This is a genomic window from Paenibacillus vulneris (genome assembly GCF_039543185.1).
GTDB lineage: Bacteria > Bacillota > Bacilli > Paenibacillales > NBRC-103111 > Paenibacillus_S > Paenibacillus_S vulneris.
This window is the reverse complement of sequence record NZ_BAABJG010000051.1, coordinates 1-50,643: the sequence shown is the minus strand read 5'-3', so window position 1 is coordinate 50,643 and position 50,643 is coordinate 1. Positions and strand designations below refer to the sequence as shown.

Annotated in this window: 54 protein-coding genes, 17 tRNA genes and 1 pseudogene; 15 read left to right on the top strand and 57 right to left on the bottom strand. The window is 49.7% G+C overall.

Going from position 1 to position 50,643, the window contains the following annotated elements:
• Positions 1 to 70: 70 nt before the first annotated feature.
• The 8 genes from ABEA66_RS32030 to ABEA66_RS31995 form a co-directional block, all read right to left on the bottom strand.
• Positions 71 to 592, bottom strand: coding sequence for a TetR/AcrR family transcriptional regulator (locus ABEA66_RS32030; protein ID WP_192701891.1), 522 nt, complete (start codon positions 590 to 592; stop codon positions 71 to 73).
• A gap of 241 nt (positions 593 to 833) precedes the next feature.
• Positions 834 to 1,244, bottom strand: a complete 411-nt coding sequence (locus tag ABEA66_RS32025; RefSeq protein WP_345593979.1) for a cupin domain-containing protein — start codon at positions 1,242 to 1,244, stop codon at positions 834 to 836.
• An 82-nt stretch (positions 1,245 to 1,326) separates the two neighbouring features.
• The gene (locus ABEA66_RS32020; RefSeq protein ID WP_345593977.1) at positions 1,327 to 2,190 is read right to left on the bottom strand and encodes an aldo/keto reductase; all 864 of its coding nucleotides are present in this window, start codon (positions 2,188 to 2,190) and stop codon (positions 1,327 to 1,329) included.
• A 39-nt stretch (positions 2,191 to 2,229) separates the two neighbouring features.
• Entirely contained in the window at positions 2,230 to 2,985 is a 756-nt protein-coding gene (locus ABEA66_RS32015; protein WP_345593975.1) for a carboxymuconolactone decarboxylase family protein, read from the bottom strand.
• A gap of 405 nt (positions 2,986 to 3,390) precedes the next feature.
• The gene (locus tag ABEA66_RS32010) at positions 3,391 to 4,440 is read right to left on the bottom strand and encodes an NAD(P)-dependent alcohol dehydrogenase (RefSeq protein WP_079914855.1); all 1,050 of its coding nucleotides are present in this window, start codon (positions 4,438 to 4,440) and stop codon (positions 3,391 to 3,393) included.
• Positions 4,441 to 4,639: 199 nt separating this feature from the next.
• Positions 4,640 to 4,843, bottom strand: coding sequence for a hypothetical protein (locus ABEA66_RS32005; RefSeq protein WP_079914854.1), 204 nt, complete (start codon positions 4,841 to 4,843; stop codon positions 4,640 to 4,642).
• Positions 4,844 to 4,926: 83 nt separating this feature from the next.
• Complete coding sequence (locus ABEA66_RS32000; protein ID WP_345593971.1) at positions 4,927 to 6,099, bottom strand: MFS transporter; 1,173 nt, start codon at positions 6,097 to 6,099, stop codon at positions 4,927 to 4,929.
• 241 nt (positions 6,100 to 6,340) lie between these two features.
• Positions 6,341 to 6,649: an SDR family NAD(P)-dependent oxidoreductase gene (locus tag ABEA66_RS31995; protein ID WP_345593969.1), complete on the bottom strand. Its 309-nt coding sequence runs from the start codon at positions 6,647 to 6,649 to the stop codon at positions 6,341 to 6,343.
• Positions 6,650 to 6,842: 193 nt separating this feature from the next.
• Here ABEA66_RS31995 and ABEA66_RS31990 point away from each other — a divergent pair, with 193 nt between their 5' ends.
• A complete protein-coding gene (locus ABEA66_RS31990) occupies positions 6,843 to 7,391 on the top strand; it encodes a TetR/AcrR family transcriptional regulator (RefSeq protein ID WP_345593967.1) in 549 nt (182 codons plus the stop codon).
• 128 nt (positions 7,392 to 7,519) lie between these two features.
• Here ABEA66_RS31990 and ABEA66_RS31985 read toward each other — a convergent pair whose 3' ends face one another.
• Entirely contained in the window at positions 7,520 to 7,969 is a 450-nt protein-coding gene (locus ABEA66_RS31985; RefSeq protein ID WP_345593965.1) for a MerR family transcriptional regulator, read from the bottom strand.
• A 169-nt stretch (positions 7,970 to 8,138) separates the two neighbouring features.
• On the opposite strand from ABEA66_RS31985, the gene ABEA66_RS31980 reads away from it, so the two are divergent.
• Entirely contained in the window at positions 8,139 to 8,990 is an 852-nt protein-coding gene (locus ABEA66_RS31980) for an aldo/keto reductase (RefSeq protein ID WP_345593963.1), read from the top strand.
• Between the two features lie 341 nt (positions 8,991 to 9,331).
• Here ABEA66_RS31980 and ABEA66_RS31975 read toward each other — a convergent pair whose 3' ends face one another.
• Together ABEA66_RS31975 and ABEA66_RS31970 are read right to left on the bottom strand one after the other, a co-directional pair.
• Complete coding sequence (locus ABEA66_RS31975; RefSeq protein WP_345593961.1) at positions 9,332 to 10,147, bottom strand: TrmH family RNA methyltransferase; 816 nt, start codon at positions 10,145 to 10,147, stop codon at positions 9,332 to 9,334.
• A 9-nt stretch (positions 10,148 to 10,156) separates the two neighbouring features.
• Positions 10,157 to 10,849: pseudogene (locus ABEA66_RS31970) on the bottom strand (potassium channel family protein); the annotation flags it as partial.
• A 166-nt stretch (positions 10,850 to 11,015) separates the two neighbouring features.
• On the opposite strand from ABEA66_RS31970, the gene sspI reads away from it, so the two are divergent.
• Positions 11,016 to 11,219, top strand: a complete 204-nt coding sequence (sspI, locus tag ABEA66_RS31965) for a small acid-soluble spore protein SspI (protein WP_079914891.1) — start codon at positions 11,016 to 11,018, stop codon at positions 11,217 to 11,219.
• A gap of 74 nt (positions 11,220 to 11,293) precedes the next feature.
• Here sspI and ABEA66_RS31960 read toward each other — a convergent pair whose 3' ends face one another.
• The 4 genes from ABEA66_RS31960 to ABEA66_RS31945 form a co-directional block, all read right to left on the bottom strand.
• Positions 11,294 to 12,397, bottom strand: coding sequence for a Gfo/Idh/MocA family protein (locus tag ABEA66_RS31960; protein ID WP_345593958.1), 1,104 nt, complete (start codon positions 12,395 to 12,397; stop codon positions 11,294 to 11,296).
• A 42-nt stretch (positions 12,398 to 12,439) separates the two neighbouring features.
• Complete coding sequence (locus ABEA66_RS31955; RefSeq protein ID WP_345593956.1) at positions 12,440 to 13,159, bottom strand: ThuA domain-containing protein; 720 nt, start codon at positions 13,157 to 13,159, stop codon at positions 12,440 to 12,442.
• A gap of 16 nt (positions 13,160 to 13,175) precedes the next feature.
• On the bottom strand, positions 13,176 to 14,336 hold the full coding sequence (locus ABEA66_RS31950) for a Gfo/Idh/MocA family protein (protein ID WP_345593954.1): 1,161 nt from the start codon (positions 14,334 to 14,336) through the stop codon (positions 13,176 to 13,178).
• A gap of 109 nt (positions 14,337 to 14,445) precedes the next feature.
• Positions 14,446 to 15,471 (bottom strand): LacI family DNA-binding transcriptional regulator, encoded by a 1,026-nt coding sequence (locus ABEA66_RS31945; protein ID WP_345593987.1) that lies wholly within the window; start codon positions 15,469 to 15,471, stop codon positions 14,446 to 14,448.
• 226 nt (positions 15,472 to 15,697) lie between these two features.
• On the opposite strand from ABEA66_RS31945, the gene ABEA66_RS31940 reads away from it, so the two are divergent.
• Both ABEA66_RS31940 and ABEA66_RS31935 read left to right on the top strand, forming a co-directional pair.
• Entirely contained in the window at positions 15,698 to 16,411 is a 714-nt protein-coding gene (locus ABEA66_RS31940) for a response regulator (RefSeq protein ID WP_345593952.1), read from the top strand.
• Positions 16,412 to 16,413: 2 nt separating this feature from the next.
• Positions 16,414 to 17,895, top strand: coding sequence for an ATP-binding protein (locus ABEA66_RS31935; protein WP_345593950.1), 1,482 nt, complete (start codon positions 16,414 to 16,416; stop codon positions 17,893 to 17,895).
• Positions 17,896 to 17,989: 94 nt separating this feature from the next.
• Here the strand turns inward: ABEA66_RS31935 and ABEA66_RS31930 are convergent, their stop codons facing one another.
• From ABEA66_RS31930 to zwf, 5 genes are all read right to left on the bottom strand, one after another.
• Entirely contained in the window at positions 17,990 to 18,904 is a 915-nt protein-coding gene (locus ABEA66_RS31930; protein WP_256865624.1) for a YheC/YheD family protein, read from the bottom strand.
• A gap of 335 nt (positions 18,905 to 19,239) precedes the next feature.
• Positions 19,240 to 19,737: a CcdC protein domain-containing protein gene (locus tag ABEA66_RS31925; protein ID WP_192701868.1), complete on the bottom strand. Its 498-nt coding sequence runs from the start codon at positions 19,735 to 19,737 to the stop codon at positions 19,240 to 19,242.
• 67 nt (positions 19,738 to 19,804) lie between these two features.
• Positions 19,805 to 21,382, bottom strand: coding sequence for a peptide chain release factor 3 (locus tag ABEA66_RS31920; RefSeq protein ID WP_377741062.1), 1,578 nt, complete (start codon positions 21,380 to 21,382; stop codon positions 19,805 to 19,807).
• A gap of 32 nt (positions 21,383 to 21,414) precedes the next feature.
• A complete protein-coding gene (locus ABEA66_RS31915) occupies positions 21,415 to 22,479 on the bottom strand; it encodes a metallophosphoesterase family protein (protein ID WP_192701866.1) in 1,065 nt (354 codons plus the stop codon).
• Positions 22,480 to 22,711: 232 nt separating this feature from the next.
• Positions 22,712 to 24,232, bottom strand: a complete 1,521-nt coding sequence (zwf, locus tag ABEA66_RS31910; protein WP_079915087.1) for a glucose-6-phosphate dehydrogenase — start codon at positions 24,230 to 24,232, stop codon at positions 22,712 to 22,714.
• Between the two features lie 200 nt (positions 24,233 to 24,432).
• On the opposite strand from zwf, the gene ABEA66_RS31905 reads away from it, so the two are divergent.
• Positions 24,433 to 24,783 (top strand): hypothetical protein, encoded by a 351-nt coding sequence (locus tag ABEA66_RS31905; RefSeq protein ID WP_345593942.1) that lies wholly within the window; start codon positions 24,433 to 24,435, stop codon positions 24,781 to 24,783.
• Positions 24,784 to 25,085: 302 nt separating this feature from the next.
• Here ABEA66_RS31905 and ABEA66_RS31900 read toward each other — a convergent pair whose 3' ends face one another.
• Positions 25,086 to 25,538, bottom strand: coding sequence for a GNAT family N-acetyltransferase (locus ABEA66_RS31900; RefSeq protein ID WP_345593939.1), 453 nt, complete (start codon positions 25,536 to 25,538; stop codon positions 25,086 to 25,088).
• Between the two features lie 292 nt (positions 25,539 to 25,830).
• Between ABEA66_RS31900 and ABEA66_RS31895 the strand changes: the two genes are divergently transcribed.
• On the top strand, positions 25,831 to 26,553 hold the full coding sequence (locus ABEA66_RS31895; RefSeq protein WP_345593937.1) for a hypothetical protein: 723 nt from the start codon (positions 25,831 to 25,833) through the stop codon (positions 26,551 to 26,553).
• Here ABEA66_RS31895 and ABEA66_RS31890 read toward each other — a convergent pair.
• Entirely contained in the window at positions 26,548 to 26,832 is a 285-nt protein-coding gene (locus ABEA66_RS31890) for a hypothetical protein (protein ID WP_345593935.1), read from the bottom strand. The genes ABEA66_RS31895 and ABEA66_RS31890 overlap by 6 nt on opposite strands.
• A gap of 830 nt (positions 26,833 to 27,662) precedes the next feature.
• Between ABEA66_RS31890 and ABEA66_RS31885 the strand changes: the two genes are divergently transcribed.
• Complete coding sequence (locus tag ABEA66_RS31885) at positions 27,663 to 28,262, top strand: TetR/AcrR family transcriptional regulator (protein WP_345593932.1); 600 nt, start codon at positions 27,663 to 27,665, stop codon at positions 28,260 to 28,262.
• Here ABEA66_RS31885 and ABEA66_RS31880 read toward each other — a convergent pair.
• From ABEA66_RS31880 to ABEA66_RS31850, 7 genes are all read right to left on the bottom strand, one after another.
• A complete protein-coding gene (locus ABEA66_RS31880; protein WP_028548883.1) occupies positions 28,240 to 28,890 on the bottom strand; it encodes a response regulator in 651 nt (216 codons plus the stop codon). The genes ABEA66_RS31885 and ABEA66_RS31880 overlap by 23 nt on opposite strands.
• The gene (locus tag ABEA66_RS31875; protein WP_079915082.1) at positions 28,868 to 29,962 is read right to left on the bottom strand and encodes a sensor histidine kinase; all 1,095 of its coding nucleotides are present in this window, start codon (positions 29,960 to 29,962) and stop codon (positions 28,868 to 28,870) included. Before ABEA66_RS31875 ends, ABEA66_RS31880 begins: the two co-directional genes overlap by 23 nt.
• Positions 29,963 to 30,033: 71 nt before the next feature.
• Complete coding sequence (gene liaF / locus ABEA66_RS31870) at positions 30,034 to 30,699, bottom strand: cell wall-active antibiotics response protein LiaF (protein ID WP_079915081.1); 666 nt, start codon at positions 30,697 to 30,699, stop codon at positions 30,034 to 30,036.
• Between the two features lie 157 nt (positions 30,700 to 30,856).
• The gene (locus ABEA66_RS31865; protein ID WP_192701860.1) at positions 30,857 to 31,558 is read right to left on the bottom strand and encodes a PspA/IM30 family protein; all 702 of its coding nucleotides are present in this window, start codon (positions 31,556 to 31,558) and stop codon (positions 30,857 to 30,859) included.
• Complete coding sequence (locus ABEA66_RS31860) at positions 31,558 to 32,073, bottom strand: PspC domain-containing protein (RefSeq protein ID WP_079915079.1); 516 nt, start codon at positions 32,071 to 32,073, stop codon at positions 31,558 to 31,560. Before ABEA66_RS31860 ends, ABEA66_RS31865 begins: the two co-directional genes overlap by 1 nt.
• Entirely contained in the window at positions 32,070 to 32,756 is a 687-nt protein-coding gene (locus ABEA66_RS31855) for a PspA/IM30 family protein (protein ID WP_079915078.1), read from the bottom strand. The genes ABEA66_RS31860 and ABEA66_RS31855 overlap by 4 nt, the downstream gene beginning before the upstream one ends.
• Positions 32,757 to 32,823: 67 nt before the next feature.
• The gene (locus ABEA66_RS31850) at positions 32,824 to 33,126 is read right to left on the bottom strand and encodes a LiaF transmembrane domain-containing protein (RefSeq protein WP_079915077.1); all 303 of its coding nucleotides are present in this window, start codon (positions 33,124 to 33,126) and stop codon (positions 32,824 to 32,826) included.
• A 232-nt stretch (positions 33,127 to 33,358) separates the two neighbouring features.
• On the opposite strand from ABEA66_RS31850, the gene ABEA66_RS31845 reads away from it, so the two are divergent.
• Entirely contained in the window at positions 33,359 to 33,862 is a 504-nt protein-coding gene (locus ABEA66_RS31845) for a hypothetical protein (RefSeq protein ID WP_345593924.1), read from the top strand.
• Here the strand turns inward: ABEA66_RS31845 and ABEA66_RS31840 are convergent.
• The 3 genes from ABEA66_RS31840 to ABEA66_RS31830 are packed head-to-tail and all read right to left on the bottom strand — an operon-like array spanning position 33,822 to position 36,439.
• A complete protein-coding gene (locus ABEA66_RS31840) occupies positions 33,822 to 35,015 on the bottom strand; it encodes a GNAT family N-acetyltransferase (protein WP_345593922.1) in 1,194 nt (397 codons plus the stop codon). The two genes, ABEA66_RS31845 and ABEA66_RS31840, sit on opposite strands and share 41 nt — an antisense overlap.
• Positions 35,012 to 36,289, bottom strand: coding sequence for an ATP-binding protein (locus ABEA66_RS31835; RefSeq protein ID WP_345593920.1), 1,278 nt, complete (start codon positions 36,287 to 36,289; stop codon positions 35,012 to 35,014). Before ABEA66_RS31835 ends, ABEA66_RS31840 begins: the two co-directional genes overlap by 4 nt.
• 18 nt (positions 36,290 to 36,307) lie before the next feature.
• Positions 36,308 to 36,439 (bottom strand): hypothetical protein, encoded by a 132-nt coding sequence (locus ABEA66_RS31830; protein WP_256865632.1) that lies wholly within the window; start codon positions 36,437 to 36,439, stop codon positions 36,308 to 36,310.
• Between the two features lie 242 nt (positions 36,440 to 36,681).
• On the opposite strand from ABEA66_RS31830, the gene ABEA66_RS31825 reads away from it, so the two are divergent.
• The gene (locus tag ABEA66_RS31825; protein ID WP_079915073.1) at positions 36,682 to 36,774 is read left to right on the top strand and encodes a sporulation protein YjcZ; all 93 of its coding nucleotides are present in this window, start codon (positions 36,682 to 36,684) and stop codon (positions 36,772 to 36,774) included.
• Between the two features lie 120 nt (positions 36,775 to 36,894).
• On the opposite strand, the gene ABEA66_RS31820 is transcribed toward ABEA66_RS31825, so the two are convergent.
• From ABEA66_RS31820 to ABEA66_RS31805, 4 genes are read right to left on the bottom strand one after another with little or no spacing between them, the layout of a single operon-like run.
• Entirely contained in the window at positions 36,895 to 38,148 is a 1,254-nt protein-coding gene (locus ABEA66_RS31820; protein WP_345593914.1) for a molybdopterin molybdotransferase MoeA, read from the bottom strand.
• 7 nt (positions 38,149 to 38,155) lie between these two features.
• Positions 38,156 to 39,160 (bottom strand): GTP 3',8-cyclase MoaA, encoded by a 1,005-nt coding sequence (gene moaA, locus ABEA66_RS31815; RefSeq protein WP_345593912.1) that lies wholly within the window; start codon positions 39,158 to 39,160, stop codon positions 38,156 to 38,158.
• Positions 39,161 to 39,190: 30 nt separating this feature from the next.
• Entirely contained in the window at positions 39,191 to 39,832 is a 642-nt protein-coding gene (gene mobA, locus ABEA66_RS31810) for a molybdenum cofactor guanylyltransferase (RefSeq protein ID WP_345593985.1), read from the bottom strand.
• A gap of 42 nt (positions 39,833 to 39,874) precedes the next feature.
• Positions 39,875 to 40,519 carry an MOSC domain-containing protein gene (locus ABEA66_RS31805; RefSeq protein ID WP_345593910.1) on the bottom strand — a complete coding sequence of 215 codons (645 nt, stop codon included), beginning with the start codon at positions 40,517 to 40,519 and terminating at the stop codon, positions 39,875 to 39,877.
• 172 nt (positions 40,520 to 40,691) lie between these two features.
• Between ABEA66_RS31805 and ABEA66_RS31800 the strand changes: the two genes are divergently transcribed.
• Positions 40,692 to 41,831 (top strand): GerAB/ArcD/ProY family transporter, encoded by a 1,140-nt coding sequence (locus tag ABEA66_RS31800; RefSeq protein WP_345593908.1) that lies wholly within the window; start codon positions 40,692 to 40,694, stop codon positions 41,829 to 41,831.
• A gap of 6 nt (positions 41,832 to 41,837) precedes the next feature.
• On the opposite strand, the gene ABEA66_RS31795 is transcribed toward ABEA66_RS31800, so the two are convergent.
• The 3 genes from ABEA66_RS31795 to ABEA66_RS31785 all read right to left on the bottom strand — a co-directional run bounded on the left by ABEA66_RS31795 (position 41,838) and on the right by ABEA66_RS31785 (position 44,848).
• Entirely contained in the window at positions 41,838 to 43,148 is a 1,311-nt protein-coding gene (locus ABEA66_RS31795) for a molybdopterin-dependent oxidoreductase (protein ID WP_345593906.1), read from the bottom strand.
• 182 nt (positions 43,149 to 43,330) lie between these two features.
• Positions 43,331 to 44,137, bottom strand: coding sequence for a pyruvate, water dikinase regulatory protein (locus tag ABEA66_RS31790; RefSeq protein ID WP_079915091.1), 807 nt, complete (start codon positions 44,135 to 44,137; stop codon positions 43,331 to 43,333).
• A gap of 57 nt (positions 44,138 to 44,194) precedes the next feature.
• Positions 44,195 to 44,848: a helix-turn-helix transcriptional regulator gene (locus tag ABEA66_RS31785; RefSeq protein ID WP_079915066.1), complete on the bottom strand. Its 654-nt coding sequence runs from the start codon at positions 44,846 to 44,848 to the stop codon at positions 44,195 to 44,197.
• A gap of 240 nt (positions 44,849 to 45,088) precedes the next feature.
• On the opposite strand from ABEA66_RS31785, the gene glpX reads away from it, so the two are divergent.
• The 3 genes from glpX (at position 45,089) to ABEA66_RS31770 (ending at position 48,081) form a co-directional block, all read left to right on the top strand.
• Positions 45,089 to 46,060, top strand: coding sequence for a class II fructose-bisphosphatase (gene glpX / locus ABEA66_RS31780; protein ID WP_345593903.1), 972 nt, complete (start codon positions 45,089 to 45,091; stop codon positions 46,058 to 46,060).
• 74 nt (positions 46,061 to 46,134) lie between these two features.
• A complete protein-coding gene (locus ABEA66_RS31775; RefSeq protein ID WP_345593983.1) occupies positions 46,135 to 46,944 on the top strand; it encodes a sulfite exporter TauE/SafE family protein in 810 nt (269 codons plus the stop codon).
• 87 nt (positions 46,945 to 47,031) lie between these two features.
• Positions 47,032 to 48,081 carry a polysaccharide deacetylase family protein gene (locus ABEA66_RS31770; RefSeq protein ID WP_345593901.1) on the top strand — a complete coding sequence of 350 codons (1,050 nt, stop codon included), beginning with the start codon at positions 47,032 to 47,034 and terminating at the stop codon, positions 48,079 to 48,081.
• Positions 48,082 to 48,169: 88 nt separating this feature from the next.
• Here ABEA66_RS31770 and ABEA66_RS31765 read toward each other — a convergent pair whose 3' ends face one another.
• Entirely contained in the window at positions 48,170 to 48,457 is a 288-nt protein-coding gene (locus ABEA66_RS31765; protein ID WP_345593898.1) for an alpha/beta-type small acid-soluble spore protein, read from the bottom strand.
• Between the two features lie 132 nt (positions 48,458 to 48,589).
• Here ABEA66_RS31765 and ABEA66_RS31760 point away from each other — a divergent pair, with 132 nt between their 5' ends.
• Entirely contained in the window at positions 48,590 to 48,811 is a 222-nt protein-coding gene (locus ABEA66_RS31760; protein WP_192701846.1) for a hypothetical protein, read from the top strand.
• Between the two features lie 85 nt (positions 48,812 to 48,896).
• Here ABEA66_RS31760 and ABEA66_RS31755 read toward each other — a convergent pair.
• The 17 genes from ABEA66_RS31755 to ABEA66_RS31675 form a co-directional block, all read right to left on the bottom strand.
• Positions 48,897 to 48,976 (bottom strand) — tRNA-Leu (locus tag ABEA66_RS31755).
• 5 nt (positions 48,977 to 48,981) lie between these two features.
• Positions 48,982 to 49,058 (bottom strand) — tRNA-Arg (locus ABEA66_RS31750).
• A 17-nt stretch (positions 49,059 to 49,075) separates the two neighbouring features.
• Positions 49,076 to 49,164 (bottom strand) — tRNA-Leu (locus ABEA66_RS31745).
• Between the two features lie 9 nt (positions 49,165 to 49,173).
• A tRNA-Cys gene (locus ABEA66_RS31740) sits at positions 49,174 to 49,247 on the bottom strand.
• Positions 49,248 to 49,253: 6 nt separating this feature from the next.
• Positions 49,254 to 49,328 (bottom strand) — tRNA-Gly (locus ABEA66_RS31735).
• 10 nt (positions 49,329 to 49,338) lie between these two features.
• Positions 49,339 to 49,410: transfer RNA gene (locus tag ABEA66_RS31730), tRNA-Gln, on the bottom strand.
• Between the two features lie 12 nt (positions 49,411 to 49,422).
• Positions 49,423 to 49,498 (bottom strand) — tRNA-His (locus tag ABEA66_RS31725).
• A 13-nt stretch (positions 49,499 to 49,511) separates the two neighbouring features.
• Positions 49,512 to 49,585 (bottom strand) — tRNA-Trp (locus tag ABEA66_RS31720).
• Between the two features lie 7 nt (positions 49,586 to 49,592).
• Positions 49,593 to 49,677: transfer RNA gene (locus tag ABEA66_RS31715), tRNA-Tyr, on the bottom strand.
• Between the two features lie 31 nt (positions 49,678 to 49,708).
• Positions 49,709 to 49,784 (bottom strand) — tRNA-Thr (locus tag ABEA66_RS31710).
• 16 nt (positions 49,785 to 49,800) lie between these two features.
• Positions 49,801 to 49,876, bottom strand: a tRNA-Phe gene (locus ABEA66_RS31705).
• 22 nt (positions 49,877 to 49,898) lie between these two features.
• A tRNA-Asp gene (locus ABEA66_RS31700) sits at positions 49,899 to 49,975 on the bottom strand.
• 13 nt (positions 49,976 to 49,988) lie between these two features.
• Positions 49,989 to 50,065: transfer RNA gene (locus ABEA66_RS31695), tRNA-Met, on the bottom strand.
• Between the two features lie 14 nt (positions 50,066 to 50,079).
• Positions 50,080 to 50,155: transfer RNA gene (locus ABEA66_RS31690), tRNA-Val, on the bottom strand.
• Positions 50,156 to 50,172: 17 nt separating this feature from the next.
• Positions 50,173 to 50,247, bottom strand: a tRNA-Glu gene (locus ABEA66_RS31685).
• Between the two features lie 9 nt (positions 50,248 to 50,256).
• A tRNA-Ser gene (locus ABEA66_RS31680) sits at positions 50,257 to 50,345 on the bottom strand.
• A 3-nt stretch (positions 50,346 to 50,348) separates the two neighbouring features.
• Positions 50,349 to 50,424, bottom strand: a tRNA-Asn gene (locus tag ABEA66_RS31675).
• Positions 50,425 to 50,643: the final 219 nt, after the last annotated feature.

Here is a 50,643-nt window from a genome sequence, read left to right as displayed (position 1 = left end):
AACCGCCGTATGCGGACCCGCATGTACGGTGGTGTGAGAGGACGGGGGTTAATCACCCCCTCCTACTCGATTATTTGTTCTTCACCATCAAATCCGGCATATCCATCGCCATCGATACGTTGCACAGCATGCCTCTTGCCAAAAAATTCGAGGTCCGTTCATCCGCATCCGGGATTCCGGCCTGGATAAAGGCGTTCTCCACCAGCGTCTTCACTTGGCTTAGCCCCTGTCTCATGGCGTCGCGTATCGGCGTTTCCCGTATCGTCTGGGCCTGCATTTGGAGCAAAATCTCGCTGCGATGCGACTCCATAATGCCCTCATAGGCTCGGATCAAGCCTATTTCCAATTGCTCCGGGGCCGCTGTGTCGATCACGCGTTGAAAGGCCTGCACTATTCGCTGCCAGGACACCTCCAGCGCTTCCACCAGCAGCGACTCCTTCGTAAAAAAGCGATAGACGTAAGGCTGTGAGATTGACGCACGCTCCGCTACTTGGGCCGTCGTTGCACGGTAGTAGCCGATTTCTGCGAACACTTCAATCGCCGCTGATACGATTTCCGTACGGCGATTTGCAGATGCTGTTCCTTTTGCCATATTCGTTCCCCCTTTTTTATTTTATTGATTGATCAATTAATATTAGATACATACATTGTATGCTAATCTGCCGTTAATTACAACTGCATCTTCATATGCCTTCCAGCTCCTGTTCATCCAAGAAAAAGAGGCTATCCCCTTTAAGCAGTTGCTCTGCTCCGGGAACAGCCTCAGCCTCATGAAGCCAGCGCTAGTGAGCTATATGATCGATTGAGAAACAACTTCCCGATCCAGTTCATTATTAGTTCAATTTATTATATTCCTCATCGGTTACTGGCTCCAACCATTCCGGCGTACCCGCAGTGATTGCAATGTGTTCGAACCAGCTGTCTTTTGAAGCACCATGCCAGTGCTTTACTCCATCATGGGTAACAATAACATCGCCGGCTTTTAAGGATTGAGCAGGCTTTCCTTCTTCCTGATACCAGCCTTCGCCGCCAGTCACCAATAAGAGCTGAAATCCATTCCGATGAATATGCCAGTTATTTCTGCACCCTGGCTCAAAGGTCACATTTCCAACGCCAACATTCACCTTAGGATCAGCAATTAATGTTTTCAGATAGCTTTGTCCCATAAAATATTGTGCAAATGCTTCATTTTTTTCGCCCACCGGGAAAATAACGCCATGTTTTACTTCTTCATGCTTTGCCATATTCATTCCTCCAATAATGATCCTTCCTAGTGGTATCCCCTAGCTGATCAGTTACTATAAAAAGTCCCCCATTAATAATGGTTTACTTTAATTTCCCGCCAAATACAGGGAAGAAGCTATGCTCACCGTAACTCTGGATGGGCTCTACATTTTTCAACATCTCCATATCTGCATCGCTGATAACAAAATCAAGCTCTGCATTAATTCTCATGTGATCTGGATTGGCCGTCTTAGGAATGACTACAAGTCCAAGCTGGATATCATAACGCAGGCAAAGCTGCGCAACCGACACTCCATACTTATCAGCTATTACCTTAACCTCCGCATTATCAAGAACTGCGCCGTGTGCGATAGGCGAATATGCCTCTACCAGGATGTCATTCTTTTGGCAAAATTCAATAAGATCCAGAGGCGTATTGCTCACATGTGCCAAGATTTGATTTACCATAGGCTTGATCTCACAGCTTGCAACAATATTCTGTACATCATCCTGAAGGAAGTTAGAAAGACCGATTGCCTTTACTTTGCCTGTCTTATAAGCATTCTCTATGGCTCTCCATACTTCTTTATTTTCCTCGAAGTAACGGTTCTCCTCACGGAACTCCTTCCAAGGCTGTGGGCTGTGGATAATCAGAAGATCAATGTAATCCAATCCCATTTTGGCTAAAGACTCATCAATGGACTGCGTAACGGTATCGTAGCTCTTTGCTTCTGCAGCAACCTTCGTCGTGATGAAAAGCTCTTCTCTTGCGACGCCGCAGGAACGAATTCCTTCGCCTACACCAGCCTCATTCTTATAGGCCTGAGCCGTATCGATATGGCGATATCCGATAGATACCGCATCACGCACTGCCTGTGCTGCCTGTTCATCGTCAAGCAGCCAGGTACCGAGACCTAACATTGGAATTTCTACACCGTTGGATAATCTATAAGTTTCGTTAAACATGCTTTTGTCTCCTTAGCATTGATATATTTTTTGTAGCTCTTAATTTTCGGGAATCATTTCATTGATGCAAGCTAAAGCGTTCAGTGTTCTCGGAAAGCCCATATAGGGCAGGCAGTGAGTGATGGCGGTGATCATGGTTTCCTTGTCATTTCCCATATTTTTGTTACCCTGCACATGCGCCTTCACTTGACCTTCTGCGCCACCCAAGCTACCTATAATGCAGAGAGTCAGCAACTCTCGCGTCTGTAAATCGAGACCACCGCGGGTATAGAAATCGCCAAAGCAGAAGGCGGAGAGGTAGTCTTGGATATGCTTTTGATTGGATGGGGTACTTTCCCGCATTGTTGCAATGACATCCCCAAAAATCTCTATCTGCACGGCAAGCCCCTTTTCAAACCGATTATCCTCTTCCACCTGCTTTTGGCTCTCAAGCGGCAATGCAATATTTCTAGCTTTGAAGACTTCGTTGACCTCAGTGACTGCATTTAATGTTTTGGGAAATCCAATGTATGGCGCACACTGGTAAATGGCCTCCTTGATTTCCACTGGTGTGAGTCCAACGTTAAGCGCGGCGTGAACGTGAGCCTTTAATTGGGGCAAGGTTTGGTTCGTTGTAAGCACTACTAGGGTTATAAGCTCACGCTGCTTATTGTCCAGGCTGCCTTGATAAAAAACCTCTCCAAAAATAAAGCGGCTCAGGATGTCTTGAAAATCTGGATCAGTAGCATATGCCGCTGGGACACCATCGCCAAATAGCTGTGTGTATGTTTCTTTGCTCTTTTCAATTCGGTTCATCAATAACCCTCCTGCTTGTTTTACGGCTAAATGAGACCACCGCAAGAATTATGGCAATTGCGACTGATATAGCTGCGATCCAACCGACCGACCTATATATATTCAACATTGTTTACTTATTCAACATCTGTTTATAATTTTATATAGAATCCACGGTTTTTCAATCGTTAATGCAGCTGGATTTGTTCATTACTAAACAATTTATTAACAAATATTGATTATCTAAGAGCAGATCAACGAACTGTGGGGAATGTGCGAATCAGCACGTCAATAAGCCTTTTTCACATCAAGTCTTGGCAGCACAACTCGGGGCATTCTCGGGGCATTGATGGATAGAAATCTATGAATCATACGAAAACAAGCCGTTGTCCAAAAAGACAATGGCTTGTTTGATTACCCCAAACGTTATTCATTCTCCATCGTGCGGATGTCGATTACAAACCGATAACGGACATCGGAAGCAAGTACCCGCTCCCAAGCTTCATCAATCTGTTTGGCAGCAATAACCTCGATCTCGGGTGCTATATTGTGTTCAGCACAGAAATCAAGCATTTCCTGCGTTTCGCGAATTCCACCGATCATAGAACCGGCAAACGACCGGCGCTGAGGAATCAGTGAGAATACCTGAACCGGCAGCGGTTCCGCCGGAGCACCGACGTTGACCAATGTACCATCCAGCGCCAGCAGCGAAAGATAGGCATTAATATCGATCTTCGCGCTCACTGTATTTATGATGAGGTCGAATGAACCGGCAAGCTTCTTAAACGTCTCCGGATCGCTCGTGGCATAATAATGGTCCGCGCCAAGCCGCAAACCGTCTTCTTTCTTTTTTAATGATTGAGATAACACCGTAACCTCTGCACCCATGGCATGAGCGAGTTTCACAGCCATATGTCCAAGCCCGCCAAATCCAACAACCGCTATTTTCTTGCCTGGGGCAGCTCCCCAATGGCGAAGAGGCGAGTATGTTGTAATACCGGCGCACAAAAGCGGCGCAGCGACGTCAAGCTCCATACCATCAGGGATTCGAACCACGAAATCTTCCGTTACGACAATGTGGGTGGAATAGCCGCCCTGTGTATATTGCCCATATCTATCGATAGCTGCATAGGTTCCCGTATTTCCACTGAGGCAGTACTGCTCTTCCCCTCTTTGGCAGTTGACACATTCCCGGCAGGAGTCAACCATACAGCCTACCCCAACTCGGTCCCCCACCGCATATTTTGTAACTTCGGAACCAACCTGGGTGACGATTCCAGCGATCTCGTGCCCGGGAACGAGAGGATAATTGACAGGTCCCCAATCGCCGCGAGCAGTATGGATATCTGAGTGGCAAATACCAGCGTATTTAATCTCAATAAGGACATCATGCGGCTTAAGATCCCTGCGTTCTATCGTGGTCAGTTGGAACGAACCTTCCGGGCTGAATACAGCACGTGCACTAGTCGTAATCATAATATTACCTCCTACCGGAACAAGCCTTTCCTATCACAGGCAATTTGGCACTGATGATGTTCTCATGACCTTTGGGAATGGCTTTACGATAACCTTAGCATCCGAAGGTCTCGTGACATCCCATTAATCCTGCCTATGCTATTCTGGGCCCTTCCGAATCATTTCGTGTTTTGAATGCCATATGTTGCAATTGCTGCGATCAGTCTTGCTCGGCATGCGCTTGAATGAATAGCTGTTGCTGCTGTTCATTGTTTTGTGCAACTGCTGCGGGTGTAACATCCGATTGCTGCTGCGCGTATTGGATCAGCTCGTTGCACCCTTGGATCACTTGACTCCAGTTGCTATTGGAGCAAGCATTTTGAATTTCCCGGCATTGCTGCTGCCAGCCTTGTCCTGCTGCCATGTCGTCTCCTCCTTTTCTAACGTCCGGATACTTTAACCAAAACATAGGATAGGCCATGCAGGTATCTTTTATGCGCATTGGATTCACGCTGAGAGCTGCTGAGCTGGAGAAACCATGCAGCTTCTTAGTATGATGGCAACAAAGCTTAACAATAATGAAAGTATTCCCACTAACACAACGTAGGGTGTGCCCATTTCTGATATAAATAGCCCGCCTACTGCCGTACCCAAGGTTGTACCTACATTACAGGATGATATAAATAATCCGTTGGCGAAATCAGGCGCTTCAGGAGCTGCAGAGGCGATCAAATATTGATTTATATTTGCCATAATTCCTCCAGCCAATATGCCCCAAATGAAAGTTATAATCGCCGTAGGTACGGTAAACGGCCCGGTAAAGAATAAAATGGTGTAAACAGCACCCAATAACAAAGGAAAAGAAACTACAGACTTAAGGGCACTATGCGTAAGCAGCTTTCCTGCGATAATGTTTCCAATAATATTGGCTCCGCCGAAGATGAATAGCGTGAAACTGATCGTATTCGGGGACATCGCTGTTACTGTTTTCAAATAGTCAGCAAAATAACTATAAACCCCAAATACAGCTGAGTTTAATAAAATGACGGTCACGATGGAAAGCCATGTAATAGATTTCTTTAATACAGAAAGCTGTGTACCATAAGAAAGTCGTTCTTTCACAGGCATAGATGGCACAAAAATCAATGTAGCAATGAGTACAATAGAGTTCACAATAGCAAAGAAAGCCATCGCCATGTCATACGAAACGGCATTATTAATATAGCTTGCGATCGGTACGCCGGCTACCATCCCGGCCGATACTCCAATAAATACTTTAGCAACAGCTTTTGGAGCTTCTTCTTTACTTACGGAGGAAGCAGCAGCTGTAAATGCCAATGAACAATAGATCGGATGAAAAAAGGCTGGAATGATACGAGCCAATAATAATATGGTAAAGTTAGATGTAAATACGGACACCATGTTTCCCAAAACGAAAACACCTAGTACAAGCAGCATGACCTTCTTGCGATTCATACCCGAAAACAATAACGGCATCGTAGGACCAGACACTGCAATCGCAATGGCAAAAAGACTTACTGTCAATCCTGCTTTTGAAATGCTCACGTGAAAGTGATCAGCAATGGAAGGCAATAACCCAATAACCCCCATTTCGGTATTTAAGATCCCGAAAACACCTATGGTTAGTATCAGTATCAGCCATTTTTTTTGCTTCTCCATAATCCTCCCCCTTCATAAAGGTTACCAATCTACCCGTTTTCCGTCTCTGAAGAACCCGCCATTTGGCCCTTCAGGTCCAATAGCAGCTAACCAAAGGATCGACTCCGCAGCTTGCTTGGGAGTTCGTGGAGCCGAAGGTCCGCCCATATCCGAGCTCACCCAACCCGGATCCGCCGCATTTATTTTTAAATCTCCATTGATTTCAGCAGCTACCAATCGTATCAATCCATTTAAGGCTAGCTTAGACAATTTTATAGGCGCCTGCCCCCTGATAAGACATTTCGCTCATCGCACCATACTCCGAAGAAACATTAATAATCCTCCCATACCCTTGTTTTTCCATGATGGGAATAAAGGAACGGATTACATGATAAGCTCCGAAGAAATTCGTCGCCATCGTTTCATCCAGAATGGAAGGGTCCATAGCCATTAACTTTTTATTCTCATCCAAATACACCCCAGCATTATTAATCAATACATCTAACCTTCCAAACTGCTCATTTACTGTCAACGCCGCTTGCCGGATACTTTCTTGATTAGCTACATCCATCTACAACCACTTTATTTTCGATTGCCATTTCAACTGGTTTCTTGTGTATAATACACAATAGTGTATTACAAAACATATATGTATTATCATAAATCGAATTCTGATTTTCAATGACCAAATTCCCTGAATTCGTTAATTAGTTCACACATCCACGGAAAATGTGTATTAACTTTAGAGAAAGTGGTGCTCCCAAATGCCCAAAGTGGATCGACGAATCATCAAAACGCAAGAAGCGATTAAAAAAGCGGTGCTTGAACTGATGTCAGAAAAAAATTTCGATGAGATAACGATACAAGACATCTCCGACAGAGCGGATGTTAGCCGCAAAACCATCTACCTTCATTACTCGGATAAATTCGACCTGTTGGATAAGCTTATGGAAGAATATATAGACAAACTCCACAGAATCAGCGAAACTGCGTGTGAAATGGAGTGGAAACCGGCAACTCAGATTTGTTTTGAATACTTGGAAAGCCATTACTTATTCTTTTCGACCATGTTGGCAAATAAAGGCGCACCGTATTTTCGCAGTCGATTCCTTGAGTATCAAATCGAAGCGTTCAAAAATGAACTCCGCAAAACAAACGAAAGACATAGCGAAATTAATGAAGAGGTTATTGTTCATTTTGTTGCATCGGCTTACGTTGGGGTAGTGGAATGGTGGTTAAGGAATGGAATGCCCTGTCCGCCTCGTGTTATGGCAGAACAAGTGGGGACGTTATTTGAAGCAATTTATAATTAAATAAAAATGCTTACGAATTAACCAAATGGCAGCAAGCCTTGTCTTACAAGGATTTGCTGCCATCTGCTTGTCTTGATTGATGTTATAAGCAAGTCTCAAATTATCTTATAATCAACCCGGAATATCTCTCAAGCCTTACGAACAGAGGGCGAGTAAAATACGTCACCATGCATATGCAGAATTTTGTCCCAGTTGCCGGGATTGGTCGTGTCTGGCGCACGATGCTCCATAATGGCTTGATATAAGCTTGTTTTTTGTTCCAAATGGTCAATGTGCCGTTTGGCTTCTTCGAGTTTGGCGAGCGCCGCTTCTTTATGCTCCATAATGAGTGCACAGCGTTGCGGAACGGTTGAATCCCCTTCGAGACAGAGATCGACGTACCTTTTAATGACTTCAATCGGCATCCCGGATTGCTTGAGGCATTTGACGCCATGCAGCCAGTTGATCGATTCTTCGTCGAACATCCGGATATTATTCTCATTGCGCTGTACGCTTGGAACCAGGCCTTTATCCGTGTAAAAGCGCACGGCGTGCTCGGTGAGTCCTGTTATTAGGGCAGCTTCTTTGACCGTATGCATGTGAAATCCTCCTCGAAAAAAATTTTAAAGCAGCTTGACTTCGTGTAACACGAAGGTTCTAAGCTTAGTGTAACGCAAACGAGTCGTAAGTAGAATCCCCGCTGCTGTGCCCGATTTAGGGGATAAGCGCCGTTTGCTGTTATACATTTGAACACTGGGAGGAATTACAATGCAAACCGTAACATTAAACAATGGCGTGAAGATGCCGATCATCGGCTTCGGTGTTTACCAAGTTCCTGATGCTGAAGAATGCGAGAACGCCGTATATGAGGCTCTGATGGCTGGTTACCGCCTCATCGATACCGCCGCCGGTTATCTGAATGAGGAGGCGGTCGGTCGAGCGATCAAGCGCAGCGGTATACCACGTGGAGATCTGTTCATCACAACCAAGCTTTGGGTTCAGGATGCCAGCTACGAGAGTGCCAAGGTGGCGTTTGCCAAATCGCTGGAGAAACTCCAGCTCGATTATCTGGATCTATACCTTATTCACCAGCCGTTCGGCGATTATTACGGCGCTTGGCGTGCGATGGAGGAGCTGTACCGCGAAGGCAAGATCAAGGCGATTGGGGTCAGCAATTTCCTGCCTGACCGTTTAATGGACCTTATCGTGCATAACGAAATCGTGCCTGCCGTCAATCAGGTCGAAACGCATCCGTTCTACCATCAGATGGAGAGCGCCGCTTTTATGAAAGAGCAGGGAGTGCAGCACCAGTCGTGGGCGCCCTTCGCTGAAGGACGTAACAATTTGTTCGGGAACGAAGTGCTAGCCTCGATCGCAGAAAAACACAACAAGTCCGTCGCCCAAGTCGCGCTTCGCTGGCTTGTTCAAAGAGGAGTCGTTGTAATTCCGAAGTCAGTTAAAAAAGAACGGATCGTCGAAAACTTCAACATTTTCGATTTTGAGTTGAGTGCTGACGACATCGAACAGATTTCCACTCTCGATACGCGGCAAAGTCTATTCTTATCGTACAACGATCCGGAAGTCGCCAAGATGATGGGCAACTGGAAAGTCGATCTGTAAACCTTGATTAATCCGTAAACGCATCATGCGTTTATCTCCATCTATTAAGAAAGGACAGGGCGATCCCCCTATCCTTTCTTTACTTGAATTGTAAATTCAAACCACCGAATCCTCAGATCCTTCAAAACATCAAGCGTCTCGCTAAGTCCATTTCGAGTCACCTTTTTAATAATCATAACGGGGAATCGCTTACTTTATTTCATTTCTTTTAAAAGGAATTGAGCTCTAGCCGATAGGTCTTGGCTCCTGCCACTCATTCACGAATTTCCCTATAAAAAAGAATAAAAGCCTGATCTCTCAAGCTTTTTCTAATTGAATTAATTGGGTACTTACTTTTCTCATCAGAAACGAATCCCCCGCTGCCGCATAGCTTCAAAAAGGACCACAGTCGCCGCCATCGCAGCATTGAGAGACTCCGCTCGTCCCTGCATCGGGATAAGAATATGCTCCGTCGCCAAAGCGGACACTTCGGCCGAGACGCCTTGTCCTTCATTGCCGACAACGAACCACACCGGCTGACGGAAATCATACTCATAGCAGCTCTGTTTGCCTTGTAGACTTGTCGTCACAATGGCAATTCCCTGCGAAGCGGCTTGAGGCAGCGCATCCCGCAATTCTCCTTGCACGATCGGGAGATGGAATAACGAGCCCATAGTGGAGCGGACAGTTTTGGGGTTATACAAGTCCACCGTGCCGCGGCCAAGCAGAACGCCGGTAGCCCCCACCGCATCGGCGCTTCGGATGATGGTTCCGAGGTTACCCGGGTCCTGGATCCCGTCGATAACAACGACCAAACCCACGGAATCCGCACGCATGAAATCGTCCAGTGACCAATCCAGCTTGGACAACACCGCGAACGCTGCCTGAGGCGTCAATGTGTCCGTGCATTTGGCGAGCACCTGCTCGCTTACGGCTATGCACTCAATTCCTGCGTCAACGGCCTGCTTCAGCAATCCGTCGGGCAGCTCATGCTGCCGGTCTTCGGCAACGACTAAGGTTTCGATAGCGGCCCCCGATTCGAGAGCCTCCTGCACCAAATGCACGCCTTCAATAATGAACTGGCCTTGCTTGTCCCGGCCTTTTTTGTCCAATAGCTGCGCCCATGCCTTTACCCGGGCGTTTTGGACGGAAGTAATCGATGATTCCAACAATGTCATAACAACAGCCTACTCTGCGAATGTTTTTTCAAAATAATTCAAATCTTCATTTTTTCCTACGATAACGAGCACGTCATTTTCTTTGATCAAATCCTCCGCACTCGGGGCGATGTTCATATGCGATCCGGTCTTTATAGCCATGACATTGCATCCGTATTTGGCGCGAATGTCCAGCTCCCGAAGGTTTTTGCCGATTAAGGTCCGCGATGCTTGAACCTCGATAATGCTGTAAGTCTCGGACAGCTCGATATAGTCTAGTATATTGGATGAGATCAAATGATGCGCGACCCGCTGGCCCATATCCCGTTCCGGATAGATGACCTTATCGGCACCAATCTTTTTTACCACTTTGCCGTGAAGCTCGTTTTGGGCTTTCACGACGACTTTCGGTACGCCGATTTCCTTCAAAATAATCGTAGTCAATATGCTGGACTGAATATCTTGTCCTATGGCGACAATAACGACGTCAAAATTGCGAAGTCCCAAGGAACGCAGCGCCTCTTCATCCGTGGAATCCGCCTGAACGACATGCGTCACGATCGTCGAGATTTCCTGCGTTCTTTGCTCGCTGCTGTCAATGGCCAGCACCTCATAGCCAAGGTCGGACAGCGTCCTTGCTACACTGGAACCGAAACGTCCCATTCCGATAACGGCGAATTGCTTTTTCATGGAACTCACCCCTTCCTTTCGATAGACAGCATGCCTCCAGCAACCGCCATTACAGCTATAGCTTCATCATCAAAATGCATGATATGTACGGTTTTTATTATTATACCATAAAATATCCGGATCATAACGGAGCATGAACAGCCCCTTTTTGGAGCATAGTAATCAGGTAAACCATGAGATGAAAAGCGAGGACACTTCCATGAACTTAAACCTGAGACAGGCCATAATTCAACGAGTTACGAACAAAGATGACGAGGAGCTTTTTGGCGTTATTGAAGGGTCGATCGGGGGCCAGGAGCAAGTGCTTCCGGGGTTAGGGGTTTTGTTCGAAATCATATGGCAGAACAGCAGCCACGATACGCAAGCGCAGCTGGTGAGCACTTTAAAAGAACATTTAACGTAAGAACTTAAAAGAAAAACCGCCAGGGATGTTGGAAAGACCCTAGCGGTTTCTTGTTTATTCCTATGGGATAGGGATTAGTCCAGTATTCCTTTAACCACGCCCGCCGGCATCGGTTGAGGCTTCTCGCAGCTGCTCTGCATGATGTAATGCTTGCCTTCGTTGGATGCATCATGAAACCCGTGCATGGCTTCCAGGACATGGTAGGCAAGCTCGCCGTTCGCGCGGTTGATCCGCTTGTTCTTGATCGCGTAAGCCATATCGAGCACCCCAAGCCCTCTGCTGTTATCCGCATAGCCGTACAATAACGGCACCTCGGTGAATTCCTTAGCATCATGACGGCGAACTAGAACCGGACCGCCAAATGTATTGGGATCCGGTACGCTCAATGTACCCTCGCTGCCATAAATCTCAATCCGCGGAACCTGCGCTCCGCCGAAGGCATCGAAGCTGGTAATGATCGTGCCGATCGCCCCGCTGTGAAAATCCAGCACTCCCGCGACATGCGTAGGAGTCTGGACTTGAATGGTTTTGCCGTATTTCGGCTGACTGGTAATCGTCCGTTCCGGGTAGGAGATCTTGGCTGATCCGGTCACGCGCTGAATAGGTCCCAGCATCGCTACCAGGGCGGTTAAATAATAAGGTCCCATATCGAACATCGGTCCCCCGCCTTGGGCATAATAAAATTCGGGATCCGGATGCCAATGCTCGTGACCGCGTCCGATCATGAAAGCCGTAGCCGCTACAGGCGTGCCGATCCAGCCGTCCTGAATCAGCTTGATGCAGGTCTGGATGCCTCCTCCCAGGAACGTATCCGGCGCGCTTCCTACCAGAAGCCCTTTGGATTTGGCAGCTGCCAAGATTCGCTGACCCTCTTCGCGGGTGACGGCCAGCGGCTTTTCTACATACACATGCTTGCCCGCTTCCAGCGCCTGAATGCATACATCGGCATGGGCCGCAGGAATCGTCAGGTTGATAACCAGATCAATTTCGGGATCGGCCAGCAGCTCCTGTACGGTGCAAGCCTTCGGAATCCCGAATTCCTCCGCGCTTGCCTGCGCCCGGGCCACATTCAAGTCCGCGCACGCTTTTACATCCAATACATCAAACGACTTGCAGTTTTTAAAATAAATACTGCTGATTTTACCGCAGCCTATAATACCGATTCTTATCTTCTCCATGCGTATATGGCCTCCCTAATCCACGATTAGTAACGAATGATCTTAGTTGCTGTCTCCCATACCTGTATACTTGCTATCTCCGGAAACGATGCCTTGCGCAGCCTCTTTGCCTTCTGCTGCCCACAAGAAGCCACGGCGCATAAGCTCCTTGACTTGCGGCATGTCTACGATATCGGCGTGATGCCCAAGGGAGCAGTAGTAGACTCTGCCAACACCCCAGCGCTTCGTCCAGACCACAGGCATATCTACGGCTTTATTCAGGGAGTGTGGCCCTTCGACTACCGGGAACCGTGTCGTTGCCAGCACCTCGACCGCTGGGTCGACATGCAGATAATACTGCTCGCTTTTCACTGCAAAGTCTGCCATTCCTTCCACCAGCGGACTGGAGCTGTGCTTGATATTAACGACATACTCGACTCCGTCATTGCCGGGGTGAGCCACCCATTGGCCTCCGGTCATAAACTGCCAATCGACGTTGTTGCGGAACGCGTCGCACATGCCGCCGTGGCATCCTGCGAGACCGACTCCTTTTTGCACCGCTTCGGAGACATTCTTGACCAGCTCCTTGGTGATTTCCCCCATTGTCCATACCGGAACGATCAGATCCAACGAATTCAGCTTCTCTGCATCGGCGAATGCTTCCAATGTGTCGGATACCTCGACCTCGAAGCCGTTCTCGGTCAGCAGGCTGCGGAAAATTTCGGATACCTCCTCCGGTTCGTGCCCTTTCCAGCCGCCCTGTACAACCAAAGCTTTTTTCATCCCGTATCGCCCCTCTCTACATCTCCTCAATTTTGACCCAGCGCCGCTCCTCAATCGAGCGTTCTACCGCTTCCAGCACTTCCTGGCATTTTACCCCATCCACAAAGCTTGGCACCGGCTGGCGGTTTTCCTCCAATGCCTGCATCAGCTCCACTACTTCATGAACGAAGGTATGCTCATAGCCGATCGTATGCCCTGCCGGCCACCATGCATCCATGTAAGCGTGTGCAGCGTCGGTAGCAAGAACGCGGCGGAAGCCCTGAACGTCGGCAGCATCGTCGGTGAAATAGACCTGCAGCTCATTCATCCGTTCAAAATCGAATTTCACGCTGCCTTTGCTTCCGTTGATTTCAAAAGCATTCGTGCAGCGATGACCGGGAGCGAATCTCGTAGCCTCGAAGCTGCCAAGCGCTCCGTTCTCAAACCGGCTCATGAACAGCGTCGCATCATCGACCGTAACCGGACCTCTGGGGGCATCCTTGCTACCTTTGGCGCTTAAGCCGGTCATAGAGGTAGGAAGCGGCCGTTCTTTAATGAAGGTTTCGCTCATGCCGATGACTTCCTTCATCCCGCCGACCAGATAATGAGCAAGATCGATGAGATGCGCACCCAAATCACCATGGGAGCCTGAACCGGCTACTTCCTTTTGAAGCCGCCATACTAACGGAAAATCCAGATCGACAATCCAATCCTGAAGAAACCATCCGCGGAAATGATAGATTTCACCTAATCTTCCCTCGTCGATCAGCTTCTTGGCCAGCTGTACGGCTGGAGCGAACCGGTAGTTGAAGCCGACCATATGCTTGACGTTAGCTTCCTCCGCCGCCTTCAGCATCTCGCGGGAGTCGGCAAGCGTCAGCGCGAGCGGCTTTTCACAGAACAAGTGCTTGCCCGCCTTAGCTGCCGCCAAAGCAATCTCCTTATGAGCATCGCTCGGAGCATTAATATCGATGACATCGATATCGTCCCGCTTAAGCAGCTCACGCCAGTCCGTCACATAGCCTTCCCAGCCGAACTGCTCCGCAGCCTGGGCAACTCCCTGCTCATCCCGGCCGCAGATCAGCTTCATGACCGGCCTTGCCGATTTTGGGAAAAACATATGTAAATCGCGATAAGCATGGCTGTGCGCCTTGCCCATAAATTTATAACCGACCATTCCGATATTGAACTGCTTCATCCTTCCAATCCTCCCATGTAAAAAGTCCGGCGAATACCGACGGAAAGCCGCGGTGATGCCAACCAAGGAACAACCCCGGCTTAAGCTTCGCCGGTCGTTCATTATCCGGTTACTGCCTTTTGGAGCAAGACTGCCGAACGACGAGCTCGGTATCCATCTTGAGCTGAAAGCCTCCTTGGGCGCCTCCCAGCTGCTCCAGCAAACGTTCGGCGGCTGCGCTGCCCATCTCGTAGAACGGTACGGCTACGCTTGACAGCGGCGGATCCGTGACGCGGGCGGCATCGGAATTATCGCAGCCGATAACGGCAAAATCGCGTCCTGCCTCCAGCCCATGCTCCCGCAGCCCTTGCATCAAGCCTATTGCCATCCGATCATTGGCCGAGAACACCGCATCCAGCTCCCCTATGCGGCCGGCCATCTGGGCCGCCGCCCGGTAGCCGCTTGTTCTGCTGTAGTTGCCCTCATAGTACCATCTTTGGTACTCGCTTGAATCGATACCCGCTTCCTCCATGGCCAGCTTATATCCATGCCACCGGTCGCCGCTGCTTGAGAATTCCGGGGACCCGTTAAGAAAGGCAATTCGGCGATAGCCTTTACCTAGCAGGTATTGGACCGCGCGGTAGCTGCCCCCCGTATGATCCGCATCAACTTCGTTAAACTGCTCTCCTGCAAAATGCTGGTTGACAAGGCAGAACGAATGCCCCCCTTCTTCCAGCTTTTTCAGCTGCTCCCTCTCTCTCGGCGTGTCGCCGGCACCCAGAATAATGCAGGCGTCCACTTTCTGCGAGAGAAAAATATCCGTATATTCACTCTCGTCCTCCGGTGAGCGGAACATCAGCAGCAAATCATACCCTTTTTCTCGCACCTTAGAGCCTATACCGCTTAAAATCTCGGCAAAAAAATACGTCGAAAACAAATGCACCTTGGGCACATAGGGAAGAACCACGCCCAAATTGCCACTTCTGCGGCGGGCGAAGCTCTGAGCAATCGCGTTGGGATGATAGTTCAGTTTCTTAGCTGCCTCCAATACCCTCTGCTTCGTTTCTTCCTTCATCGGCCCTACGCCGTTGAAAACCCGGGAAACGGTAGCTTCGGATACTCGCGCTAACTCAGCAACTTCCTTCCTCGTTACTATATGCGTTCTCTCCTTTCGTTCAGCTTTTCCTTATTACTTGCTAAGCTTCAACATGTTCTTGCAACCATAATGTACACGCGTACATTTTCTCATGGAAACCCTTGGTTTGTCAATTGGTTCATCGTCTCATCATGCACCTGTTCCGAGCCGATCCAGTATTGATATTCATCCCTCAACCGACTATGCTTGAAGGGAGATATAAAGAAGAAATCAAGGAGTGTTTTCCGTGAAGCTGCTTGTCGCCGAGGACGATCTGTCCGTATGTGAAATGCTGCAACTTTTTTTTCAAAAGGAACAATATGATACCACCTTCGTCAATGACGGAATAGCGGCACAGCGGCTAATAGATGAACAACCATGGGATTTCGTTATTCTGGATTGGATGCTTCCGGGCAAAGACGGCATCAGCCTGTGCCGGGATCTGAGACAGAATCAGCAAACCCCCGTTATTCTGCTCACCGCGCGCGATCAGGAGCAGGACAGAATTAAGGGGCTGGAGCTCGGTGCGGACGATTATGTGACCAAGCCGTTTAGTCCCATGGAGCTAATTGCCAGAATGAAAGCCGTATTGCGGCGCTATAAGATCGGAATTAACGAGGACCGCGAGGCTCTTCCCGTCCAGGAGGAGCAGGCTAACGGTTTCAGCACGCTGAAGCACAAATTCATTACGATCCAGCTCGAGTCGAGGACCGCCATCATTCAAGGCCATGAGATTACGAACCTGACACCGAAGGAATTCGATCTGCTCTGCTTGTTCGTCCGCTACCCGAAAAAGGTGTTTACCCGCGAGCAGCTGCTCGAAAGCATCTGGGGCTATGACTATATTGGAGAAGAACGGACGGTTGACGTGCATATCAAAAGACTCCGCAATAAAGTCTCGACACCGGATTGCGCGCTGATCGTAACAGTCTGGGGAGTCGGCTACAAGCTGGAGGAATAACGATGGGGAGCCACAAGCGTTATCGCTTTACGTTTTTTCAGCGCCTTTTTCTAAGTCACCTCATTGTGTGCCTGCTCATCCTCGGCTTATTGAGCTTTGGGTTCGCTTATTACACCAAGCAGCAGATTTATCAGGCGGAGACAGAGGAATTAACTACTACGGCCAAGGTCATCTCCAGAATGTTTTCACGGGAGGAGGATGAGCCGCAGCCTGCGCTTCAAGCCTACCGTACTCTGCTTGTGGAACGCAAAATTTCGTTTATTCTGTTCGACAAAACGGGGGAAATGGCGTACCGCGATCCCAAAATGCCGAGCGCTTACCGTTCCAAGCCTTTCCTGGACGGACTGAAGGCCAAAATTTTCAATATGAATGAAAATGAGAGCTTCATTGTCAACCGGAATACGGAAGAGCCGTTGGTGGTTCTGGGCAAGCCGATCCGTCCCAAGAGCCAAAAAGGAGATATGTACCTGTTCGTCTTCTCTCCCCTTCACGGCTACCAGGAGACGGTGCAATCGTTCAATAAGGCACTGATCTATTTATTCGCAGTCGTATTCCTGCTGGCCGTTATCGTCAGCTTGCTGATATCCCGCAATATGAGCAAGAGCATTCAGCCGCTTCGCCGCGCTACACGGCAGATTGCCGCAGGACAATACGAAGCAAGACTGCCTGTTACCCGTACGGACGAGCTTGGGGATCTTGCCTTCGATTTCAATGCCATGGCGGCCCAACTGGAGGCTTCGTCCAAGAAATTGAACCAGTACGAAACGATGCGGCGTCAATTCATCATGGATGTCACTCATGAGCTGCGCACTCCCTTAACCTCCATCCGGGGCATTATCGAAGGGCTGAAGAGCAATCTGGTTACCCAGCCGGAGGACAAGCAGAAGTATTACGGCATTATCGAGAAGGAAACGTTCCGTCTGATCCGGCTCATTAATGAGCTGCTGGATACGGAGAAAATCGAGAATGGCATGATTACGCTGCATAAGAAGCATATCCCTCTGAAAGAATTAATGGAGGTGGTCTCGGAGTCGCTGGAGATCCTGCTGGAAGCGAAGCACCTCCAAATCATTATCGAATGCGATCCCATGCTGCTGGTCTACGGGGACTATGACCGGCTGATGCAGATTCTGATTAACCTTGTGAAGAACAGCATCCAATTCACCGATTACGGTTCCATCCGATTGCGGGGACAGGAAACCGAAACCGAGACAAGGATCCAAATCTCGGATACTGGACAAGGCATGACTCTCGAGGAGCAGGAGTATATCTGGGAACGGTTTTATAAGGCCGACCCTTCCCGCAGCAAAAGCAACAGTGAAACGGGACTGGGGCTATCTATCGTGAAGAGGCTGGTGGAAGCCCATCAAGGAACGATTGAAGTTCAAAGCACCCCCGGCATGGGAAGCGAGTTCCTCATCACACTGCCTAAAGCGCAAACGGAAACCACCTCTCCCGCAGAGACGGACTCCCGCGATTCTTAAACAAAGTTAAACCCCTCGTTAGCTGATACTCATCCCGAGAATCCCGTACCCCCGAACATAAGCGGATACGGGATTTTGTCATAATGACGCGATGCTAGACTCTTCCGTAGGCTTTGGCGTAACGGTATACTTTGCGATACATGGTTTTATCCTTCAACCGGTTGAAAATGTACGGATCCGGATTGGTATTCACCTCCAGAATCCAGGGCTTGAGATCCTTATCCAAGGCAATATCCAGACCGACTTCCTTAATGCCTTTATAGGTTTTGAACAGCTCTTCCGCCGTCACCAAGCCGAGCTTCTTCAAATACCGGATGAAGATCTTTTGCTTATCCGCAGGTAAATAAGCCTTCAATAAGGTCTCAATCGATTTGATCTGTCCTCCGTTATGAACGTTCGTCACAATTTTCTTGGGGTCTGCGACACGCCCGATAATGCCTGTAGTCTCCCATTTCTTTTGCGGCGACTGCTGCACATGGACGCGAATGTCGAAGCTGCGCTTGAGGTATTTGGTCAGGTGAATGCCCATTTGAACCAAATACAGCCGATTTTTCGTGAGATCGATAATGGAATCGTACATGTCGTCATAGGATGAAAATTTCCGGATTTCCGAGCCGCTCTGATAACGGTACACCGGCTTCGAGGCATCCGAATCCACCTCCACTCTCATAACCCCGATCCCAAAGGTTCCCTTATCCGGCTTGATATACACCATTCGGTATTTATCCAGCATGCTTTTAAGAGAGGAATGCGTCATTTTCTCTGTCGGAGGTATATGAGCACGGATTTTGGTATTTTCGCTCAACACGCAGGTCTTCGTCCATTTACTGACGACGAACCGATTATACTTCTTACTCATGACATCCACCTTTCCTCGAATCGCCAGGTATACATAATCCCGTTTATAGCGTGCTTTGTTAGAACCATACTTGTAATCGCCTTGAGCTTCTTGCATAAGCGCATGGTCCGCATCCGATGCGGCACCCGCCCAAACAGTCGATTCAAACACAATATTGTATGCTGTACCTGCCCTTCCGGTTCGGAGGCGGACTTCATGGAATGCAAAATAACCCGGTAAAGCGGGTTGGTCTGTTGAACAATCTATTGAGCATGTGCTGATTTACTCCAATGGGGTATCCCCCTCCCACCCAGGCTTCCTAGGCAGGCTGTGCTAACGCAAGGCCCGAAATGAATAAAATAACCCCACAAAGTGGGGCCTTGGCTTCGGAGCTGATTCAGGCTTTGCGGGGAGCCCCGAAATTTATAAATTGTATACTGTTAAGAAAACCCGATCCGGTTCGGATCGGGCCACAATACTTTTTCTCATGCAAAAACCAGCTTGGATTACTTTCCTTTTGCCAGCAAAAAGGTAAAAAATCGAATGTAATACGATACAAGCACGAAGAAGATACCAATCGTCCAAGGATCTTTCCCGTACATCTGCATCGGATTCGCGGAAGGGTCATACGCATCGGGTCCCAGAGACTGCATCACCAACAGCCTGTAAGCAATCCTGCCCACCAATAAGGCAAGCACGGCCATATTAACCCATAGATGCGTACGATAATACATTCCGTCGCTCTGCTGCTCGAATTGCGTATGCTTAATCGCATAATGCGCCAGCACCAGGCCGCAGACCAGACCCACTCCATCAGCTATAAGGTTAATAGGGTGAAGAACTCCCAGGTATAGAAACACGCACCCCAGCAGACTGAACAGGATGATCCGAAACATTAGCCTGGAACGTACGATCTTCTGCAAGCCGATCGTCCGCTTGGTCCTGCGGTAAATCATGAATCCAACCAGCAGGACTATTCCCAAAGTCGGTCCCATGTGCTGCATGCAGTTACCCACCTGCCATTTCCTTAATTTAGCTTAGTAAGCATTTTGTTTGTATCTTTTTTTACCCTTAAGGGGCATTCTCCAAAAATTTCGCGTTCGGATTTTTTTCCATTGCCGAGCGCATCGCATACTCACTTTCGAATAAGGCGACATAGTTGTCGTTCTTATCCCGAACCAGCTGGGAGTTAATGCGGAACTTGCCCGGATCGATCTGATCATCGATAATCCATCTCGCAAACTGGAAGTTCGTGCGCTGAAGCTGAACGTCTACACCGTATTCCGCTTTCATCCTGTACTCGAATACCTCAAACTGAAGCTGGCCGACAACGCCAAGAATCAAATCGTCAAATCCGATCGTACGGAATACCTGAATCGTTCCTTCTTCCGTCAGCTGGTCGACACCTTTTTGAAACTGCTTATGCTTGAGCGCATTTTTCACGGTTACCTTGGAGAACAGCTCCGGCGAGAACGTCGGCAGCTCATTGAATTCGACATTGCCGGCCTGGCTGAGGGAGTCACCCAACCGGAAAATCCCCGGGTCGAAGAGCCCGATAATGTCCCCCGGATAAGCCTCTTCCACGATGTCGCGGTCCTGCGCGAGGAACTGCTGCGGTTGAGCCAGCTTGATATCTTTGCCTGCCCGCACATGCTTAACGGACATTCCGCGCTCGAACTTGCCGGAGCAAATGCGTAAGAACGCAATCCGGTCACGGTGAGCAGGGTTCATGTTCGCCTGGATTTTGAAAATATACCCGGTAAACTTCTCGTTCATCGGATCAATCTCGCCTTCGCTGCTGCTGCGCGGCGTCGGCTTCGGCGCCAGCTGCAGGAAGTTTTCGAGGAATGTTTGCACACCGAAATTGTTGATGGCACTGCCGAAAAAGACAGGAGTCAGCTCGCCGCTGCGTACCTTCTCATAATCAAACTCGTCACCCGCTACGTCCAGCAGCTCCAAATCCTGCACCAGCTGATCATAGAAGAAGTCCCCCGCAATTTCCTTCACCACAGGGTCATCGTATCCGCTAACCTTGCGAACCTGAATCTCCTTATGATCGTCTCCCTGGAACAGCTCGACTTGGGTTAATTTACGGTCGTATACGCCGCGAAATTGCTTGCCGGAGCCGATAGGCCAGTTCATCGGATAAGAACGGATGCCAAGCACCTGCTCCAGCTCCTCAAGAAGATCGAACGGGTTTTGTCCTTCACGGTCCATTTTATTAATGAATGTAAAAATCGGGATGCCCCGCATGCGGCATACCTGAAACAGCTTCTTCGTCTGCGCCTCGACCCCTTTGGCCGAGTCGATCAGCATGACCGCACTATCCGCCGCAGTCAACGTACGGTAAGTATCCTCTGAGAAGTCCTGGTGACCTGGAGTATCGAGAATATTGACACGATGTCCAGTATAATCGAATTGCATTACGCTCGATGTAACCGAGATCCCTCTTTGTTTCTCGATTTCCATCCAGTCGGAAGTCGCATGCTTGCTTGCCTTGCGGCCTTTTACCGTACCTGCCAAACGGATCGCTCCCCCGAAGAGCAGCAGCTTCTCGGTCAGCGTCGTTTTCCCCGCGTCGGGGTGAGAAATAATAGCGAAGGTACGGCGCTTTTCAACCTCTTCTATCATCTTTTGCTTGGTATCCATGCTCATAAGCTTCTGTAATTCCTTCCTTATCGTTAAGTTAGCTTCAGGCTCCAGTCCGCTTCCTTCAACCAGGCTCGCTTACTGAACTCGCGGCCGCGAACGGTAACTCTGTCCTTATACACCTGAACATATAAGCCTTGCGATTTTTCTTTCCCGGCATTTTCATAATTCCGGTTCAAAACCCTGCCGACCGACGAATTATGGAAGTAATGGAACGTTTCCTTCACATAATGCTCTGCGCCGTTCTGGAAATCCTGATGCCGGTGTCCGCAAAAGACGAATACATTTTTGTAAGGCTTCAATATTTCGCGGAACTTCTTCGCGGGGATCAGCTGATGACTTCCTCCGTCGGAGCCGATAGGCGGCAGCGGCTGGTGGGTCATGACGAAGATCGGCTTGCCGTCCTTATGCTGAGCCAGCTGATTCTTGAACCAATCCAGCTGCTGATCGGAGTACCAGGCCCCTTCGCCGACCTCCGGCTTCTCTTGGACGTAGGCTTCCTGTGACAGCAGGATGATAGGGAACCCGTTGATCTGCGCGGCGTTGTAGATGCTGTCCAGATTAAAAAACTTCTGGAACCGCTCGCGCGCCTGCCAATCCGTCTTCCCGTTGGGCATCGTTTCTTTATTGAATGCCCCCTTCTTGTCTACCCAAATATCGTAATAATCGTGATTGCCCATGTTCGCGTAGATAGGCGGCAGCTTATAGGCCGACAGCAGCTTCTGAAGTTCCTTGTAGCCGTCCGCGCCTCCGAAATCCGTCAGATCGCCTGTGATGATCAAAGCTTCAATCGGCGATTCGAATTGCTTCATATCTTCTAGGGCTTCCTTCATATGCTTGATAGTATTGGGATCATATACCGAAATATGAAGATCGCTTAATATCATAAATGAAAATAACGGATCCTTGTCATTGGCCGGCTCCGGTTTAGCTTCCGGCGGCTCCTGCTTTGCGAGTCTCGGTTCCGAGTCTGTACTCGGCTGCGCTGCCAACTGCGTGTCCTCCGATCGCTGAAGCAATTTGAACAGTCCGGTAAAAGCCGCCCCTATAAGGACAAGCAATCCAAGCATCCAGCGGATAAAAGCCCGACGGGACATAGAAGTATTCCCCCTGAGTATGAATCATGCCATCATTTTATTCAACGTTCATTTTACCATGAAATGCGTTTCTTTATTATATCTGTTTATCCGGATGTATGCACACTTTTTCAATGCACGGGAGATTCACTAAAGCATTAACGCAGGTAAGATTTCGACAAAAGAAACAGGGCTCGTACCCTTATGCATGTACGGCCCTGCGATTTTCACTTGTCCTGCTGACATAAACGGCTTAACGCTGTGTAAACTCCCAAGCCACTTCTCCCTCATCCTGTCCGTTAACCGGCCACCATTTGAAGCCGTCCTCAGACAGCAGCTGCTGAGCTTGATCCGGCCCCCATGTTCCGGCAGGGTACAGATGCAGGTTATCCGTGCGCTCTCCCCATGCCGCGGCGATCTTGTCCACGTACTTCCAAGCCAGCGCCACTTCATCCCAACGGGTAAAGTAGGTGGAGTCGCCGCGTGCCGCATCATGCAGCAAACGCTCGTAGGCCTCCGGCGTATTCAGGCCGACCTGGCAGCTCTGGCAGAAATCCATGGCAACAGGCACAATCGTGCCTTCGGATCCCGGCTGCATCGCGTTCATTTTGAAGTAAATGCCCTCCATCGGGTTTACCCGGAACACTAACAGATTCGGCTCGAGCTTATGCTTCTTCGAAAGGTACACATTGTTAGGCACATTCTTGAATTCGACAACGACTTCCGTCGTTTTGACAGGCAGCCTTTTGCCGGTGCGGATGTAGAATGGAACGCCCGCCCAGCGGAAGTTGTCCACGAATACGCGCGCGGCGAAATAGGTTTCGGTCGTCGACTCCGGATTGACGGAATCCTCCTCGCGGTACCCTGGAACCTGCTTGCCTTTGTTGGTTCCCGCCACATATTGTCCGCGAACCGTATTGGCCCGGACCTCAGCAGCATTCTGGAAGCCCCGCAGCGAACGGAATACTTTGACCTTCTCGTCGCGGATATCTTCCGGCGACAGACGGCTAGGCGGTTCCATTGCCATCATGGCCAGCATTTGCAGCATATGGTTCTGGCCCATATCGCGCAGAGCACCCGAGTGATCGTAATACCCTCCGCGCTCCTCGACGCCAACCGTTTCACTTAAAGTAATTTGAATGTTGGCAATATATTTGTTGTTCCACAAAGGCTCGAAGAACGCATTGGCAAATCGAACGACGCTAATGTTCTGAACCATTTCTTTACCCAAATAATGGTCGATACGGTAAATATCTTTTTCATCGAATACTTGCCGAATTTCTGCATTCAGCTTCTCTGCGGAAGGCAGATCGTAGCCGAATGGCTTTTCAATGACCAGGCGCGCCCATCCGGAGGTTTCAAGCAAGCCTCCTGCCTGCAGGTTATGAGAAACACTGCCGAACAGTTCAGGTGCCAACGCCAGGTAAAACAGGCGATTGCCGCCTACGTCGAATTTGTCGTCAAGACGGTCCGCCAAGCCACGCAGATCTTTAAACGCCGACGGATTGTTGATGTCCAGGGACATGTACTCAAAGTGCTCTGCAAAGGATTCCCACTGCTCGTCCTTCGTTACATTATAACGAGCGAATTCTTTGATCGATTCCAGCACATCCTCACGAAACTGCTCATTGGTTCTTGAGCGTCTCGCCAAACCGATCACGGCAAAGCGATCCCCCAGCTTACGCTCGCGGTACAAGCAATAAATTGCAGGGAACAGCTTGCGGCGGGCCAAATCGCCCGTAGCACCGAATAGGAAAAACACCGTATTGGTCATCTTCTCATCATTCTTTCTTATGTATTTTTTATTGCTTTAACTAATCAAAGTCATGAACTCTTTAAGCATAACGAAAACTGGCTCAGGATTCAATGCCCTCATCATGCAAAATAGGCGCGTAACCTCTAGGCCATTATCCAAACGCACATACACGTTACGCATAGACTAGAGTGTACATGATGACGGAGGTGTAAACATTCATGAGACATATTCATCCCATTAACGAAGACACGTGCCGGGAACATTTCGGCAAGCCTGTGCTTGTCATTCTAAGAGACGGCAGCGAAATGGTTGGTGTACTGAGCGCTTATGAAAACGGTCAAATCATTTTGAACCGTCAGGCAGCCGCAGCCGATCCGGCCGTCGGCTCCTCGAGCTCCAAAAGGTCCGGCTCCAACAGCATCAAATCGCGAAAAACTAAGATCAAAGCGAAAACAAGAGCCAAGCTGTCCGCCTTCCCCGGGCCTGGACCCGGATTCGGCATTCCTCCCTTTGGCGGAGGTATCGCGCTGGATCTTTCCCTAATTGCTCTTTTGTTCCTGCTCGTTTAAGCGATTCAGCTCGAGCTGACTCCGGCATTCGGCGGACGGGAGGGCTCCCCCCTCCGCCGAGGCTTGCATCAAGCGGAAGACAGTCTGTTTGCCTTACTATCCCCGGAAATGGTAATGCAATAAACCATCCGTTCGCGAAACGTATCCCTTCCATTATGCGAGGTCCCGTCTATCGACATATGGCGATCATTCATAGAGGGATGATAGGCATTATCACTGCGCTGACGCTTTAGTGGAGGTATGCGCGGTAAAAAAGGTCCCGCCCGTCCGCAGCGAAGACCCGCCTATTAGGTTTAAAAAGGTTACTTCTTCAAATGGATACGCTTCGACAATTGGTAGCAGCGAATCAGGCTGTTGTAATGAACCGGTACATAATCCTTGGAGGCATAAAAGCGCTGAGCCTGCGTATTCGTATCATCTACCCACAGCCGAATTTCATTCTTTCCGGCCAGCACGGCTGAACGCTCCGCGTGCTCCATCAGCCTGGAACCCATTCCTTTGCCCTGCGCTCTCGGATGAACGGCAAGCATGTCGATGATAATGACCTCCTTGTCCTCACGGAGCGTAATGAACCCGCACGCCGCCCGGCCCCCCGAGCATGCGACATAGGTGCTGCTTCCCTTCATCCGATCCCGGATCAATGGAAGCGTCACTCGCAAATCCGGCTGGGTCAGTCTTGCATAGGGTAACAGAAGCAGCTCCACCAGCTCCAGTATCACTTTATCGTCCCGACGCGGAATTCGCTTTCGGATCACTGGCGTCGCCCCCTAGAATAAAGAATTACTTTATACTATGAAGCGACAGCAGGGTGTGCTATTATTTCAAATACTTTTTACCGACGAAGGCAAGAAACAGCACGCAGACGATAATAACAACCACGATGACGGCCGTTTGTACCCAATCCATGACAAAATGCCCCTTTTTCCAAGTTAATTCTATATCATACAGTAGCGTCAATAATTATGTCAAGTTCCAATTTACGTAAGATGGAACATTATGTATAATAAAACCAATCCATTTCTCATTATTCATCGGAGGTGTTCAAGCATGCTGGCCAAGCTATCTAAAGTGGCTCGTACATACCGTACCAATGCCTTATGGCATTCAGGAGAGGATCTATGGAAGCGCCGTTCGCGTCGATCTTCACCCTTCTTCAATCCGCCATCGATCTCGTCCCATGCGTTCCATCATGATTTCGAACCATTCGCATTCGCTGCCGCGTTAAGCTTATCCCATGTCTTGACCGCCGCCGTCGAAGTGAAGGAATCTGTCGAGGCGTTGAATCGACAGCCCGATCAGGAATGGGAAGCAACGGATGAGCAAGACCCTGCCTTCCCTGAACAAGAGCAAAAGACCACCTTCCGTCAACAGCAGGTTGAGGAGCTGGTCCAAAGCTATATTCTTCTTCATCAAGCATTGACTTCAGCATCCACCTATATCGACAGCAAGACGCTGGAGGAGGCGCTCAGCCAGCCCGCTTCAGAACTATGGGAGGAGCTTGGTCTTCGACAATCAGACGGAGAAGCCGCGTCACTCATGGATATGCCTGTTCCCCATCAGGTCGACGCGTCACGGACCGGCGAGCTGGCCGTTATTCTATCTGAAACGGCCGATCGGCTTCTTGCCTTTCCGCCGGAGCAGCTTCTCGACAAAGAACAGCCGCAATTCAAGACGATAACGAAATACCGTTTTCGACAATGGGAGGCAGGCCAGGTGCACACCTACTTCTCCATCCCTCTTAACGGAATCCTCATTAATCAATATTTATAAGGCGCGGCTTAAGCCGCGTTTTTTGCTTTCCAAAGCCTGCATCAGCGCAGCTTGCTTAGCTTTGGCTTGCCTGGCGTTGTCAGGCATGTCGAACCATTCCCTGCACCTGTACAGCTCCATAAGTGCGTGCTCTGCCGCTTCCGACGCCTGCTTTTCATTATTCAGCAAGTAGAAAGCGATTTGATAGCAATATTCCTCATAGCGCCGAAGGTGAACGGCCTTCTCCCTGCACGGCAGGGTCGCGAATTCCATTCTCCTATCGGCTATAGTAACCGCCATCTCCCTCTCCCCTTTTCGTCTCCAATTTGGACCACGCTCATCCACAACTCTAACTACTATATATCCAAGGCGCGAAACGCCAGTTCATTTTTTTTGTCTCACTATATATAGACGAAACAAAGCGCGATTTTCTTTCACTGTTTCCGACATTTCCACAAAAAAACAGCCTCTTCTTTAGAAAAAAGATCACTGTCAGCGGAAGATAGGGTTTACCTTTGGATTATTAGACTACCATCGTTTCTTTTCGCCATTTTTTAGAGACCGTGAATTTTGTCAATTTCCCCGGAAATAATCACATTTTGAACATGTCCCCCGACAAAGATGTTTATTTCACCAATCGGCCTGTCTCACAGAGTCGAACCGTATGAGGTTTCGTCAATCTCGTCCGCCTTCAGAGCCTCTTTTGAGGATTTCGACAGACTTTATCTATCCGCTTGTTGTCGAATGACGGCCCGATGGTCTCTCAGGCTGTCTGGCTCCTCTGTCCGTTCCATTCTCTGCCCGAATATGTGAACTTCTCTACCCATAATTCTCAATAATTATTGGAACAGAAACTATTTTGCCTTCGGTCAATAAATAAATCCCTCTCCTGGCAAGCACCAGAAACCCTTTCCATGCATAGGTTTATGACTATCCTATATGTGGATACGGCCCAATGTAATGTTTCCCTTTTTCGCACCATTCCTATTCTATTTATCAGCTATATCCAGTGTTAAATAAAATAACACAAATTTTAATGACTCTTGCAGATATCATTCACCAGCTGGTATTATGTTATTATAATTAACATTAATAAGGACTACTTATCATAAAGAAACGGAGCTCTGATCATGACTTCTAGTACGATTAAAGCCGCTGCATTACGCCATTTTGCAAAAAACGGGTATGAGGGCACCCCTTTATCCGAAATCGCCAAGGACGTGGGAATCAAGACGCCGTCGCTCTATGCTCATTTTCGCAGCAAGGAAGACTTGTTTCTCCGGCTCTTCGAGGAGCTGCTTCAAGAACATGCCGCCCGCGTCGGCCAGCTGCTGGAATCCATTCACGACTACCCGGTGAAAGAGAAGCTGTTTGCCATTCTTAGGGACTCCTGCGATACTTATTTGGTCAGCGAAGAAAAAATCACCTTCCTGCGCAGAGCGATGCTGTTTCCCCCTACCTTTCTTCAAGAACGGCTGCAGCACAAATTTATTGAAATCGAGCGTCTTTTTACAGCCCCTCTACAAGAAATCTTTTCGACAGGAATACAAAAAGGACTCATCCGCGATGAGCCCGTCGAAGAGCTGCTGGCCTCCTATCTTTGTTTGATGGATGGCTGCTTTCTCCAATTATTTTATTATGGCCGGCCCCAATTCGAACAGCTGCTGGAAGGAGTATGGCGCATCTACTGGGAAGGCATTGCCGCCCCTATTCTACCAGACCGTTCTTAAAGGCATATATGGCCGCCTGCGTACGATCCTCGACACCAAGCTTGGCAAGAATATTCGTTACATGGAACTTGACCGTTTTAATGCCGATGAACAGCTCATCCGCCACATCCTGATTGGACTTGCCGGAAGCGATCAGACGAAGCACCTCCATCTCTCTTTCCGTCAGCTCCTCGTGAGCAGGAGCGGCAGCCTTCGGCTGTCGGAACCGGTTCATGATCTTGGAAGCCACCTGGGATTCAAGGATGGATTGGCCTTTTACCGCAGCCCGGATCGCTTGTGCAATTTCCGCAGCCCGAGAGGTTTTCAACAAATAGCTGAAGGCTCCCGCTTCAATAACCGGGTACATCTTCTCATCGTCCAGGAAGCTTGTCAGAACGATCACTTTGCACTCGGGGTACAGCTGAAGCAGCCGCCGGGTCGTTTCGATTCCGTCCATTCCTTCCATAACCAGATCCATCAAGACGACATCCGGCCTGTATTCCTGAGCCAGTCTAATACCCTCCGCACCATTACTGGCCTCGCCAACAACCTCAATATCTTCCTCCGTACTCAGCACCGCTGCCAAACCTATCCGAACCATTTCGTGGTCATCCACCAATAGAACTTTAATCGCCATCTCGTTCTCCATCCAATTCTCCCCCTTCCGTCAAAATCGGCACCCGAATCTCAATCCGAGTTCCTTTACCCGGCGCCGTTATCAAATTCAAGGACCCGCCGATTTCATTCACGCGTTCCTTCATGGTCACAATACCGTAAGAAGCATGCTTTTTCGCATCGAGATCAAAGCCTACGCCATTATCCCGGATCAGCAGTCGAATCGCATCGCTGGAAGGCTGAGTCAACCGTACCTCCAGCTTGGTAGCCTTGGAATGCCTGAGGGCATTCGACATCGCCTCCTGCACGATCCGGAACAAATGATCCTCGATCCCTTTAGGCAGCTTGACGTCCTCCTCCAACTCCCAGGAGATTTCCATAGGAACCTTGGCCATCAGCTCCTGAAGCAGCTCCAGCAAGCCTTCCGCAAGACGCTTCCCTTCCAGATGGACAGGACGCAAATGAAGGAGCAGCGCGCGCATCTCCGATTGAGCCACAGAGGCCATTTCCTCAATCAGATGAATTTGTCTCTTGGCCTTTTCGAACAAGGTCTTGTCGAAGTCCTTGTCCAGCGTTCTTCCAACCGCTGTAGCCGTCATCGAGATCGCGAACAATTGCTGACTGACGGCGTCATGCAATTCCCGAGCCAGCCGCTGTCGCTCCTCCACGATAGCCGAATACTTCGCCTTTTGCGCCAGCTGCGCATTGTTGCTGGACAAGCGCTGGAGGGAGGTTACCTGCTCCTCCCATTTTTTCGTAATCTGGTTCAACTGCTCGCCGAGCCTGCCGATTTCATCCTCTCCGAGAGGAGGGACCTTGCGGCTTAAGTTTCCTTTTTCCAAGGAAATCATCACCTCGCGAAGCAGCTCCAGGCGCCGTTTGGTCTTGCTGCTGTTCCACAGCCCGTAAGCGCCTCCGATCACCGTAACGATAGCGATGACCGTCAGGCTGAGCCGCACACCCTCCTGCCAAGTCGTAAATTCATTGATATAGCCGTTGGAACTCAGGAAGTACACGATGACCCCAAACAAAAGAAGGCTGAGTATAATTGACTCGCCCATGCTTCGCCATATCATGTTGGTCAGTCGTTTGTCATGCCCTTCCATCCATTTCGGCCTCCATTGTTATCTGATCTGTTTCAAAGTTATAAACGAGATTACTGCTGCAATTTGTTGCATTACACGATTTTAATATCTACATCAGCAACGACATAAGAGATAAGAAGCTTCACCCGCATGTCCGCGGTTTCGTAGTTCGGCGACTGCCATACCGTCTTGTTCAACGCCCCTGCCTCCTTCAGCGGTCCGATATCGGATTGACCGAACAAGACCGAGGAAGTGACGGAGACGCCCATATCCTCCGGAACAATAATATCCACATCGGCAATAACGCCCTGCAGGACGATCGTCGTTTCCTGCTGCTCCGGGATGGCATAGGTCAAATCGATTTGAAGCTCGCCAAGCACGTTCCATATCGAGCTGCTGCGCAGCACCCACGGTTCTCTTCCCCAGCGGATGCTCTCAATCAGACTCTGCTTCCTGACATAATCATCGCCCCGCTGAAGCTGCTTGGAGCGGATATAGAAGAAGCCGAGCGAGATCAGCACCACGGCCAGCAGAAGGGACAGGTTCCCTCCGATCAGGATGACCAATCCGATGCCGATAAATATATAGCCTTTGCGTACGGAGGCGGACCGGATTTTATTAATGCCGTAAAGAATGAACAAGAGAGCCAACACGGTGAAAAAGCCGAAATGATTATCCAGGAGCAAATACAGCCCGACTCCGATCAAGATCAGAGCTACATTTCGGTTATTGTTTCGATGCTTCCAATTCTTCTTCATCCGTGCTGCCTCCCTTCTTATGTCGATTCTGGTTCGCCCTTCGATAGGCGCAAAAGCCATAGCGGCCTATCGCTGCCCTATGGCTTTTTGCCTTTCCTAGCATATCATAATTTACTATGGCCTCAAAGAGGATTTTATCAATACGGGCGCAGCTGCCTTATTGGGATTGCTCTGAGTTCAGCTTCTCCTTCAACAGCTGAAGCTGATCGTCGACCTTTTGCTGCTTCGCCGCATCGGCTGCTCCGTAAGTGCCAGGATAACCGGCATTCGTCGAATAAGTATTCACATAAGGCTTGCGGGCAATTTCCGCTTCAACCTCCAGGGAAAGAATTTTGTCCTCCATGCGGCGGAAACCTTTCACTGCGTTGCCGCCGTCAATAACGTTATTTGTCGTTACCTCGGCCATTTGCTTTTTCGCTTTGGCCAATTGAGCGCGGGATATCAGCTCGCTGCGCTTGTTGCGCATTTGGTAGAACGCATCCTTCATCTCATGCAGCTGCTGAACAAGCTCCTCCGCTTGCGCCTTCGATTGGGCATGCATTTCGGCGTATTCGGTGATTTTTCCTTCGTAGTACAGCTTTTGCTCCAAAGCCTGACGAGCCGCCGCTTCCTGACCGTGCTTCAGGGCTTCCTTAGCTTGTTCTTCACGCTGTGCGGTCAGACGGATCGCTTCATCCCAACGCTCCTTTACTTTGCGTTCCGTTGCGATTTGACGGGCTACAGTCACTTCCGCTTGGGCGATTTCCTCTTCCATATCGCGGATATATTGATTCAGCATGATGATCGGATCTTCAACCTTATCCAGCAGCTCATGCAGCGACGCTTTTGTCATATCTTTAATTCTAGAAAATACTCCCATTATTTAACATCTCCCTTAGATTGTTGTTGTTTTTCGTATTGAGCCACTTTGCTGCGCAATTCCTCGATCTCTTTCCACATAGCCTTTTTCTCAATATCTTTCATCATATCGTCAAGATCAGACCCTGCTTGCTTCTCCTGCTGGTTCTCATATCCATATCCTGCCTGGGTATAAGCTCCCTCATAATGACCGCGGGGATCTCTTTCATCATGTCTGCGCGAGCCGCCATGACGTCTTCTTTCATGGCCGCGTCCCCAGGAGCCCTCACCGCGGTTCCATGGCCCTTGTCCCGGTCCTCCGTATCCGTAGCCTGCGTACGAAGCGTCAGGATAAGGCTCGCTTGGTATGACGAGAGCCGCCAGGAAGTACAGCGGAATGACGACACCGCCGGAAAAGAACGCCGTGACGACAACGATCAGTCGAAGCAAATTCGAATCGATTCTTAATGTATCGGATAATCCTCCGCAGAGACCGGTCACTTTTCGGTCCGTACGAGAACGGTATATTCTGGTCATGATCGCATCCAGCCCTCCTGCTGTAATTTCGATTTCAGCTTGGCCATCTCACTCTCCAGCGCCTGGGAAGCTGCACTGCCGGCCGCCATGAAGGCGTCGCGGGTTTGCGAGCGAACTTCGCGAAGCGTGCGCGCCGTCATTTCCATGTCGGATACGCGTTCCTCCAACCGGTCAAACATTCTCGGCTGCGCCGAGCCGTAGCCTCCCATGCCGCGCAGACGCTCATTCATGCGCTGCTGCAGCCTTACGCTCTCCAGTCTTGCGATATAGTAGCTGCGCTTGGCCGCCACTTCCTCAAAGTCCGACTTGAGCTGCTGAACCTGCTCCTCAAGCTCAACGATGCCGAGCTTGCTTTGCTCGTACAACGCTTTGTACTGCGTGCTGCGCTCCTCCTGCTGGAGCTTCTCCTGCAGAGCTATGCGCGCTACCTCCTCCTCGCCCGCCTTAAGAGCAATCATGGCCTGCTGCTCGCGGCGCTCTTTCAGCTGAGCGGCGTTCATGTATTGCTGCCTTAGGGAGGCTGCATGGGACAAACATTGCTGCAGCAGCTTCTCCGACTCGCGGATTTGTTCCGCTTGAGACTGTAGATATTTATCTATCAGACGAACCGGATCTTCCGATTGCTCCAGCATTTCGTTGAAAGTCGCTACGGTAATGTCTCTGAATCTTTTGCCTAAACTCATGCCCTAACCACCTTTTCCTTCAAATTGTCATCCCCGTTTGGGGGAAGATCACATCACTTTCCTATAATCAATAAGCGTCGCCTGATTTTTTCTTTAAGATGCAAACTCCGTAGCAGATAAATCCGATAGCAACCGCTATGGCAATCAATCCGGACAATTTACCAAGAAGAATCATCCCTCCGAATACGAGCAAGATCCAACCGATAATGGAACGGCCGTTTTTGATGCCCAACCAGCCTAGCCCGACGAGAGCTAGAGGGAATACGTAGCCCATAATGTGACCTGTGTGGAAGCCGAACTTGTTCAGCAGGATGATGGCTCCGAAGAAGATTAATAGAAGCGCCAAACCGCTGTGCCGATTTAGTCTCATTTATGTATTCACCGCCTTTCGTTGTCTTTGTGTTTCATTCATGTCTTTATTTTAGGTTCTTTCGCCTTTTCCCAAAACGGACCTGCGTCGGTTTTTGCTCCTAGACCAAAGTCGGGGGGACCTTCGGACCTTAGTCAAAGCCACGAAAACGCCGGGAGAAGTCTGCAGGGATGAACTCTCGTTTTCTGTGTCATACTAGGTTTACTACCTTATGAGAACGGAGAGATCCTTTGTGAAAAGACGAAGCGCTTTCATTCATCACGTTACACTTATTTCGCGTACCCTTCTCTTGGCCTGCCTGCTGTGGACGCTATCCTTTGCTTCCGTTTATGCGGAGCCGCAGCCTCCCGTTCAAGTCTTTGATGTGAAAAAGGAGCAGGTCGTTGCAACGCTGCCCAACACGTCTGCCTTCCGCGAGCAAGCGGCAAGCTGGCTGAAGGCGGTACAGAGACTGTCGGGAAGAGCGCGTGTCGAAGCCGAATCCGGCATCGTCGTGCACATCCCGCTTCAGCCTCCCCTCCCCGTGAAGCACAGCTGGCTCACGATGAACGCCGCGGACCTGTACCTTTTTGTAGACCCGGAACAAAAAGAAAGCCCCCATCTGCTCGTATTCAGCAGTGAGGGCAAGCCATACGTATTCGATTGTCCAAGCGACCCGGACTCCTTTTTGAAGCAGCACGGTCTGCTTGAATTGGCTAGAAAAAGTCAGGCAAATAAGTCTGACCTTCCGGAATGATCGATTCCAAAAGCGCAACCGCTTCCCGGTCACCTTCCAGACGGTCGACATCATGCAGGAACGTTGGCCGCTGATATCCCATGAACATGGCAGCCAGCGTTCCGACTCCACAGGACACGGCAGGTGCTCCGGAATCGGCTTCCTGCACCTTATCTATACGGACTCCACCGTCCGGGGAAATCTCCAGCAGAAACTCCCCGTCATTCCATTCCGCATGAGCATCCGAGATCCTGAGTCTTAACCTCCGGATGTCGCTTTCTTGAGCCGCGGGCACAAACGGGAACTGCTCCATAAACGACTTCACATCGACGATTCTAGCCATAAAATAAGGGATCACTTCCTGTTTGATACGAGGATTGTCCAATAGGAAGGACGTAGCATCATTTGCCGGGACGCTTATCGTCACCTTCTCTATCATCGAGTCGTGATCGGCAATAAAGCGCCATAATCCTTTCCAGGCTTCCCGGTGGAGATAGACCAGCTCATGGATGCGGCAAATTTGCTGCTTTACCTCGTAATGAACATAGCCGGACGGTTCGCCGGAGCCGTCGTAATAGACCGCTACAGTCCCTTTTTTGCCATCGAGAATCCGGTGATTCCACCAGCCTTCGTCACGGTCCAGCGTACCGTTATATCCCTTAGCATATTGCTGATAAATGGAATTAAGGAGCTCAGTTTCCCTGCTGACCCTTACGACCCGGCCCGGTTGATGAGGAAACTTGGGCAGAAGCGCAGTCGGAATTTCGTATTTTTTCGTCTCCGTATAGGTCTCCCACCCGAACTTCCGGTAAAAAGCGAATTGAAACGGATGCAGGAAAGAGAGAGACTGTCCTTGCTCTCGCATTACATTCAATGCATTGGATAGCAATGCGGATACCAAGCCGCCTCTTCGGTATTCCGGCCATGTAGCTACGGACGCAATCCCGCCCATGGCGAAGCGTTTGCCGTACAGCCAGACGTGCAGATCTATTACGGTCATACGGGCGGCTAAATTTCCTTCCACGTAAGCTCCCCAGCATTCTTTTTCTTTTAATAGTGATAGCTTTTTGGCGCGTTCCTCCTTAGGGACCTCGTATTGAAATGCGAATTCCGATAAGGACAAGCTGTCCTCGAATTGCTCCTTGGGAATATGACGAATAATAAATGGCTTCATGACGTTTCCTCCATCTTCTTTTGGAACGATAACGGCAGACGAATTGTAACGGTCGTGCCTTTTCCCTTCTCGCTTTGCAGCTGAAGCATTCCATTAGCCGCTTCTATGATTTTATAGCAAATCATGATCCCTATTCCCGTTCCCTTCGTTTTGGTGGAATAAAAGAGGGACCCCAGCCGCTTTAATTCTTCCTCCGACATGCCGATTCCTTCATCCAGAATGCGAATGACGGCATGATCATTTTCCCGGTACAGCTCCAGCTGAAGCCTTCCGCCATCCGGCATAGCCTCTATCCCGTTTTTAAGCAGATTGACCATTAGCTGCCTTAGCTTTTTACGATCGAAATAAATGGCGAGCGAGGTTTGACAACAGGTTCTTATTTCCACCTGATTCATATTCGCATAGGGCTTCACGTCGTCAATGGCATGGGACATTTGCTCGCTTAACTCCAGCTTCTCCCACTCTGCATTCTGTGGCTTGGCGAAGGACAGGTAGTCGCTCAGAATAGTCTCGGCTCTGTCGAGCTCCTCGAGGATGAGCGGCGCGTAATCATTAAAACGTTTTAATGCAGCACCGTGAGAGTTCATCAGCTGCATAAACCCGCGTACCACCGTCATTGGATTGCGGATTTCATGGGCAACCGAGGCAGCGAGCTCCCCTATCATCTGCATTTTCTCCTTCTGCTGTATTTCCGCCTTCGCTATCGAATTTTCATGCATTTTCTCAATAAAATAAATAGTCGAAAACGCGCATGCCGCTTGAAGTAAACCGAACAGAAGCATGTGGCGGATCGTTTGAATACTCCAGAGGCCTGTATCGGCCGCAAGCCAATAAGTCAAGCCAAGCATCAGCTCTCCGACAATCCCGGCAAGAATGGGCCCGATCCACAGCCTTTTTCTAAACGGCAGCAGCCGATAGGTTCGACCGGTATACGATAAGGTCATCCATCCCATCATTGCGAACAGGATCGCAGGCCACAGCCCGCCCTCGCCCTGCATTGCGCAGATGATAACGGTAATTGCTCCTAGTACCCAGCCCGCAAGCATGCCGCCGTACAGATTACCAATGAGCAGCAGGACGCCTCTCAGATCGAATGCGAATTTCTGAGAAAGATGCATGGGAAACGACATGCAGCCAGCCAATCCTATGACCAGCACCGCCGTCAGTACCGGCTTATCCAGCTTTGCTTTATGGTTCAGCCTATCTAACCACAGCACCTGATACAAAAAGATACATGCCCATATGATCAGCACGTTCAACAAAAGATGACTCAAGTCGTTAACAGGCCCCCTTTATTTTTCGGCAAGTGTGACCGCCCTGATCATTTCAATGGTCTTCCCTAATTTCCCCAGATGCTTATCTTCCGTTAAGCCCAGTTCATTGATACGGTTCCATTCTTTTTTGAATATCAGCCTCTTTCTCATGATGGTTGATTCCATTAATGTATTCAGAGTACAGTATATGGACATATTACCATTATGAGGCTAAAAATACTATCATAAAATAGGTATTATTTCCGGTTTTTTCCGTTTTCTTTTGTTATCCTTTGTCGAATCGAGAAATTATATAAGACAAGCCCTTTTTATCCACAAACGGGCAAAGTACCCAATCAGCATTCATCTCCACGACATATGGTATATCAAGTCTTCTGAAAGGGGGATGTCGAATGAGCGGTGTTGGCGGAGTTTTCACAAGCACAGGTGTTATCCTTGTATTGTTCATCCTGCTGGTTATTGTTACTCGCGGTGTATTGTATTAATGAACCCAGAACAGGCGGATCGCTAGAGGCAATCAGCTGAACATCCCTTCTGTCTCAACAAACAAACCCCCGATAAGGTGCCGTCGCACTTTATCGGGGGTTTCCCTTTTGATCCACTTATTAACCTATGATCGGTTTCCCGGCAAGCATAAGGACCTTTACCATTTCCCCTTCCGCTGCGCCTCTTCCCCCGGCTGGAATACAGATCAAGCAATCCGTATCCTTGATGGATACCATAATGCTGGATTTGTCTTGGCCTGCCGGCCGAACTCCGATCATTCCCTTACGCAGCTCCAGAGAGCCGCGGACATAGCGCGGATATGCGGAGCCTTTGGAATAGTCCGTCATCAGTCTGGCCTCTATTTCATGATGATATAGGGACGTGCAGCCCAATAAACCGCGCAGGAACGGCCGGGCAAAAAGCTCGAATCCGACAAAGCACGCTCCGGGATTCCCGGAAAGAGCTAACAGCAGCTTATTCCTCCATACACCGGCAGAAGTCGGACTTCCGGGCCGCATAGCTACTTTGTTAAAAAGCAGCTGCCCATCCCATCGTTCAAACAGATCCACCAACACATCCTTATCGCCAACCGAGACTCCGCCTGTCGTCAGAATCAAATCAACCTGATCCGCCAGGGCCAGGAGCTCTCGTTCGACTATCGCCGGATCATCTGGCATAATCGGCATAATGAAAGGCTCTCCGCCTGCCTCCCGAACTTGATAGGCCAGCATATAGCTATTGCTGTTGCGGATTTTGCCAGGTTCAAGCGGCATGTCCACATCCAGCAGCTCCGAGCCCGTAGAGAATATCGCCACTCGAGGCTTGCGGAAGACGGGGACGCTGGAGTAGCCGAAGGAGGCCAATACGGCGGTCTCTCCCGCTCCTATTGCTTGACCTGCATGCAAAAGCAATGTCCCCTGCGATACCTCTTGTCCTACCGGGGTGATATTCTCCCCCTCCATCATCCTTTTGCGCAGGTGAACCTGCCGTTCCCGTGCCTCCGTCATCTCGAGCATAATCACGGCATCGGCCCCTTCCGGGACCACGGCACCCGTCATAATTCGGGCGGCCTGGCCCGGCAGAACGCTCCTTTCGGGCACGTCGCCGCTAAATATTCGTTCTACGACCTCCAACGCTATCGGGTTGTCCGGGGAAGCCTCCGTACTATCGGAGGCATGGACGGCATAACCGTCTACACCCGAACGTCGAAAGTGCGGTATCGGCTGCTCCGCCGATACAGCTGCGGCCAGTCGCCGCCCGAAGCTCTGGGCCAAGGGCACTTCCTCGATTTCCAGATGTTTGACCCATTGAAGTACAGCCTGTTGGGCCTCGAGAACGGAAATTGCTTTTCGGTGGAACCTTAATCCGGACACGTCGGCTTTACCCTCCTATCTGCGACATTCTTCGCAGCGTAGGAATGTGGCTTTGCTGTTCATTGAGCAGCGCTTTGGCCATTTCATGGCTTTCAGGCTTCACATTCAACGCTTTGAGGAATAGATCTGCCAGAGCTTGATCGTCGCCGATGTATCTTCTCACATTAAATTCATCGGACCAATACAGACAAGGCTTAATATTCCCATCCGAGGTAAGACGGAGACGATTGCACGTCTCGCAGAAATGATCGCTCACCGGATGGATCAGGCCAAACGTACCTAATGCCCCCTCAATTTTAAAGTTTTGAGACGGCCCGTTGCCGTAGATTTCACCATAAGGCTGTACCGGCCAGCCTCGTGCCGCACAACGGTCGGTGACCGTGCTTAACGGAACATATTTGCTTTTCCATCCCTCATCGTCATGGCCTATAGGCATATATTCAATAAATCGAACCTGGATTTTCCGATCGATAGTCATCAGCAAGAAATCGTCAATCTCGTCGTCATTCAACCCCTTCATCAATACAACATTCAGCTTGATAGGGTCCAGTCCTACGCGATAAGCTGCATCTATCGCTTCCAATACCCGCTTGATATCCCCGCCGCGGGTGATTAACGAGAAACGATTCGACCTGAGCGAATCCAGGCTGATATTGATCCGTGTCAAGCCTGCGGCGCGAAGCTGCTCGGCTTTAGAGGCAAAGAAGATTCCGTTCGTCGTCAAAGCAATATCCTCAATGCCGTCAATGGCGGATAATCTGGCAATGAGCTGCTCGATATTTTTTCTAACGAGCGGTTCCCCCCCGGTAATGCGAAGCTTTCTCAGCCCAAGAGCCGCCAGTACGCGTACAACCTCGACAATTTCATCAAAGGTGAGCAGCCGTTCATCCGGCTCGAACTGCATTCCTTCCTCAGGCATGCAGTAGACACACCGAAGATTACAACGATCCGTGACCGAAATGCGTAAATAATCGTGAACACGTCCGAAACGATCCGTTAAAATGACGGACATCTCAGCTCACCTCCGCTTTCCGAGTTAAACTTAATATGTGTCTGTTCTTAATCTTAGAAGCTGTTCATATTGGGCCGGTTCGTTGATATTTAACGCAAAATCGGCAGCTATGCCCTTTCTCGCGAAAAAATGTTCGTCCGTTTCCCTGTAATGCAGCCGTTGCAGCAATTCCATAACCTTATATTGAGCGGTTTCGAGCATGTCGTCAACGATTTCTCTGCAGCTCCTTATCCGGTAAACCGCATGAAGAGGTTGGATTTTGCCATGCAGCACAGGTACGACGGCATCCCAATGCTGTTCCGCTAGGTCCAGCTCCTCCATCATAGCACTGGCAGCTGCACCGGAAACATGAGGCATGTCACAAGCGACAACCCACATCGCCTCGCCCTGTGCCGACTGTATCGCAGCTTGCATGCCGGCGAGCGGGCCCATGCCCGGATGCTGGTCGGGAACAATCCGGATGCTGCCGGAATCCACTTCCTGAACCAGCTTCTCGAATGGGGCGGTATCGTTCGCGATGATCAGAATCTCTCCGCATACCTTGCCCAGCTCATCAAGCTGACGCTCTACAAAGGACCGCCCCTGAAGCTTAAGCATTGCTTTCGGCTGACCGCCCATCCGGCGGTTCTGGCCGCCGGCCAATATAACGCCCGTCAGCCACTTCTTTCTCACGTGCAAAGGCCATCCCTCCATCATAACTGATTGGCGTCCTGCCTAGCCTTTTGCCGAGTCCAGTCTTTTTTGGAAAGATGCTCTCCAGCTCTCCGATAAAGCATCGATTTCCAACAAGGCTCGAATCCTGGCCCAATCGCTTTTATCATGATATTTCACACGGTTGGCTTCCATTATCGTCACGGCTGATGAATGGCGGTCGACAAGCTTAATTCTTTGACCTTTCTCGACAAGCCCCTCCTTCAGAACGCGAAAGTAGTAGCCCGTGTAGCCTGTATTTTGAAACATCAGTGGCAGCTCCGGCTCATCGTACTTTTTGCCTAGCTTAAAGCAAGGCTGTCTCGGCTGGCTGATTTGCACAAGCGCCTCTCCTACCTCGAAGATGTCGCCGATATGGACCTCGGACTCGACCATCCCGGAGACGGTGAAATTTTCGCCGAAAGCCCCGAAGGACAAGGGACGTCCCAGCTTTTGACTCCAAAAATCAAAATGCTCCGAACAATAAACGCAGACCGCCTTATCCTTCCCGCCGTGGTTAATCAGATCCGCCTGTCCGTCGCCCTGAAGCTGAATAGATGACAAATAGACAGGGCCCTCTACGGGCTTCTTGTAAATACCAGTCTCCAGCGGCTTCCCCATATATTCGATCACAATAGGTTTTCCTACATTTAAAGACAACAGCTGCATACCGTAAATCTCCTCTCCGTGCCAACCCTTATGCCTCAAAAACAAATATTTTCTTACTACTATAAATGAAAATGCTTCTCATCGCTATACATTCCTTCACGGTTCCCGTTTAATGCCACTCAGGTAGGGATAAAATAGGAAGAAGAATATATTTTATGGAGGGGCTTGCAGCATGATTGAGAAGGGGAGAATCTCCTCATTCCAGATGGCGATCGTCATGTATCCTACCATCATATCCACATCCCTACTCTCCGTTCCCTCTATTACCGCTAAATACGCAGATAAAGATTTATGGATAGCCCCTATTTGGGCTTCGTTGGTCGGCTACCTGCTCGTTTATGTCCTGTTTCGGCTTCACAAGCTGTATCCGGGTCAAACCTTCATGGAATACAGCGTCTCCATCCTCGGGATCACCATGGGAAAGCTGCTGGGATTCATCTATATCGTCTTTTACTTCATCAATGTCGGAATCATGATTAGAGAGTACGGCGAATTTATCATGGACGCCTTTTTACGGCAGACCCCGATCATCGTCGTCATGAGCAGCATGGTCATCGTTTGCGCGTTTGCCGTTCGCAGCGGACTGGAAGTGCTGGGCCGGGTGGCTCAATTCTTCGTCCCGATCGTGGTCATTCTGCTATTTCTTATTTTTTCCTTGGCCATGCCGGACCTTGATGCGAAGAATATGCTGCCTATATTTGAACACGGCATTACGCCTTCCCTCAAGGCGGCTGTCCCGACACAAACCTGGTATAGCGAGTTTTTCGATCTTGGTCTGCTGATCCCCTTTTTGTCCGACCGCGAAAAAGGCTTGAAGTGGGGAATGATTTCCGTATTGGCTGTAATGATATCTATGGTGCTTTGCGGCATCATCAGCTTACTGCTGCTTGGAGACATTGTTGGTAGCTTCAGCTATCCCGTTATGCTGGCAGCTCGTTACATCAGCCTGGCTGACTTCCTGGAGCATTTGGAAGCCACGGCTATGGCTGTCTGGGTGCTCGCGATGTTTATCAAAATTTCACTTGTCTATTATGTGCTGGTCTTAATGGTCAGCCAGTGGTTTCAGCTGCCGGGCTACCGCTCGATTGTCTTTACAGTCGGCTATATGCTGGTTGTATACAGCAAGTGGGTCGCTTCCAGCCGGGAAGTGTTGAACCATATGCTGTCAACATCCCTTGTTTTCTTCTATACCACCATTCAGGTGGTCATTCCCGTTCTGCTGCTCATGATTGCCCTTGTACGTAAGAAATGGGGCAAGCCCAAAGAACCGGTCAACCGGTTGGGGTCTACGGCAGCGTCAGAGAAAAACTAAGCATGCTCAGGAAAGTCTATTTTTGCTGACCCAGGCGTCATTGTCATAACCGCGTACCTCCCAATAACCCATATGCTCCTTATCGATCAGTTCGATAGCCTGGAGCCACTTTACCGATTTATAAGCATACATTTGTGGAACAATCAGGCGAACCGGGCCTCCCAGCTTTTGTGGAATCGGCTTTCCGTCCATAAGCACGGCTACCATGACATCCTCCATGCGCGCCTGCTCCAATGACAGGCAATCCGTGTATACTTTGTCTCCCGAATACATTTTTACAAAGCGCCCCGTGCTCTTGACATTCACCATGTCGAGCAGCTCGGACAGAGGGATGCCTTCCCAGGTAACTTTATAGACGGACCAGCCGGTTACACAGTGAAAATCGCTGACCTGCACTTTCCGCTTAAGCTTCAGAAGCTCTTCCCAGCTCCAGGATTGGGGCTTCTCCACTAATCCCGCTACCGTGAAACTCCAATGATCGCTAGAGAAGGCGGGGATTTCTGTGACGGTATAGATTCTGAATTGGCCTTGGCCGCCGCCTCCAAGCGGAGGATTCGATTCAGGCAGTGCCTCCGGCACCGGGAGCATCCGATTCGCATCCTCTCCTGCCAGCTTCTCCAGCTCCGTTCCTCCGTTATCCGCTGCGGTCTTGATCCAACGGTAAAAGGACGGTCCTACCCCGAATACAACGGCCAAACCGACAAGCCATCGGATAAAAGCGGAGCGTGAAATAGGCGCCTTCTGCCAATATCGGATTCGCTCCTGAGGATCATCCGCCGCGGCTCCAGCACTCCCCGTTCCCGTGGAAGCTGCTCCGTCTTGCAAGTTCGCGCTGATGGCCTCCCGCTTCTCCTCGCGCTTCATTGCCTTCAACCACCGGCTCCTTGAGATGGAGTGATAGATTGCATAGGGAATGCCTATCCATGTAAACAGGTCATGCAGAACAAGCGCCATGTTGCTCCATACAGGAGAGAGGCTTCGGAACTGCCACAGCAGGATCCCCGTCACACTCCATCCGGCAAGCAAAAGGAGTACGATGAATAAATTCCAGCGCTGATTTATTTTTTGCGAGATTTGCTTCCAATGTTTTGGAATATGGCGCAAATACATCAAAATAATAACAATGGATAGAAGGCCCAACCCAATATGTAACTGCTTAAGAAATACTCGAAAAGCTCCCAAATCCCCCCGGATTGAGGGAATATACAGGATAATCCCCGTTATGGCCAGTAACACGATTAGCCATGCATTCCGGGCATGAAGCCGTTTCAGCTTTTTCCCGAACGGTTCCTTCAACCAGCTTCTCCAAGCATCCATCTTCGCACTCTCCTTATTTAGAGACGCATCCGGCTCCTTTTTTACTTCTATTTTCCTATTGTAGCATATCGCTCTCCGGCATCTAAGAGGTCCGGCAAGTCTCCATCGCAAAATAACGAAAAAAGCATGAGCCTGCGCCATCGGCGTATGCTGCATGCTTTCCTTTGGATATTCGAGTTTTTTTATTGTTTATAACTCATAATGATGCCTGCCGTCTCCTCGATCGCCTTATCGGTTACATTGATGATCGGGCACCCTACCTGTTTCATCAGCTTTTGCGCATAATCCAGCTCTTCCATAATACGCTCCATTGCCGCATATTTTGCCCCAAACGGCAGACCGACGGCTCTCAGACGTTCCGTACGGATCTTCAGCAGCTTGTCCGCATCCATAATAAGACCGACAATCCGGTTGCCCGGCAGCAGGAACAGCTCCTTAGGCGGCTTGACTTCAGGCACAAGCGGCAGGTTAGATACTTTGAGTCCCTTATGTGCCAAAAAGATGCTGAGCGGCGTCTTCGACGTGCGTGAAACGCCAATCAGGACGATATCCGCCTTTAACAGGGAGCTCGTGTCTCTGCCGTCATCGCATTTTACGGCAAACTCAATCGCATCCACCCGTTTGAAATAGTCGTCGTCCAGCTCATGCAGCAGTCCCGGCTTACGCTTGGGAGAATCGTTGAACGTATCGATGAACGCCTGCATCATCGGCCCCATAATATCCACGGCACGAACACCCAGGCGGATCGCTTCCTCCCTCATCATTTCGCGAAGCTCCGGCTGAACGAGCGTATAAGCGACAAAGCCGCCGCGTTTGGCAGCCTCCTCCATAATCGCGCGAATTTCATCCTCATGTTTTATGTGACCGATCCGCTTGGTCTTAACCTGCTGGGCATCAAATTGCCGCATGGTCGCCTTGACAACCGCTTCGGCGGTCTCCCCAACCGAGTCGGAGCAAATCGTGATCTCATAATGCTGGTCGTCTTTCATCATCCGGTTCTTCTCCTTTATTATTGTCTCACACGTTTTCATCCATTTTCCGTATCCTTACGGCTCGGTCGCCAGCTCCAGCAGCAGCTGCGTCATGATCGTTTTGGTGACTCGGCCTACTACATCCCATCTGGACCGGCCATGCGTCGTATCCTGCTTGGATTTAACAACCACCGGAAGGCTATCCACCTGATGGAGAATCATTTTACGGGCTGCGTCAATCACCGTATCTTCGGGGCTAACGTGAACCACGTTCGGCTCCCGGGTCATGACCATACTAACCGGCATGGATGCGGCGGCGGTATTGCCAAGTGTAAACTTTAACAAGTCTTTTCGGGAAATGACGCCGGATAAACAGCTTTCCTCGTCGACGACGATCAAGCTTCCCACATTTTCCATAAAAAGCGAGACGACCGCATCATGAACGGACGCATTCTCCCTTACGATGACGGGCATGGACTGTACATCTTTTACTTTAAGTGACTGAAGCCTGCGGGAAGCCTGACTTCCCGAGGACATTGCGGAGCCCGGAGAATAACCTACCTTTGGCTTCGCATCGACGTAACCGAGCATAACAAGCAATGCCAAGTCGGAGCGGAGGGTAGGCCGGCTTAGTCCGAGCATTTCCGCTATCTGCTCGCCCGTAATCGGCGCATGCTGTTTAACCAATTCTACGATTTGTAATTGGCGGGCTGTCAGTTCGATGTTCATAACCTCCTGTCTTCATTTCGAGCATGTCATATTACATGCATTGTACCAAATATTGAGCTGAACTTATATATAAATACATTTATATCTCATAATAAGCTCAAAACGACCGAATGGTTAAGCAAAATAGAAAATATATTGCACGTTTTATCACTAATTATTATACTATATTTATTAATCATTGTATCCTATTTAAACTACAGATGATACGCTAGAACAAAATCGGATTTGGGGGCTATGTACATGGAAAGAGAACTGGCACTGGAAATTGTTCGCGTCACCGAGCTTGCAGCCTTGTCTGCAGCACAATGGATGGGCCGCGGCGACAAAATTCAAGCGGACGGAGCTGCTACCTCCGCCATGCGGACGATGTTCGATTCCGTCTCCGTTCAAGGCACGGTCGTCATTGGGGAAGGCGAGATGGATGAAGCCCCTATGCTGTATATCGGTGAGAAGGTCGGTAACGGTCAGGGCCCGGAGGTCGACGTTGCGGTCGATCCGCTGGAAGGCACGGAGCTTGTGGCCAAAGGGCTGAATAATGCCTTGGCGGTAATTGCTATTGCAAATAAAGGCTGCTTGCTGCATGCCCCCGACATGTATATGGAAAAGCTGGCCGTAGGTCCGGCATTGGCAGGGAAGCTGCATCTCAGCGATCCGCTTGAACTGACGCTTCAAAAAGCGGCCGAGCATCTGGATAAGCCTTTAAGCAACCTGACCGTCATGATTCTCGATCGGGAACGCCATCAAGAAATGATCCAAACCCTTCGCCGCGTCGGAGTACGTATCAAGCTGCTTAGCGATGGCGATGTAGCCGGTGCTATGGCCCCGGCTTTGTCCGAGTCCGGTATTGATCTATATGTAGGCTCCGGAGGCGCTCCAGAAGGCGTTCTGGCTGCTGCCGCCCTTTGCTGCCTCGGTGGAGAGCTTCAGGGAAGACTTATGCCGTCTAACGATGAAGAGTTCAAGCGTTGTCTTGATATGGGAATGGACGATCCTTTAAAGCTGTTGACCATGAAGGATATGGTCGGTACAGAAGATGTTATTTTTGCGGCCACAGGCATTACGCCGGGAGAATTTCTAGGTGGTGTTCAATATTTGGCCAATCAGCGCGCGGAGACTCATTCCATCGTTATGCGCGCCCGAACCAAGACCGTTCGATTTATTCGTTCCATTCATTATTTACCTAATAAACTTCAGATTGTGACTTCATTATAAAGACATATACAGCCCATCTTCTCTTGTATGGTACAATTAAGGACACAAAACATAAATGCGGGAGAAGATTAATGATGGAAATCTTATTTTACACTGCTGTAGGCTTGCTTGCAGCTACATTCGGGAGCCTGGTAGGCTTGGGCGGGGGCGTAATCATCGTCCCGGCTCTGGTGTACCTGGGTCCTGTTTTTGTTGGCCAGCCCATATCGGTCGCAACGGCTGTAGGGACTTCGTTGGCCGTCCTTATCTTCACGGCACTCTCCTCGACCTTGACCTTTTTCAAACAGAAACGGGTGGATTTCAAAAGCGGCTGGCTGTATTTCATTACCTGCGGTCCCGGTGCCATGCTTGGCTCCTATACGACCCAATTCGTTAACGCCAAATCGTTTCAGCTAAGCTTTGGCATCTTCATGCTTTGCATGGCTACTCTCCTTGTCTTGCGAGACTATATGAAGCCATTGAATATCCGCTGGCGCATTCAAAGGTCGTTTACCGACTCTCAGGGCCAGGTCCATGAATATGGCTACGGGATCGTCCCTGCTCTGATTATCGGATTGGCTGTCGGCTTTATCTCCGGCTTATTCGGTATTGGAGGGGGCTCCTTGTTCGTACCGGCAATGGTCATTATTTTCCGTTATCCGCCGCATATAGCCACTGCCACTTCCATGTTCGTCATTTTCCTATCCTCTATTATGGGCTCCTTCACTCATCTAAGCTTGGGGGAAATTGACGGCTGGATGGTGCTGGGTCTAGCACCAAGCGCGCTGATTGGCGGTTGGCTCGGGGCCAAGATCGCAAGCAAGCTCAGCAGCAAAAAGCTGCTATGGGTCCTGCGAGTTACTTTCTTTATCGTCGCCATCAAAATGATATGGGAAGGAATATAACGGGAGCATAAACGGAATTTCTTGCTGAGGATAATCTCTCCCCCTTTCGCGAAAACTAACGGCAACTTTGTGCAAGGGGGAGCCTATATGAAACCAGTTTTGTTCAAAACGACCTTATTTGTATCCATAGCTTCTTTGTGTTTATCGGGATGTATGGTTCAGGAGGAGAAATCGGTTCCCAATCCGATCGTACATACTTCCGATCCTCTGCAGAATCAACCGGATTTGACGCATAAGCTCTCGGTATCCGCAGCTCCAACGCCTGTGCCGCCAAAAGCAGCCACCGATCCGCAGAAGGCAGTACAGCAGTCACCCTCACCTAAGCCGGAGGCCCAGCCTGTGCCTCAAGCTCAGCAACCGGTCCAACAGCCGTCTCAGCAGTCGACACCGGCACCCCAAAAAACAAATAAAAAAATCCCAAAACAAGCTGAGGGAGCTCCTGCTTCCACCGCATCTAAAAAATCCGTATCCGCAAATCGTCTTACCTTAAGCCAGCTTGTCAAAAAGTATCCTGACCTTCTGTTATTAAAAGGGTCGCCGAATTCCAAGCAAGTAGCACTTACCTTTGATGACGCGCCTGATACCCGGTATACGATTCAAGTCTTGGATATCTTGAAACAATATAATGTCAAAGCGACATTTTTTGTAGTCGGGCGGCTTGCCGAAAAGCACCCATCCGTTGTTAAGCGAATGCATAGGGAAGGCCATGTTATTGGCAACCATACCTATAATCATGCTTTGTTAACCAAGCTAACGGACGAGCAATTTCAAAATCAAATAGCCAAAACGCAAAAAGTCGTTAAAAATGCCGTCGGCTACACACCGAGACTCATCCGCCCTCCTTACGGAGAAATAACCGAAAGCCAATTGCTGTGGGCATCCAAACATCATTATAAAATCGTGAACTGGAATGTCGACTCCCGTGATTGGAAGCAGCTGAGCCAGGCCGAGGTGACAGCCAACGTTTTAAATCATGTCGGGGCCGGATCCATTATTTTGCAGCATTCCGGTGGCGGGCCTAACCAGAACCTCTCAGGTACCGTCGCAGCGCTTCCGACGATCATCGAATCCCTTCAATCCAAGGGGTATCGATTAGTTACACTGCCAGAGCTGCTTAAAGTATCTAAACAGCTGTAATCCATCACTTTGCACATAAAAAACAGCCTTCAGACTCCTATAAGGAAACTGAAGGCTGTTATTATAAGCTTAAGACCAGCGGGAACGGCTACTTACGATCGTCCAGCAGCTTTTGCTGTGCCATACGTATCATCTCTTTCACCATGGAACCTCCTATACGGCCGCCAATCTTGCCCGCCTGCTCCGTCGTTAAACGTCCGTTACCACCATCCGAAAGAGGAATGCCCAATGTTTTGGCCACCTCATATTTAACCTCTTCCGGCTTATTCATATTCACCGGGAAGCCTTCCCTACGCATGACTTCGCCTTTAAATTGCTCCATTCCTTGGGAAGCCTGAGGAACCAATAACCTGTTGTTGTTCCTTCTTCTTGCCATACCGCTTCTCCTTTCTGTTGTTGGTATGTATAGAATAAGCCTAAACAAGCGGTACTATACTTACATAAAATGAAGATCAGCCGCCAACAATAAATAAGCCTGGATTAATGCGTCAAGGAGGAGAAAGCTGGCATGAGCCATCTATCAGAAATTATTGATAACCATACGAACCTGGACGGGTTATTCGCTATTATCAAGCATTATGGCGTTAGTGCTGAATTTGTTACGGATGCCCTTGTCCAACGTTTCGAGCAAATTCAAAAGGAAGATAGTAGCGCGGCGAATACGGAAGAGGAAAAAGCATACTGCGAGGAAATTCTAGACTCCTTGAATCAGTACTTTGCACGTCTGTAGAGGAATGACGAACTGCATTGAAGATTTCTCGTATTTTAAAAATATAAAAAGACCATCAGATACAATATCTAATGGTCTTTTTATATGCCGGTGAAGGGACTCGAACCCCCACGGTTTCCCTCACGATTTTGAGTCGCGCGCGTCTGCCAATTCCGCCACACCGGCTAGTATGGCGTGCCCTGAGAGATTCGAACTCCCGACCTTTTGATTCGTAGTCAAACGCTCTATCCAGCTGAGCTAAGGGCACATATATGAAATTATAGCTGGTGCCGAAGACCAGACTTGAACTGGTACGGTAGTCACCTACCGCAGGATTTTAAGTCCTGTGCGTCTGCCGATTCCGCCACTCCGGCGTAAAAGAATGGAGGCGCCACCCAGACTCGAACTGGGGGTAAAGCTTTTGCAGAGCTCTGCCTTACCACTTGGCTATGGCGCCTCATTATGGAGCGGAAGACGGGAATCGAACCCGCGACCCTCGCCTTGGCAAGGCGATGCTCTACCGCTGAGCCACTTCCGCATATAAGAAACTGGGGATCTAGGATTCGAACCTAGGCATGACGGAGTCAAAGTCCGTTGCCTTACCGCTTGGCTAATCCCCAATGCTGTAATAATGGGGCGATCGATGGGACTTGAACCCACGAGTGCTGGAGCCACAATCCAGTGCGTTAACCCCTTCGCCACGACCGCCATGATATGAAATTGGCAGGGGCAGCAGGAATCGAACCCACACCAAAGGTTTTGGAGACCTTTGTTCTACCTTTAAACTATGCCCCTATGAAAATGGTGGAGGCTGATGGATTCGAACCACCGAACTCAATGAGAACAGATTTACAGTCTGCTGCGTTTGGCCACTTCGCTAAGCCTCCATATTCAATTGCTTGCTGCTTGATGAAGCAATGGTGCCGTCGAGAGGACTTGAACCCCCAACCTACTGATTACAAGTCAGTTGCTCTACCAATTGAGCTACAACGGCATATTAATTACTTACATGGTGGCTCGGGACGGAATCGAACCGCCGACACGAGGATTTTCAGTCCTCTGCTCTACCGACTGAGCTACCGAGCCTCGGTATTACATTGAAGATGAATGGCGGAGCCGACGGGATTCGAACCCGCGGTCTCCTGCGTGACAGGCAGGCATGTTAGGCCTCTACACCACGGCTCCACACTTAGTAAATTGGTTGCGGGGGCAGGATTTGAACCTGCGGCCTTCGGGTTATGAGCCCGACGAGCTACCGGGCTGCTCCACCCCGCGTCGTTAGTTACATATGGTGGAGGCTGACGGGATCGAACCGCCGACCCTCTGCTTGTAAGGCAGATGCTCTCCCAGCTGAGCTAAGCCTCCATATGTATGAGTTATATTGGTGACCCGTAGGGGATTCGAACCCCTGTTACCTCCGTGAAAGGGAGGTGTCTTAACCCCTTGACCAACGGGCCTTACTACAACGGAGAGAGAGGGATTCGAACCCTCGAGACGCTTGTGACGCCTACACGATTTCCAATCGTGCTCCTTCGGCCAACTCGGACACCTCTCCATATGGCTCCCCGAACAGGACTCGAACCTGTGACAACTCGATTAACAGTCGAGTGCTCTACCAACTGAGCTATCAGGGAATAATGTTACTTCAGAGTATCAAATTGCACCCTGAAAACTAGATACGAAATGCATGCGTAAAGTTCGTGAATTAGTTCCCCGGTTTGTTCCGGGCCTGCGACGCTTACGCATCGCAACTCTCTGACCATACTTCGTATGGCAGATCATTGGTTAAGCCCTCGACCGATTAGTATTCGTCAGCTCCACACGTTGCCGTGCTTCCACCCCGAACCTATCTA

What these genes read in the sequence shown, in the direction of transcription:
- ABEA66_RS32030 (WP_192701891.1), bottom strand. Translation starts at nt 592, where the DNA reads ATGGCAAAAGGAACAGCATCTGCAAATCGCCGTACGGAAATCGTATCA.
- ABEA66_RS32025 (WP_345593979.1), bottom strand. Translation starts at nt 1,244, where the DNA reads ATGGCAAAGCATGAAGAAGTAAAACATGGCGTTATTTTCCCGGTGGGC.
- ABEA66_RS32020 (WP_345593977.1), bottom strand. Translation starts at nt 2,190, where the DNA reads ATGTTTAACGAAACTTATAGATTATCCAACGGTGTAGAAATTCCAATG.
- ABEA66_RS32015 (WP_345593975.1), bottom strand. Translation starts at nt 2,985, where the DNA reads ATGAACCGAATTGAAAAGAGCAAAGAAACATACACACAGCTATTTGGC.
- ABEA66_RS32010 (WP_079914855.1), bottom strand. Translation starts at nt 4,440, where the DNA reads ATGATTACGACTAGTGCACGTGCTGTATTCAGCCCGGAAGGTTCGTTC.
- ABEA66_RS32005 (WP_079914854.1), bottom strand. Translation starts at nt 4,843, where the DNA reads ATGGCAGCAGGACAAGGCTGGCAGCAGCAATGCCGGGAAATTCAAAAT.
- ABEA66_RS32000 (WP_345593971.1), bottom strand. Translation starts at nt 6,099, where the DNA reads ATGGAGAAGCAAAAAAAATGGCTGATACTGATACTAACCATAGGTGTT.
- ABEA66_RS31995 (WP_345593969.1), bottom strand. Translation starts at nt 6,649, where the DNA reads ATGGATGTAGCTAATCAAGAAAGTATCCGGCAAGCGGCGTTGACAGTA.
- ABEA66_RS31990 (WP_345593967.1), top strand. Translation starts at nt 6,843, where the DNA reads ATGCCCAAAGTGGATCGACGAATCATCAAAACGCAAGAAGCGATTAAA.
- ABEA66_RS31985 (WP_345593965.1), bottom strand. Translation starts at nt 7,969, where the DNA reads ATGCATACGGTCAAAGAAGCTGCCCTAATAACAGGACTCACCGAGCAC.
- ABEA66_RS31980 (WP_345593963.1), top strand. Translation starts at nt 8,139, where the DNA reads ATGCAAACCGTAACATTAAACAATGGCGTGAAGATGCCGATCATCGGC.
- ABEA66_RS31975 (WP_345593961.1), bottom strand. Translation starts at nt 10,147, where the DNA reads ATGACATTGTTGGAATCATCGATTACTTCCGTCCAAAACGCCCGGGTA.
- sspI (WP_079914891.1), top strand. Translation starts at nt 11,016, where the DNA reads ATGAACTTAAACCTGAGACAGGCCATAATTCAACGAGTTACGAACAAA.
- ABEA66_RS31960 (WP_345593958.1), bottom strand. Translation starts at nt 12,397, where the DNA reads ATGGAGAAGATAAGAATCGGTATTATAGGCTGCGGTAAAATCAGCAGT.
- ABEA66_RS31955 (WP_345593956.1), bottom strand. Translation starts at nt 13,159, where the DNA reads ATGAAAAAAGCTTTGGTTGTACAGGGCGGCTGGAAAGGGCACGAACCG.
- ABEA66_RS31950 (WP_345593954.1), bottom strand. Translation starts at nt 14,336, where the DNA reads ATGAAGCAGTTCAATATCGGAATGGTCGGTTATAAATTTATGGGCAAG.
- ABEA66_RS31935 (WP_345593950.1), top strand. Translation starts at nt 16,414, where the DNA reads ATGGGGAGCCACAAGCGTTATCGCTTTACGTTTTTTCAGCGCCTTTTT.
- ABEA66_RS31925 (WP_192701868.1), bottom strand. Translation starts at nt 19,737, where the DNA reads ATGCAGCACATGGGACCGACTTTGGGAATAGTCCTGCTGGTTGGATTC.
- ABEA66_RS31920 (WP_377741062.1), bottom strand. Translation starts at nt 21,382, where the DNA reads ATGGATACCAAGCAAAAGATGATAGAAGAGGTTGAAAAGCGCCGTACC.
- ABEA66_RS31915 (WP_192701866.1), bottom strand. Translation starts at nt 22,479, where the DNA reads ATGTCCCGTCGGGCTTTTATCCGCTGGATGCTTGGATTGCTTGTCCTT.
- zwf (WP_079915087.1), bottom strand. Translation starts at nt 24,232, where the DNA reads ATGACCAATACGGTGTTTTTCCTATTCGGTGCTACGGGCGATTTGGCC.
- ABEA66_RS31905 (WP_345593942.1), top strand. Translation starts at nt 24,433, where the DNA reads ATGAGACATATTCATCCCATTAACGAAGACACGTGCCGGGAACATTTC.
- ABEA66_RS31895 (WP_345593937.1), top strand. Translation starts at nt 25,831, where the DNA reads ATGCTGGCCAAGCTATCTAAAGTGGCTCGTACATACCGTACCAATGCC.
- ABEA66_RS31890 (WP_345593935.1), bottom strand. Translation starts at nt 26,832, where the DNA reads ATGGCGGTTACTATAGCCGATAGGAGAATGGAATTCGCGACCCTGCCG.
- ABEA66_RS31885 (WP_345593932.1), top strand. Translation starts at nt 27,663, where the DNA reads ATGACTTCTAGTACGATTAAAGCCGCTGCATTACGCCATTTTGCAAAA.
- ABEA66_RS31880 (WP_028548883.1), bottom strand. Translation starts at nt 28,890, where the DNA reads ATGGAGAACGAGATGGCGATTAAAGTTCTATTGGTGGATGACCACGAA.
- ABEA66_RS31875 (WP_079915082.1), bottom strand. Translation starts at nt 29,962, where the DNA reads ATGGAAGGGCATGACAAACGACTGACCAACATGATATGGCGAAGCATG.
- liaF (WP_079915081.1), bottom strand. Translation starts at nt 30,699, where the DNA reads ATGAAGAAGAATTGGAAGCATCGAAACAATAACCGAAATGTAGCTCTG.
- ABEA66_RS31865 (WP_192701860.1), bottom strand. Translation starts at nt 31,558, where the DNA reads ATGGGAGTATTTTCTAGAATTAAAGATATGACAAAAGCGTCGCTGCAT.
- ABEA66_RS31860 (WP_079915079.1), bottom strand. Translation starts at nt 32,073, where the DNA reads ATGACCAGAATATACCGTTCTCGTACGGACCGAAAAGTGACCGGTCTC.
- ABEA66_RS31855 (WP_079915078.1), bottom strand. Translation starts at nt 32,756, where the DNA reads ATGAGTTTAGGCAAAAGATTCAGAGACATTACCGTAGCGACTTTCAAC.
- ABEA66_RS31850 (WP_079915077.1), bottom strand. Translation starts at nt 33,126, where the DNA reads ATGAGACTAAATCGGCACAGCGGTTTGGCGCTTCTATTAATCTTCTTC.
- ABEA66_RS31840 (WP_345593922.1), bottom strand. Translation starts at nt 35,015, where the DNA reads ATGAAGCCATTTATTATTCGTCATATTCCCAAGGAGCAATTCGAGGAC.
- ABEA66_RS31830 (WP_256865632.1), bottom strand. Translation starts at nt 36,439, where the DNA reads ATGAGAAAGAGGCTGATATTCAAAAAAGAATGGAACCGTATCAATGAA.
- ABEA66_RS31825 (WP_079915073.1), top strand. Translation starts at nt 36,682, where the DNA reads ATGAGCGGTGTTGGCGGAGTTTTCACAAGCACAGGTGTTATCCTTGTA.
- moaA (WP_345593912.1), bottom strand. Translation starts at nt 39,160, where the DNA reads ATGTCCGTCATTTTAACGGATCGTTTCGGACGTGTTCACGATTATTTA.
- ABEA66_RS31805 (WP_345593910.1), bottom strand. Translation starts at nt 40,519, where the DNA reads ATGCAGCTGTTGTCTTTAAATGTAGGAAAACCTATTGTGATCGAATAT.
- ABEA66_RS31800 (WP_345593908.1), top strand. Translation starts at nt 40,692, where the DNA reads ATGATTGAGAAGGGGAGAATCTCCTCATTCCAGATGGCGATCGTCATG.
- ABEA66_RS31795 (WP_345593906.1), bottom strand. Translation starts at nt 43,148, where the DNA reads ATGGATGCTTGGAGAAGCTGGTTGAAGGAACCGTTCGGGAAAAAGCTG.
- ABEA66_RS31790 (WP_079915091.1), bottom strand. Translation starts at nt 44,137, where the DNA reads ATGAAAGACGACCAGCATTATGAGATCACGATTTGCTCCGACTCGGTT.
- ABEA66_RS31785 (WP_079915066.1), bottom strand. Translation starts at nt 44,848, where the DNA reads ATGAACATCGAACTGACAGCCCGCCAATTACAAATCGTAGAATTGGTT.
- glpX (WP_345593903.1), top strand. Translation starts at nt 45,089, where the DNA reads ATGGAAAGAGAACTGGCACTGGAAATTGTTCGCGTCACCGAGCTTGCA.
- ABEA66_RS31775 (WP_345593983.1), top strand. Translation starts at nt 46,135, where the DNA reads ATGGAAATCTTATTTTACACTGCTGTAGGCTTGCTTGCAGCTACATTC.
- ABEA66_RS31770 (WP_345593901.1), top strand. Translation starts at nt 47,032, where the DNA reads ATGAAACCAGTTTTGTTCAAAACGACCTTATTTGTATCCATAGCTTCT.
- ABEA66_RS31765 (WP_345593898.1), bottom strand. Translation starts at nt 48,457, where the DNA reads ATGGCAAGAAGAAGGAACAACAACAGGTTATTGGTTCCTCAGGCTTCC.
- ABEA66_RS31760 (WP_192701846.1), top strand. Translation starts at nt 48,590, where the DNA reads ATGAGCCATCTATCAGAAATTATTGATAACCATACGAACCTGGACGGG.